The sequence below is a fragment of the Acrocarpospora sp. B8E8 genome, assembly GCF_039871605.1.
Classification (GTDB): domain Bacteria; phylum Actinomycetota; class Actinomycetes; order Streptosporangiales; family Streptosporangiaceae; genus Acrocarpospora; species Acrocarpospora macrocephala.
Map to the genome: position 1 here is coordinate 1 of NZ_JBDPLV010000076.1, position 48,937 is coordinate 48,937.

Below are 48,937 nucleotides of genomic sequence, written 5' to 3' on the forward strand. Positions count from 1 at the left end.
AGCTGGCTTTGAGGGAACCTCGGGCGGCGGGGTCGCGACCGTCAGGGCCGGCTGGCGCGCGGGCGTGATGAGGGGGTAAGGAGGGGGCGGGGTCGGCGGGCGAACAAGCGGGGCAACCAGCGGGGGAATCGGCGGGGGAATCGGCGGCGAGAGAGGTGGCGGCACGGTGGCCGGGAAGCAGCACCGCACCTGAGGTCATCATCGCGGACCACCTCCTGTCGTGAATCGACCGGCCGACCTACTGCCAGGATATCGCTCACACGTTCGACTTGCAACTCTATGTAGTCGTTTATGTGCGGATTGTCGTGATGGGAAGGCGTGAACGCAGCCGCAACGCCGTCAACCCATCGTGAAGCTGCGCGTGCTCGGCTAAGGGCGGCCATCCGTGAGTTCCCTGTTCCTCCTCGGACTCTGCCTGCCCCCGCCGTCGCCGTGTTCGCGGTTGTCCCACCCACCCAGCACTTTGTTTTCCCTCGGGCTCCGCCCGCCCTCGCCGTCGCTGTGATTGCCCGGAGGGAGTAGGTGTTATGGCACGGTGGGTGACTGAAATGACCGGCTCCCCGGACAACGGGAACCACCGGCAGCAGAATAGCCAGGACGCCTGGCTGCCCGGCCTGACCGCCTGGCGCGGACGACCGGCAAACCGGAACCATCGGTTCACCCAGACGACCGGCAACCGAATAAACCGGACGATCGGCTGTCCGGCCTGGCCGCCTGGCTCGGGCGACCGGCAAACCGGAACCATCGGACGCCTGGCTGGCCTGGCGGCCGATCGTCTGGTTGTTAGTTCGCCTGGCTGACGGTGGACATGTTGAAGTCGGGGACGCGGATTGGCGGCATGATCGCGCGGGTGAAGTAGTCGTTCCACTCGCGCGGTAGGGTCTGCTCGCTTGTGCCCACCTGGGTGAGGCGGCCGAGTAGGTCCACCGGCGACTCGTTGAAGCGGAAGTTGTTGACCTCGCCGACGACCTCGCCGTGTTCCACCAGGTAGACGCCGTCTCGGGTGAGGCCGGTGAGCAGTAGGGACTGGGGGTCGACCTCGCGGATATACCACAGGCAGGTGAGCAGGAGGCCGCGCTCGGTGTTGGCGATCATGTCCTCCAGCGTGCCGGAACCGGTCGCGCTCTCCATGATCAGGTTGTCGATCTGGGGGGTGGTGTTCAGGCCGGTCAGTTCCGCCGAGTGGCGGGTCTGCACCAGGTTGGCCAGCGTGCCGTCGGAGATCCAGTTCGTGTGGTCCAGCGGCAGCCCGTTGTCGAACACCGACTGCTCGCGGCCCGAGGTGTGCGCGACCGCGAAGTTCACGCACTCCACGCCGGGGTGGCGCGGGTCGCTGAACAGCTGGATGGGCGTGCTGGACAGCTGATCGCCGACCCGGGTGCCGCCGCCCGGCTTGGCGAAGACGGTCCGGCCGTCGGCCGCGTCCCGGGCCCCGGCCGACCAGTAGAGGTAGATCATCAGGTCGGAGACGGCGCCCGGCGGCAGGATCGTCTCGTAACGCCCGGCCGGCAGGTCGACCCGGCGTTTGGCCCAGTCGAGCCGCCGTGCCAGCGTGCCGTCCAGGGCGGCCACGTCCACGTCGGTGAAGTCCTTGGTGGCCACGCCCGCCCAGGCCGAACGGGTCATGTCGGGCGACTTGGCGTTCAGCTCCAGCCGGCCGGTCGGCTGGTCGTAGCGGCGGCGCAGGCCTCCGCTGGTGCCGACGAAGACCGAGTTGACCAGGTGCTCGGCGAACCCGTACAGCTTGCGGCCGGAGGCTTCGGCGGTGGCGAAGGCCTCGCCCAGCGCGGGGGCGAACGCGGAGAACACCTCGATCGAGGTGGGTTCGGCAGGAACCTCCCAGTCGGCCTGGACGAAGCCCTCCACCAGCGGCCTGGCGTCCTCGGACGGCTGCGCGTCCCTGGCCGCCTGGTCGGCGGCGGCGACCACGTCGGCCAGCTGGTCGGGCCGGACGGCGGAGCGGGACACCACGCCCACCCCGGCGCCGGAGATCGAGATCACCGTCAGCCGGGCCGTGCGGGCCACGCCGTTGGTGGTGAGGGTGTTGCCCGCGAAGCGCAGGTTGGCGCTGGAGCCCTCGTCCACGATGACGACGCGGTCGTCCGCCCCCGGCAGCGCGAGCGCGCGTTCAACAGTCTCCTGCGGGGTCACTTGCCACCCTCCTGCACCGTGTTGAGGATCCGGACGTTCCGGAAGCGCGCGGCCGGGCAGCCGTGGCTGACCGGCGCGACCTGGCCGGGCTGGCCCTTGCCGCAGTTGAAGGCGCCGCCCAGCACGTAGGTCTGCGGGCCGCCAACCGCGTCCATGGAGCGCCAGAAGTCGGTCGTGGTGGCCTGGTAGGCCACGTCGCGCAGCTGCCCGGCCAGCTTCCCGCCGGAGATCCGGTAGAAGCGCTGGCCGGTGAACTGGAAGTTGTAGCGCTGCATGTCGATCGACCAGCTCTTGTCGCCCAGCACGTAGATGCCGTTCTCGACCCCGGCGATCAGCTCGTCGGTGGACGGGCCGCCCTCGGCGGGCCGCAGCGAGACGTTGGCCATGCGCTGGATCGGCGGGTGGCCGGGGGAGTCGGCGAAGGCGCAGCCGTTGGAGCGGCCGAAGCCCTTCAGCAGCGCCATCCTGCGGTCGAGCTGGTAGCCGGTCAGGGTGCCGTCGGTGACGATGTCGAACGACTGCGCCCGCACTCCCTCGTCGTCCCAGCCGACCGTGGCCAGGCCGTGCTCGGCGGTCCTGTCGCCGGTCACATTCATGATCTTGGAGCCGTAGGTGAGCTCGCCGAGCTGGTCGAAGGTGGCGAACGAGGTGCCCGCGTAGGCGGCCTCGTAGCCGAGCGCCCGGTCCAGCTCGGTGGCGTGGCCGATCGACTCGTGGATCGTCAGCCACAGGTTGGAGGGGTCGACGACCAGGTCATACTTGCCCGACTCGACCGAGGGAGCGGCCAGCTTCTCGGCCAGCAGGGCGGGCAGCGTGGCCAGTTCCGCGGGGAAGTCCCAGCCCGTTCCGGTCAGGTATTCGTAGCCGCGCCCGACCGGCGGGGCCAGCGTGCGCATGTCGTCGAAGCGCTCGCCGTCTCCCTTCATCGCGGTCAGCTGCGGATGCACCCGGACCCGCTGCTGGGTGGTCACCGTGCCCGCCGAGTCGGCGTAGAACTTCTGCTCCTTGACCTGCATCAGCGAGGCGGACACGTGATCGACCTGGCCGAGCAGGCCGCCCGACCACTCGCCCAGCAGCTCCACCTTCTCGCGCAACGGCACGTCGAACGGATCCACGTCGTAGGCCGACACCCAGGTGACATCCGCATACACCGGCTCGGGGGCCAGCTCGACCGGCTCCCGGTTGATCGGCGCGCTCACCTCGGCCACCTGCACCGCCTGCTCGGCCACCGCGACGGCGGCCTCCGGCGTGAGCGCGATCCCGGCGGCGAACCCCCAGGTCCCGTTCTTCACCACCCGCACGGCGAAGCCGAGGTCATCGGCGTCGATGGAGCCCTCCAGCCGCGCGTCGAACAGGCGCAGCGTCTCCGCACGCACCCGCTCCACACGAAAAGCCGCATACTCGGCACCCAGTTCACGGGCCCGATTGAGCGCGGCATCGGCCAGCCGCCGGAGCGGCAGGGCGAGAAAATCCGGATCGATCTGACGCATGCGCCCGATCCTAGCGACGCCCTCCGACAATCCCCACCGGGCCTCCACCCACCCCGGACCGACGGCCACCCACCCCGGACCGACGGCCACCCACCCCGGACCGACGGCCACCCACCCCGGACCGACGGCCGACCAAGCCGCGATCCGAAGCGGACCCGGCTGCCGATCCGGCACTGGCCCAGCCCCGACACGCCTGTGATCCGCCCCAGATCCCGCTTCCGATCCGGCGCTGGTCCAGCCCCGACACGCCCGTGGTCCGCTCCAGATCCGGGCGCGATTGCGCCGCGATTGTGCCGCGACTGGCCGAAGTCCACCACGCCGGACCTGTGATCTTGTCTCGTGCGGACAAGCCGTTACCGCTTGGTAGCCGATAGCGTCGGAGCATGGCTCGTTCTGTACTCGTCACTGGCGGCAACCGTGGCATCGGTCTCGCGATCGCCCGCGAACTCGCGGCGACCGGCGATGCCGTCGCCGTCACCCATCGTTCCGGCGAACCCCCGGAAGGGCTGTTCGGCGTCCGCTGTGACGTCACCAGCCAGGCCGACGTCGACGCGGCCTTCGACAAGGCCGAGGCGCAGCACGGCCCGGTCGAGGTGGTCGTCGCCAACGCGGGCATCACCAAGGACACGCTGCTGGCGATGATGAAGGAGGAGACCTTCACCGACGTCATCGACACCAACCTGACCGGCGCCTACCGGGTGGCCAAGCGCGCCGTCCGGCCGATGCTGCGCCTCAGGCGCGGGCGGATCATCCTGATCTCCTCGGTGGTCGGCCTGCTCGGCTCGGCCGGTCAGGCCAACTACGCCGCCTCCAAGGCCGGTCTGGTCGGCTTCGGCCGCTCGCTCGCTCGCGAGCTGGCCTCCCGCAACATCACGGTCAACGTCATCGCCCCCGGCTTCGTGGAGAGCGACATGACCGCGCAGCTCACCGAGGAGCAGCAGCAGCTGATTCGCAAGCAGATCCCGCTCGGCCGGCAGGCGCACGCGGCCGAGATCGCGAGGGTCGTCCGGTTCGTGGCCAGTGACGACGCCTCCTACATCACCGGCGCGGTCATCCCCGTCGACGGCGGCCTCGGCATGGGCCATTAGGAATGGGCCGGCCGGGGCAGCGGGGCAGCAGGCCGCCGTCTCGGCATGGGTCATTTGGGACGGCCCGCTATCCAGCGCCGTGGACGCCGGGCGACCGGCTGCCGTCTCAGCATGGACCATTAGGGAACTGGCCACTAGGAACGGGTCATTAGGAATGGGGCACTAGGACATGGGAATTCTCGACGGCAAACGGCTGCTCGTCACCGGCGTGCTCACCGACGCGTCCATCGCGTTCAGCGTGGCAAAGCTGGCCCAGGAGGAGGGCGCCACCCTGGTGCTGACCGGTTTCGGCCGGTTGAGCCTGGTGGAGCGGATCGCCAAGCGGCTGCCCAAGCCGCCGCCGGTGATCGAGCTCGACGTGCAGAACACCGAGCACCTCGACACGCTGGCCGACCGGGTCGGCGAGCATCTGGACGGTCTGGACGGCGTGGTGCACTCGATCGGCTTCGCGCCGCAGAGCTGCCTGGGCGGCAACTTCCTCAACACCCCGTGGGAGGACGTGGCCACCGCCCTGCATGTCTCCACTTACTCCTACAAGTCGCTGGCCGTCGCCTGCCTGCCCCTGATGAAGGGGGGCAGCGGGGCGATCGTCGGCCTCGACTTCGACGCCACCAAGGCGTGGCCGGTGTACGACTGGATGGGCGTCGCCAAGGCCGGTCTGGAGTCGGCCAACCGCTACCTCGCCCGGGACCTCGGCAAGCACGGCATCCGGGTCAACCTGGTCGCGGCCGGACCGCTCCGCACGATGGCCGCCAAGAGCATCCCCGGCTTCCAGGAGTTCGAGGATAGCTGGCCCGACAAAGCCCCCCTCGGCTGGGACCTCGCCGACACCGTCCCCGCCGCCAAGGCCTGCCTGGCCCTGCTCTCCGACTGGTTCCCCGCCACCACCGGCGAGATCGTCCACGTCGACGGCGGCGTCCACGCCATCGGCGCCTGACACGACTCCACCAAGCCCCGGCAGGGCGGCGCCTCAAGCCAGACCGTGCTCCGGGTCAGGTGGTGCTTCAAGCCACTGGGTCGGGCGTGCTTCAGGCCACGACCATGCGTCAAGCCAGGCGGTGCTTCAAGCCAGACGGTGCTCCGGGTCAGGTGGTGCTTCAAGCCACTGGGTCGGGCGTGCTTCAGGCCACGACCATGCGTCAAGCCAGGTGGTGCTTCAAGCCACTGGGTCGGGCGTGCTTCAGGCCACGACCATGCGTCAAGCCAGGCGGTGCTTCAAGCCAGACGGTGCTCCGGGTCAGGTGGTGTTTCAGGCCAGGCGGTGATGGCGGCCGGTGGTCATGGGCAGGCCGGACAGTGGCAGGCCGTCCGGTTCGTCCTTTTTCTCGCGTGCGCGCCGGGAGGCGACCACGCGGGTGGCCAGCACCGCCGACAGCAGCAGCACCGCCGTCAGCGCGGTGCCCACCGGGTCGTACGGCTGGCGCGGCCGGGCGGAAGCCCCCCGCGTCTCGCCGGTCAGCGCCGGGACGAGCTGCCCGGGCCACAGCAGCGGCACCTCGGCGTCCTCGATCCTGATGACCATCCCGTCGCCGTCGGGCTCGCCAGACGGGACGGGATCGCCGTCGCCGTCCTCGAGGAACTGCGGGCGGTTCTCCGGCGGCTTGGGAGGGTCGGTCGGAAGCGTGCCGCCCCCGGAGTCGGATTCCGACGCGGTGGGCCGCGGCTTGGGCGACTTGCTGGCCCGGGGCCGGGGCTGCGTCGACGGCTTCTCGTCGCACTCGGGACCGGCCAGCAACGGCAGGCAGACGGCGCGCACGGTCTCGCCCAGGCCGCCGCTATGGCTAGGCGGAGTGGAGGGGGTCGAGCTCTCCGGCGAGCCGCCGCTCGGCGTGGGGGCAGGGCTGGCACTGACCGTGCGGCCCGCGTTGCCCGCGCCGTTGGTCACCCCGCTCACCGTGCTGTCCAGCGTGTCGGTGACCGTGGACAGCGTGCCGCCGGTCACCCCGTCCACCACGTCGGTGACCCCGTCCACCACCTGACACAGGCTGTTGGCGACCCCCGAGAGCGGCCCTTGGGAGTTGCAGTCGGCCGCCCGCGCGGACCCCGCCGCCAGCAGAGGTATTCCCCCGCCGAGCGCGAGCGCCAGCGCACCGGCGGAGATGGCGGACGCGCGACGTCCCATCCCCATAGAAAGTCCCTCCCCACCCCAATAAGCGCAACGCTTACTTGGTTCTCTCAAGTTTTTCCGGCGCGCCAGCGAATTCCGCAGAAAGTTGCGATTCGGTATCGATGCGTAATACGCGAGGCCCCCTCTCGTTTCCCCCAAGGCCGGGCGGGACTCAGGACGACACGTCGTCCAGGGCTTCCCTGATCTCCCACGGGAGGGTGAGCTTCTCGGACTGGAGCACGCCGAGCAGCTGGGCATGGGTGCGCGCGCCGACGATGGCGGCCGACACGCCCGGGCGGTCCCGGATCCAGGAAAGGGCGACGGCGAGCGGGGAGACGCCCAGGCCCTCGGCGGCGGTGGTCACCGATTCGACGATGCGGCGGGAACGTTCGTCCAGGTACGGCTGGACGAAGTCGGCGAAATGCGGGGTCGCGGCCCGGGAGTCGGCGGGGATGCCGGTGCGGTACTTGCCGGTGAGCACGCCCCGGCCCAGCGGGGACCAGGCCAGGACCCCCGCGCCCACGTGGGCGGCGGCGGGGAGCAGCTCGTCCTCGGCCTCACGGGCGACCAGGGAGTATTCGACCTGCGCGGAGACCAGGGGGGCCCGGCCCGGGACGCCGCGCTGCCAGGTCCCGGCCGCGGCCAGCTGCCAGCCGGTGTAGTTGCAGACGCCGGCGTAAGCCGTACGGCCGGAGGAGACCGCCGTGTCGACGGCGGCGAGCGTCTCGTCCAGGGGGACGTCGGGGTCGAAGGCGTGTAACTGCCACAGGTCGATCTCGTCCAGGCCGAGCCGGTCGAGGGAGGCGTCCAGGGCGCGGATGAGGTGGCGGCGGGAGCCGTCCTTGCCGCCGGGGGTGAGCACCGCCTTGGTGGCGACGATCAGGTCGGCGCGCGGGACCACCTCGGCTAACAGGCGGCCGATCAGGCGTTCGGCGTCACCTCCGGCATACACGTCGGCGGTGTCGATCAGCGTGCCGCCCGCGTCGGCGAACGCGGTGAGCTGAGCCGTCGCCTCCTCGGCGCCGGTGTCGCGAGCCCAGGTCATCGTGCCCAGACCGATCCGGGACACAGAGAGCCCGCTGCGCCCGACAAATCGCTGATCCATTGTGAGCCAGAGTATCGCGTCGAAGGCTCTAAGCTGGCCGATCGTGGACGTTCTCCAGGCCATCGTGCTGGGCATCGTGCAAGGACTCACCGAGTTTCTGCCGATCTCCAGCTCCGCGCATCTGCTCATCGTGCCCAAGCTGCTGAACTGGCCCGACCCGGGGGCCGCCTTCACCGCGGTGATCCAGCTCGGCACCATGCTGGCGGTGCTGCTGTTCTTCTGGCGCGACATCGTGCGGATCAGCTGGGCCTGGCTGCGCAGCCTGCGGGACAAGGAGCTGCGCGACACCCTGGACGCCCGGATGGGGTGGTACATCATCCTGGGCACGATCCCGATCTCGGTGGCCGGGCTGCTGTTCGCCGACCTGATCGAGGGCCCGGCCCGCAACCTGTGGCTGAACGCGAGCATGCTGATCGTGTTCGGCCTGATCCTGCTGGTGGCCGAGCAGTGGGGGTCCAAGCGCAAGCAGATCGAGGACCTGACGCTGAAGGACGGCCTGATCATCGGCGCCTGGCAGATGCTGCCGCTGATCCCCGGCGCGTCCCGCTCGGGGTCCACGCTGACCGGCGCGATGTTCCTCGGCTACACCCGCGAGGCGGCCGCCCGCTACTCCTTCCTGCTGTCCATCCCGGCGGTCGTGCTGTCCGGCATCTTCGAGATGCGCCACGTCGGCGACGGCGGCGGCCCGCCGCTGGTGCCGACGATCATCTGCACCGTCGTCTCCTTCATCGTCGGGTACGCCTCCATCGCCTGGCTGCTCAAATGGGTGGCCAAGCACTCCACCAACATCTTCGTCGTCTACCGCGTGTTCGCCGGGTCGCTGCTGCTGACGCTGCTGTCGCTCGGCGTGATCACCGCATGAGCACGCTCCTGCTGCTGCGGCACGGGCTGACCGAACTCACCGGCCCGGTCCTGGCCGGGCGCACCCCGGGCGTGCACCTGGACGAGCGCGGCCGGGAGCAGGCGGACCGGGTCGCGGAGCGGCTGGCCGGGATAGCGCTCGACGCGATCGTCTCCAGCCCGCTGGAGCGCTGCCGGGAGACCGCCCAGGCGGTCGCCGCCGGGCGAGGGCTGGAGATCCACAGCGATGAGCGGTTCATCGAGTGCGGCTACGGCGAGTGGACCGGGCGGAAGCTCGCCGAACTGGCCAAGGAGCCCCTCTGGCAGGTCGTGCAGGCGCACCCGAGCGCGGTCGTCTTCCCCGGCGGGGAGGCGCTGGCGACCGTGCAGCACCGCGCGGTGCAGGCCGTACGCGACTGGAACGAGCGGCTGGGGGAGAAGGCGACCTATCTGGTCTGCAGCCACGGCGATGTGATCAAGGCGATCGTGGCGGACGCGATGGGCATCCATCTGGACCAGTTCCAGCGCGTCACAGCGGACCCGGCTTCGGTCACAATCATCCGATACACCCCCATACGCCCCTTCTTGCTCAAACTTAACGAGACCGGAAATATCGCTCTGCCTGAACAGGGTTCGGCGGACAAAGATGGGGGAGAAAACATCACCGGGAGCGATGCCGCCGTCGGCGGCGGAGCTGGGACCACGTAGGGTCTGCTTATGCCGGTCTTCGACTACGATCCGCCAGACAGGTTCGTGGCCGGTGCCGTGGGGCAACCGGGCGCGCGAACCTTCTTTCTGCAGGCCCGGGGGCAGGGCAGGGTCACGACGGTCTCGCTGGAGAAGTTTCAGGTGGCGGTGCTGGCCGATCGTCTGGACGAGCTGCTCGACGAGGTGCTGCGCCGCAGCGGCGGGCGGGCCCCCGTCCCGGCCGCGGCCTCCGCCGAGCTCGCCGACATGGCCCCGCTGGAGATGCCGATCGACGAGGAGTTCCGGGTGGGCACGATGGCGCTGGCCTGGGACCCGGAGACCGCCCAGGTGATCATCGAGGCGCAGGAGGCGACCGCTGAGGACGACGAGGAGGAGGACCCGCTCTTCGCCGACCCGGATCGTCCCGCGCCGGCCGTGCTCCGGGTCCGGATCAGCCCCGCCCTCGCCCGCGCGTTCAGCCGCCGGGCCCTCGACGTGGTGGCGGCGGGCCGCCCGCCCTGCCCGCTCTGCGGCCAGCCGCTGGACGCGGAGGGCCACATCTGTGTTCGTCTCAACGGTCACCACCCCGGGGGTTTGACTGCATGACAGCGGAGAGCGCCGAGGAAGGCCCGGGTCTCGACGACGCCGCGGCCATGCGCCTGCTGCGCGAAGGCAGGCTGGAGGTGGCCGGCCGGCTGGTCGAGGCCACCAACATGACGCTCTACTGCACGATCAGCCAGGGCGAGCAACTCGCCGCGTGCGTCTACAAACCGGTCCGCGGGGAGCGGCCGTTGTGGGATTTTCCGGACGGCACGCTGGCCGCCCGCGAGGTGGCCGCCTACGAGGTGGCCGCGGCCACGGGCTGGCGCCTGGTGCCGCCCACCGTGTACCGGGACGGGCCGTTCGGGCCCGGCATGGTGCAGCTGTGGATCGACGCCGACCCGGAGGCCGACCTGATGGCGCTGGTGCGCAGCCGCCAGCCCGCGCTGCGCCGGATGGCGGTGTACGACGCGGTCGTCAACAACGCCGACCGCAAGGCGGGCCACCTGCTGCCGCTGACGGACGGGCACATCTACGGGGTGGATCACGGGGTCTGCTTCTCGGAGGAGGGCAAGCTGCGGACCGTGCTGTGGCAGTGGCGGGGCAAGCCGCTGCCGCGCGAGGCGGTGAGCGTGCTGGTGACGCTGGAGCGGGAGATAGAAAGGGGACGCCTGGGGCGCAGGTTGCGCGAACTGCTCACGGTCGCCGAGGTCGAGGCGACCTGGAACCGGGTAAGGAAACTCCTGGACACCGGCGTTCACCCCTACCCCTCGGAGGACTGGCCGGCCATCCCCTGGCCGCCGATCTAGACGGGCCACACTATTTCGGGCACTCTGCATGAGTCTCTACCGATAATGGAGGGAACGGGCATTGTGTACGGTGATCGTGAGTGTCGAACCCGACGCGGAGGTGCCGGTCCTGCTGGCCGGGGTACGCGATGAGTTCGTGGCCCGGCCGTGGATGTCGCCGGGGGCGTACTGGCCGGAGCATCCGGGGCTGATCGGTGGCAGGGATCTGCTGGCGGGTGGCACGTGGCTGGCGGTGAATCCGGCGGCGCGGCGAGTGGCGGCGTTGCTCAACGGCCAGGGTCGTCCGGCGGGTCTGGATGTCCGGTTGACTCGAGGTGATCTGCCGCTGCTGGCGGCGGACGCGGGCGAGATGCCGCACGTGGATTTGTCGAGGTATGACCCTTTCTACCTGGTCGTTGCCGGGTTGGATGGTGTGCGGTTGTGGACCTGGAACGGGGAGCGGATCGCTGAGGAGAAGCTGCCGCGCGGGCTGCATGTGATCGTCAACGCCGGCATGCCGGGGGAGGATGAGAACGCGCGGGTCGGATATTTCCGGCCGAGGTTCGCGCGGGCGGCGCGGCCGGAGCGGGTGACCGGGGGAGCGCCGGACCGGTTCTGGGGCGACTGGCTGGAGCTGGCCAGTGGCGACGGCGTGCCCGCCGATGATCCGCGCGCTCTGCTGGTGCACCACGAGGTCGGGGAGCGGCGCGTCTACGCGAGCCTGTCGGTCACGCTGGTGGCGCTCGCCGAGAACGGCGTGCGTTACGACTTCCTGCCGTTTCCCGAGGATCCGCGGACCTGGCACACCGTGGAGATACCGGCTGAGGGGCGCGGATAGGCTCGGGTCATGCGATCGTGGCCTGCACCGAACATCCCGCGGCTACCCGGTTCCGGGCGCCCCCTGCACCTGTACGACACCGCCGCGCGACAGGTCTCAGCGACAACTCCCGACGGCGAAGCCCGGATGTATGTCTGCGGCATCACCCCCTACGACGCCACCCATCTCGGCCACGCCACCACCTATCTCGCGTTCGACCTGGTCAACCGGGTCTGGCGGGACGCGGGCCACGAGGTGCACTACACCCAGAACACCACGGACGTGGACGACCCGCTGCTCGAACGCGCCGAGCAGACCGGGGTGGACTGGCGGGAGCTCGCGGAGGACCAGATCGAGCTCTACCGCTCCGACATGGCGGCGCTGCGGATCATCCCGCCGCGCGAGTACGTCGGGGTGACCGAGGTGGTCGGCCAGGTGGCCGAGCTGATCGAGCGGCTCGGGGACGCCGTCTACCGGGTGGACGGCGACGTCTACTTCGCCCGCTCGGCCGCGCCCAAGTTCGGGGCCGTGTCCGGTTACGGCGAGGAGCGGATGCTGGAGCTGTTCGCCGAGCGTGGCGGCGACCCGGGCCGGCCGGGCAAACGTGACCCGCTGGACTGGCTGCTGTGGCGGGCTGAACGTCCGGGAGAGCCGTCGTGGCCGTCCCCTTTCGGTCCAGGGCGGCCGGGGTGGCACATCGAGTGCACCGCGATCGCGCTGAACAATCTGGGCAGCGGCTTCGATGTCGCGGGCGGGGGATCCGATCTGGTGTTCCCGCATCATGAGATGGGCGCGAGCGAAGGGCATGTGGCGACCGGTGAGTGGCCGTTCGCGCGGGCGTACGTGCACGCGGGCATGGTCGGCCTGGACGGCGAGAAGATGTCCAAGTCCCGGGGCAACCTCGTCTTCGTCTCCAAGCTCCGGCAGAGCCACGACCCCATGGCGGTACGGCTCGCGCTCCTCGCCCACCACTACCGCGCCGACTGGGAGTGGACCCCCGCCGACCTCACCCGCGCCGAGGCCCGCCTGTCCCGCTGGCGCACCGCCGTCGCCCGCCCGTCGGGCCCGGCTGGACTCGCCCTTCTCGACCAGGTACGCGAACGTATGGCCGACGATCTGGACGCCCCAGGCGCGCTGGCGGCCATCGACGAATGGGCGTCGAACGAGGGCACCGACCCCGACGCCCCAAACCTCGTCCGCGACACCGCCGACGCCCTCCTCGGGATCGCTTTGTAGGGTTGCTCGCCGTTATCCGGCGCCGTTCACCACCGCGTCACCTCTCGCCGCACCGGCGCCAAAAGCGCCTGTGGCCGGTGGGCGAGCTTCACCGGAGTAAAGAGCGATGCGCCCTAGTTCCGTGCCCTCCGCGGCGCAGCCCGTCGATGAGCTTCGCTGGCGTCAAGCGGGCCTGCGCCTGATGAGTGGGCTTGGGCGGTCGGCAGTCCGTGGGTGATCTTCGCGGGCGGCGGCCTGCGGTCGGTGAGTGGGCTTGGGTGGTGTCCAGGGCGGCGGAGTCCGAGGGTGAGTTTCGTCGGCGTCAGATGGGCCCTGCGGCCGGTAGCTGGGCTTCTCCGGCGCTAGGAGCATCTGAGTGGGCTTCGCTGGCGTCGGGCGGGCCGGCGGCTGGTGACTGAGGTCCATCGGCGTCAAGGGAATCCGCGGTCGGTGAGCGGGCTTCGGTGGCGTCGGGCGCGCCTGCCGCCGGTGTGTGGGTTTGGGTGGTGTCTGAGGTTGGCTGGTGGGGTTCGGGGATGTGGTCGTTGGGGCCGACTGTGGGGCCGTGGTCGAAGTAGTGGGCGGGGGCGGGGAGGGGGCCCCAGTCGGTGAGGCGGTACCTGTAGTAGGACTGGTAGCCGCGGTCGAGGCGTTGGGTGACTTTTTCGCGGATTTCGGGGAGGAGTTCGTAGAGTTTGTCGCCGGGGCAGGACGTGGCGTTGACGTCGCGGTGGCCGATGATGGCGGTGTCGGGTTCCAGTTCGTAGTGCCAGCAGAGCCAGGCGAGCAGGCGGAGCAGGGCGTCCACGGCGCGCTGGGGCGGCAGTTCCTCCATGTAGGTGCCCTCGGTCTCGATGCCGAGCGTGTGGCGGTTGTGGTCGGCGGCCTGGGCTCCGACCACGTGCCGCCAGCGCCGGACGGCGCGCATCGTGCGGTTGCGGCCCTCCATGACGTGGCCGCCGCGGCTGATGGTGAACTGCTCGCCGATGTCGTCCCAGCCGTTGTGGCGCATGTGGTAGCGCTGGATGGCGCGCGACAGCCCGAAGGCCGCCTTCAGGCTGGTCTCATCGTGGTTCAGCGTGGCCGTGTGGTGCACGATCAGCTTGTCGGGGACGCGGTTGAGCACCACGGCCTTGGATTTCGGCGGGCGGGCCTCCCATTCCTCACGGAGATATATTCGCGGCGGCCTCGGTATGGCCGCCGGTGCGGCCGAGGCCTCGGCGGGAGCGGTGAGGAGCACCGCTCCGGCCAGCCCTCCGCCGATCGTCAGGAACGATCTGCGTGCGACGGACATGGTGGCGACCTCCCGAGTGATGTGGAACCTCGGGGACCCCACACGTCACGGGAGGCCGTCCACCAGTGCCTATCCCCAGCCCGGAGATCGGTTACCCTCCGTAACCGATACGCGTCGTATTTCCGTAATCTCCCGGTGCGGTCAGACGCGGGCCAGGAAACGTTCGCGTTCCTCCGGGGCCAGGTGGTCGCTGAAGAGCACACCGTCGAGGTGGTCCACCTCGTGCTGGAGCACCCGCGCGAGCATGCCGATGGCGCGGACCGTGACCGGCTTGCCGTACATGTCGCGGCCGCGCGCGACGACGGAGAAGGAGCGCTCCAACGGCCACCACACGCCGGGGGCCGACAGGCAGGCCTCGTCGGCGACGATGCGGCGCTCGGACAGCTCCAGGCGCGGGTTGACCACGTGGCCCGCCTTGCCGTCGTAGTCGAAGGCCACCACCCGCAGCGGCAGGCCCAGCTGCGGCGCGGCCAGACCCGCCCGGCCCGCGCCCGCCCGCATGGTGAGGGTCAGCGCCTTCACCACATCGCGCAGCGCGCGGTCGAAGACGGTGACCGGTTCGGCCACTCCGCGCAGCACCGGATCGGTGAAAGGACGAATCTGTCGGGCAGTCATGCACGCTCCCCGCGGCGACGGCGACACCGGTTCTGGAATTCCCCGCCGCGGACTTCGCCAACCCTGGTTAATTCCATGTTGCCGCTGTGCGTCGTATGAGTTGCGTGTTTCCTCGGTGCGTCACACGTAACGGGTGCACCGTTACTAATCGTCAAAGTGCGTAACGGCCGCCGCTTACTTTTCTCGGGACATCCCCCAAGGAAAGGACACGTGATGGCCTGGATCCGTGACTGGCGTCCGGACGACCCCGCGTTCTGGGCGGCGTCCGGCCGCAAGGTCGCCCGCCGCAATCTGATCTTCTCGATCTTCGCCGAGCATCTGGGTTTCACGCTGTGGACGGTGTGGAGCATCGTCGCGGTCAAGCTGGGGGCCTACAAGTTCTCCACCGACCAGCTGTTCTGGATCGTGGCGCTGCCCAACCTGGTCGGCTCCGCGCTGCGCATCCCGTACACCTTCGGCCCGGCCCGGTACGGCGGCCGCAACTTCACCGTGGCGAGCGCCCTGCTGCTGCTGATCCCGGCGGTGCTGCTGGCGGTGGCGGTGAACGATCCGGCGACGCCGTACTGGATGTTCCTGGTGATCGCGGCGACGGCGGGGCTGGGCGGCGGGAACTTCGCCTCCAGCATGGCGAACATCACCTACTTCTATCCGCAGGCCAAGCAGGGGTCGGCGCTCGGGCTGAACGCGGCCGGGGGCAACATCGGGGTGTCGTCGGTGCAGCTGGTGATGCCGCTGGTGATCGGCGGGTTCGGGCTGGCCGCGGCGGGCCTGTTCTGGGTGCCGTTCATCGTGGCGGCGGCCGTCGGGGCGTACTTCTTCATGGACAACCTGAGTTCGGCCAAGGCCGAGCCGAGGGAGATGGCGCGGGCGGCGGGAGATCCGCAGACCTGGGTGATGTCGGTGCTCTACATCGGGACGTTCGGGTCGTTCATCGGGTATTCGACCGCGTTCCCGCTGCTGATCAAGTCGCAGTTCGCGGAGCGCGCGGATCTGATCACGCTGGCCTTCCTGGGGCCGCTGGTCGGCTCGCTCATCCGGCCGCTGGGCGGGTGGCTGTCGGACCGGCTCGGCGGGGCGACGGTGACGCTGTGGAACTTCGTCGCCATGGCGGGCGCGGTGCTGCTGGTCTACGCCGGGCTGGCGCAGCACAACTTCGTGCTGTTCTTCGCGGCCTACATGCTGCTGATCGGCACGGCGGGCGTGGGCAACGGTTCCACCTACCGGATGATCCCGGCGATCTTCCGCGCCAAGGCGGTGGCGGGGCTCGAGCCGGGCACGGATGAGTACGAGGAGGCCGTCCGCGTCGGCAAGCGGGACGCGTCCGCCGCGATCGGGTTCATCTCCGCCATCGGCGCCTTCGGTGGATTTTTCATCAATCGCGGCTTCGGCACCTCGATCGCGTCGACCGGGGGAGCGGGCGCGGCGATCACGGCTTTCGCCATCTTCTACGCGATTTGCTGCGCGCTGACCTGGTTCTGCTACCTGCGCACGGTCGGCGTCCGCCTGGCGCCGAGCCTCGCCGCCGCCCGGGTGTGAGGGTCCTCACCGGTGGCCGGAGGCGATCGTGAGCGGCGGTTAGTGCCTTGTAGCACAGCGGTAACAGAAGGGACCCAGCCGTGAAACGGCCTGAAAGCACCATCGGACCCATGCCCGTCTCACTTCCCGCCGCGCCGCCTGTGATGTCGCGGCTGCCGGTGGGAACGGCCACACACTGCCCGTACTGCGCGTTGCAGTGCGGCATGCACGTGCGGCCGGACGGGATCACCCCACGCGACGACATCCCGGCCAACGCGGGCGGGCTCTGCCAGAAGGGCTGGACGGCGGGCGATCTGCTCACCTCCCCGCACCGGCTGACCACCCCCCTCTTGTACGGCAATCCGGTCGGCTGGGACGAAGCCCTCGATTTCATTACCGACCGGCTGAAGAGCATCCAAGCGGAACACGGCCCCGACGGGGTGGCCGTGTTCGGCGGTGGCGGGCTGACCAACGAGAAGGCCTACCAGCTGGGCAAGTTCGCCCGGGTGGCGCTGCGGACCAGCCAGATCGACTACAACGGCCGGTTCTGCATGGCGTCGGCCGCGGCGGCCGGCAACCGGGCGTTCGGCATGGACCGCGGCCTGCCCTTCCCGATCACCGATCTCGCCCAGGCGGACGTGGTGCTGCTGGCGGGCGGCAACGTGGCCGAGACCATGCCCCCGTTCGTCCGGCACTTCAACCAGGCGGGGCAGCTGATCGTCGCCGATCCCCGGGTCACCCCGACCGCCAAGCTCGCGACCCTGCACCTGCAGCTCACGCCGGGCACCGACCTGGCGCTCGCGCTGGGGCTGCTGCACATCGCGATCGCCGAGGGATACGCGGACAAGGCGTACCTGGCCGAGCGGGTGAACGGCTTCGAGGCCGTCCAGGACAGCGTCGCCGCCTGGTGGCCGGAGCGGGTGGAGCGCATCACCGGCGTGCCGGTGGCGCGGATGCGCGACACCGTCCGGGCCCTCGGGACCGCCCGCAGGGCCGTGATCCTGACCGCGCGGGGCGCCGAGCAGCACGCCAAGGGCACCGACACGGTCACCGCGTTCATCAACCTGGCCCTCGCCCTCGGCCTGCCCGGGCGCGAGGGCTCCGGCTACGGCTGCGTGACCGGGCAGGGCAACGGCCAGGGCGGCAGGGAGCACGGCCAGAAGGCCGACCAGCTGCCCGGCTACCGGCGCATCGACGACCCGGCCGCCCGCGCGCACGTCGCGGGCGTCTGGGGCGTCGATCCCGCCGATCTGCCCGGGCCCGGGCGTTCGGCCTACGAACTGCTCGACGCGCTCGGCACCCCCGCCGGGCCGAAAGCCCTGCTGCTGTTCGGCTCCAACCCGGTCGTCTCCGCGCCGCGCTCCGGCCACGTCACCGCCAGGCTGGCCGCGCTCGACCTGCTCGTGGTGTCGGATCTGGTCAGGTCGGAGACCGCCGACCTGGCCACGGTCGTCCTGCCCACCACCCAGTGGGCCGAGGAGGCAGGCACATTAACTAACCTGGAGGGGCGCGTGCTGCTGCGCCGCCAAGCCGTCGCTCCGCCCTCGGGGGTGCGGAGCGACCTGTCGATCCTCGCCGCCCTCGCGAGCCGCCTCGGGCACGAGTTCCCCGACGATCCCCGTACGGTCTTCGACGAGCTCAGGCGCGCCACGGCGGGCGGCGTCGCCGACTACGCGGGCATCACCTACGAGCGGATCGCGGCCGAGACCGGCGTCTTCTGGCCCTGCCCCGCCGAGGACCACCCGGGCACGCCCCGGCCCTTCCTGGACCGCTTCGCCACCCCCGACGGCCGGGCCAGGATGGTCCCCGTCGAGCACCGGCCCCCCGTCGAGGACATCGACGACGACTACCCCCTCTACCTGACCACCGGGCGGGTGCTCGCGCACTACCAGAGCGGCGCGCAGACCCGCAGGATCCCCGCCCTCACTAAAGCCGCGCCCGAGGTGTTCGTGGAGATGCATCCTGAACTCGCCGAGCGCATCGGCGTGGCGGCCGGCGACCGGGTCAGGGTCGCCAGCCGCCGCGGCTCCACCGAGGCCCCCGCCCGGCTGAGCCAGGACATCCGCCCCGACACCGTGTTCATGCCGTTCCACTGGGAGGGCGTCAACCGGCTCACCAACCCGGCACTGGACCCGATCTCGAAGATGCCCGAGTTCAAGGTCTGCGCCGTCCGGGTCGAAGGGGGCACGTCATGAGGCTGGTCGTCGTCGGCACCGGCATGGCCGGGTCCCGCGTGGTCAGCGACGTGCGGGCCCGGGACAAGCGCATCCGGGTGACCGTGTTCGGGGCCGAGACCTGGCAGCCGTACAACCGGGTGCTGCTGTCCAACGTGCTCGCGGGCACGGCCACGCCGGAGATCGTCCGGCTGCACGACAAGGCCTGGTACGCCGAGCACGGGGTCACCGCCGCGCTCGGCACCGAGGTCACCGCCATCGACCGGGACTGCCGCACGGTCATCACGGCCGACGGGCGGCGGGAGCCGTACGACGTGCTGGTGCTGGCCACCGGCAGCCGGCCGTTCGTGCCGCCGATCCCCGGCGTGGAGCGGGCCATCCCGTTCCGGACCCTGGACGACTGCGAGAAGATCGTCGAAGCCGCCGGGCGGGCCCGGCGGGCGGTCGTGGTCGGCGGCGGGCTGCTCGGCATCGAGGCCGCGCGCGGCCTGGCCGGGCGCGGCCTGCCGGTGACGCTGCTGCACGTGGCCGGGCACCTGATGGAACGCCAGCTGGACGCCGAAGCCGGTCTGGTGCTCGGCGAGACGCTGACCGCGCTCGGCGTGGAGATCAGGACCGGCGCCGAGGTCACCGCCATCACCGAGGCCGGGGTGGAGGTCACCGGCGGCCTGGTCGAGGGCGACCTGGTCGTCCTGGCCTGCGGCGTGCGGCCGGTCGTGGGCCTGGCCAGGGACGCCGGGCTGCACGTCGAACGCGGGATCGTGGTCGACGACGAGATGCGCACCGACGACCCGTCGATCTTCGCGGTCGGCGAGTGCGCCCAGCACGACGGCCAGGTCTACGGGCTGGTCGCGCCCTGCTGGGAGCAGGCCGCCATCGTGGCCGACCTGATCACCGGTGCCGACACGGCCGCGCGTTACCGGGGATCCCGGCTGGTCACCCGGCTCAAGGCCAGGAGCGTCGAGCTCGCCGCGATGGGCGAGACCCATCTGACCGAGGCCGACGCCGAGATCGTCAGCTTCAGTCACCGCCGGACCGGGATCTACCGCAAGCTCGTGATCAGGAACGACCGGCTGGTCGGCGCGATCCTGGTAGGGGAGAGCGCCGCCGTCGGCACGCTCACCCAGCTCTACGACCGGGGCGGGCCGCTGCCCGGGGACCGGGCCAGCCTGCTCTTCCCCGGCCTGTCGGCCGCGCCGGTGGCCGACAGCCCGGTGCGCATGCCCGACTCGGCCAAGGTGTGCCGCTGCAACAACGTGACGAAAGGCCAGATCAGGGCCTGCTGGGAGGAGGGAGCCCGGGATCTGGCGGCGGTGGCCGCGGCCACCCGGGCGACGACCGGGTGCGGTGGATGCGCCGACGCCGTCGAGGGAATCGTGAGCTGGCTGTGCGAGCAGGAAGGGGTAAGCGCATGACGCGGGTCGTGGTAGTGGGTCACGGGCCTTCGGCCCACCGGCTGGTGGAGTCGCTGCGGGGGTTCGCCGGGTCGATCACGATCGTGGGAGAGGAGCCACGACCGGCGTACGACCGGGTGGCGCTGACCTCGTACCTGGCGGGCAAGACCGCCGAGGATCTGACTTATCCGGTTCCGGAGGGGGTCACGCTGCGGCTCGGCTCCCGGGTGACGGACATCGACCGCGCCGCCCGTACGGTCACCACCGCCGATGGCGAAATTTCGGAATATGACGTGCTGGTGCTGGCCACCGGGTCGGCGCCCTTCGTGCCACCCGTGCCCGGCAAGGACCTGGCCGGGTGTTTCGTCTACCGGACGATCGAGGACCTGGACGCGATCAGGGCCGCCGCCGCGACCGCCACGGCCGGGATCGTGGTCGGCGGCGGGCTGCTCGGCCTGGAGGCCGCCGACGCGCTGCGCGGGCTCGGCCTGGAGACCCACGTGGTCGAGATGAGCCCCTGGCTGATGCCCCGCCAGGTCGACGAGGGCGGCGGCGCGGTCCTGCGCGACCACGTGGAACGCCTCGGCCTGACCGTGCACGCCGGAGCCGGGGTCAAAGAGATCGCGGGACCGGACCGGGTGACCGGCCTGGTCAAACCCGACGGCGAGGTCATTCCCGCCCAGATCGTGGTCTTCTCCGCCGGGATCCGGCCTCGTGACGAGCTGGCCCGCGCGTCCGGCCTCGCGGTGGGCGAGCGCGGCGGCATCGTGGTCGACGAGGGCATGCGCACCTCCGATCCGTCGATCTACGCGATCGGCGAGTGCGCGCTGGTGGGCGGCCAGATCTACGGCCTGGTCGGACCCTGTTTCACCATGGCCGAGGTGGCCGCCGACCGGATCACGGGCGGCACGTCGAGCTTCTCCGGCGCGGACCTGTCCACCAAGCTCAAGCTGCTCGGCGTGGCCGTCGCCCAGTTCGGCCAGATGTCGGGGGCGCTGGACGTCACCTACATGGACCCGGTCGGCGGCGTCTACAAGAAGCTGTTCGTGAGCGACGACGCGAGAACCCTCCTGGGCGGCATCTGCGTCGGCGACGCGGGCCCGTACGACACCCTGCGGCCCTACGTCGGCAAACCCCTGCCCGGACTTCCCAGCGATCTGCTGTTCACCGGCGGCGTCACCCCGGACCTTCCCGACGACGCCCAGGTCTGCTCCTGCAACAACGTCACCGCGGGCACGGTCCGCGGAGCCGTACTCGACAAGGCGCTCACCGACGTCTCCGGCATCAAGGCCTGCACCCGGGCGGGATCCACCTGCGGCAGCTGCGTCCCGCTGCTCAAGCAGATCCTCGTCAAATCCGGCGTGCCGGTCAGCAAGGCGCTGTGCGAGCACTTCACGCAGAGCCGCGCCGAGCTCTTCGAGATCGTCCAGGTCCGCGCCATCACCACCTTCACCCAGCTGATCGAGGAGCACGGCACCGGCCGCGGCTGCGACATCTGCAAGCCGGCCGTCGCGTCCATCCTCGCCTCCCTGCACAACACGCACGTCCTGGACGGCGAGCAGGCCGCCCTCCAGGACACCAACGACCACTTCCTCGCCAACATCCAGAAGAACGGCACCTACTCGGTCGTCCCGCGCATCCCCGGCGGCGAGATCACCCCGGACAAGCTCATCGTGATCGGCGAGGTTGCCCGCGACTTCGGCCTCTACACCAAGATCACCGGCGGGCAGCGGATCGACCTGTTCGGCGCCCGCGTCGAGCAGCTCCCGCAGATCTGGCGCCGCCTGGTCGACGCGGGCTTCGAGTCGGGCCACGCCTACGGCAAGGCCCTGCGCACCGTGAAATCCTGCGTCGGCTCCACCTGGTGCCGCTACGGCGTGCAGGACTCGGCCGCCCTCGCGATCATGCTGGAGACCCGCTACCGGGGCCTGCGCTCCCCGCACAAGCTCAAATCCGCCGTCTCCGGCTGCGCCCGCGAGTGCGCCGAAGCCCGCTCCAAGGACTTCGGCGTCATCGCCACCGAGAACGGCTGGAACCTCTACGTCTGCGGCAACGGCGGCTTCAAACCCCGCCACGCGGACCTGCTGGTCTCCGACGTCGACACCGACACGCTGATCCGCACCATCGACCGGTTCCTGATGTTCTACATCCGCACCGCCGACCGCCTCCAGCGCACGTCCGCCTGGCTGGAGGCCATGGACGGCGGCCTGGACCACCTGCGCGACGTGATCGTGCACGACTCGCTCGGGCTGTGCGCCGACCTGGACGCCCAGATCGAACGACACGTCGCCGGATATTTCGACGAATGGAGGGCCACTCTCGACGACCCCGACAAACTCCGGCGTTTCACCAGCTTCGTCAACGCGCCCGGGGTGCCCGACCCGTCGATCTCCTTCGTCACCGAACGCGACCAGATCAGACCCGTGGGGGTGAGCTCATGAGCGAATGGACGTCCGTCTGCGGCTACGCCGACCTGCTCCCGGAGCGGGGCGCCTGCGCCCTGCTGGGATCCGAGCAGGTCGCGCTCTTCCGGACCTTCGACGGCAGCCTGTACGCCACCGGCAACCGGGACCCGTACAGCGGGGCGTACGTGCTGTCCCGGGGCATCGTCGGCACCAGGAACGGGGAGCCCACCGTGGCCTCCCCGATGCACAAGCAAGTGTTCTCCCTGGTCACCGGAGCCTGCCTGGACGACCCGGCGACTTTTATCCCGATATTTCCGATTCGTGTCACCAGTGGGATGGTAGAGGTGAGCGTTCTGTGACCGCGCTACTCGAAGAAGCTCCGATGGAAGCTCCGATGGAAGCCCCGCCGGGGTCTCCGGTCGAGCTCGGATCCCCCGAGACCGCGCCCGACGCGCTGGCCGGTTTCACCATCGGGGTGACCGCCACCCGTCGCCGCGAGGAGTTCGCCGCCCTGCTGGAACGGCGCGGCGCCCGCGTGGTCCGGGCCCCCGCCATCCGGCTGGTGCCGCTGGCCGAGGACGCCGACCTGCTCGCCTCCACCCGGGAGTGCCTGGCCGCCCCCGTCGACGACGTGGTGGTCACCACCGGGGTCGGCTTCCGCGGCTGGATGGCCGCCGCCGAGGGCTGGGGCCTGTCCGGCGACCTGGCCGGGCACCTGAACGGAGCCCGCCTGCTCACCCGGGGCCCGAAGGCGCGCGGCGCGGTCCGCGCGGCCGGTCTGACCGACTACTGGACCCCGGCCACCGAGTCCTGCGAGGAGGTCAAGCAGTACCTGCTCGCCCAGGACCTGCGCGGCCGCAGGATCGCCGTCCAGCTGCACGGCGAACCGCTCACCGGCTTCATCGCCGAGCTGCGGGCGGCCGGGGCGCACGTGACCGAGGTGCCCGTCTACCGCTGGCTGCCCTACCGGGACACCTCGCCGCTGCGCCGCCTGGTCAGCCAGGCCGTCTCCGGCTCGGTGGACGCGGTGGCCTTCACCAGCGCCCCCGCCGTGCTGGCCATGCTGAACGCGGCCCGCGCCGACGGCCTGGAGGACGCCCTGATCGCCGCCTTCTCCGGCCCGGTCGTGGCCGCCTGCGTCGGCCCGGTCACCGCGCAGCCGCTGGTGAGCCGGGGCGTGCCCGCGATCCAGCCGGAACGGGCCAGGCTCGGCTCGCTGGCCCGCACGCTCGCCCGGCACCTGCCCGAGCACAGCGTCACCCGCCTGGTCGCCGGCAGCCACCGGCTGGAGATCCGCGGCCACGCGGTGGCCGTGGACGGCGAGCTCAAGCCGCTCCCACCCGCGCCGATGGCCGTGCTCAAGCGCCTCGCCGACCGGCCAGGACACGTGGTGGCCCGCTCCGACCTGCGCCTGGTGCTGCCCGGCGGGCCGTCCAGGGACTCGGCCGAGCACGCGGTGGAGATGGCGATCACCCGGCTCCGCCGCGCCCTCGGCCCGAGCGGCATCGTGGAGACCGTGGTCAAACGCGGCTACCGGCTGGCCTGCGAGCGGGACGACGCATGACCACTCTGGTGATGGCGGGACACGGCGCCCGCGACGAGCGGTGGTCGGCGGTGCTGGCGGACCTGGCCGGCCGGGTCCGCAGGCTCCGCCCCGGGCATCGCGTCCGGCTGGCCTTCCTGGAGCTGAGCACCCCGCCGCTGGTCGACGTGCTGGCCGCCAGCGTGGGCCCGGTGGTGGTCGTGCCGCTGCTGCTCGCGGGCGGCTACCACGCCCACGTCGACCTGCCCGCGATCATCGCCGGCGTGCGCCCCGACGCCCGGGTGGCCGGGCCGCTCGGCCCGCACCCGCTGCTCACCTCGGTCCTGGCCCGGCGGCTCGCCGCCGCCGGGCTGCGGCCCGGCGACGCGGTCGTGCTCGGCGCCGCGGGCTCCGCCGACCCCTCGGCCCTGGACGACGTCCGCGCGGCCGCCCGCCTGCTGTCGGTACGGCTCTCGCGCCCCGTCACCGCCGCCTTCGCGGCCGGCGGCACCCCCACCCTGGCCGACGCCCTCACCAGGGCGCGCACGACGCGCACGGCCCCCCGGGTCGCCGTGGCCTCCTACCTGCTGGCCCCCGGGCACTTCCACGGCCGGCTGGCCGACAGCAGCGCCGACCTCGTGTCCGCCCCGCTCGGCGCCGACGACGACCTGGCCGCCCTCGTGTGGACCAGGTTCGACGAGGCTCAGGCTTCCAGCCGGAGCTCCCTGACGATGTCCCCCGCGCTCTCGTCCCGGGAGGGCTCGGAGTCCGCGCCGGTGAACGTCTCGTAGTAGGCGTGCTGGAAGCAGCCCGCCAGCAGCAGCCGGGCGGTGGCCTCCGGGTTCACCCCGGGGCCGATCCGGCCACGACCCTGCTCGGCCGCCAGGTAGGCGGCCAGCGGCTCGATCTCCGCCTGCGGGCCGAGCTCGCTGTCCCGCATGGCCTGCCGGAACCGCACGGTCAGCGACGGCGACACGAACGCGGGCATCGCCGCGGCCTGCACCTACCCTTCATCAAGAGCCGTCTTCAGCGGGATCTGGCCAGGAACCTAGGGCGTTCGGGCCTGAGAGGAATGGCTTCCCTATTTGTGGTCGCACTGTTACTGTTGGTGATGTGGTGACGGGATTGAACGCACCCGGCTTGCCGGGGAACGGCTCCTACGATCTGTTATCGGCACCGCGATACGCGGCATGGCCTGCCATGCCGGGCAGTGAGTCACGCTGCCATACGCGGCCTGAACCGTCGAAGCCATCGACGGCGAGGAGCTGCGAGCTCAGTCGTTTACGGCCGAGAAGCTGACAAGACATGGTGGCCGCCGGGCTGGCGGACACCCAAAACGACTGTGGAGGACGGGTAAGACCAGGCAAGGCAATCCCGACCCTGGCGCCGCCCGCGACCTACGGTGCTCATGCGGCGTGGAGGAAGCAGTAAGAACCCTGCGGCGACGTGGGGAGTTCCGGCGTTTCATGCCGGGAAGGATGTCAAGGACTCGTGTTTCTCCTGATCCCGGGCCGTTACCAAACAGCGGCCCGGACATGGACAGACCGGTTGTAGCCGCCAATTATTACCCGCAAATCCCGATGCAATACGAGAAACACCGGCAATTAGGTTTGAATGGGGTTATCCGAGTCATGCTCGGGATTTACCCGTCGGTGCCCCGGTCGCGGCGGCGCAGGTAACGCTCGAACTCGGCCGCGATCGCGTCGCCGCTGGCCTCCGGGAGCTCGGCCGCGTCCTTGCGCTCCTCCAGCTCCCGCACATACTCGGCCACCTCGGAATCCTGCGAGGCCAGCTCGTCCACCCCGGTCTCCCAGGCTCGCGCCTCCTCGGTGAGATCCCCGTACGGCATGGGAATGTCCAGCATGTCCTCCACCCGGCGGAGCAGCGCCAGGGTGGCCTTCGGGTTGGGCGGCTGGGCCACGTAGTGCGGGATGGACGCCCACAGCGAGACCGCCTGCAGCCCGGCGCTGCCGAGCGAGTGCTGCAGCACGCCGACGATGCCGGTCGGGCCCTCGTATTTGGTCAGGTCCAGGTTGAGCACCCGGGCCAGGCCCGGGTCGCTGACCGAGCCGACGATCGGCACCGGACGGGTGTGCGGGGAGTCGTTCAGCAGCGCCCCCAGCAGCAGCGCCAGCTCCACGCCCAAATCGTGGCAGAGCCCGACGATCTCGGCGCAGAAGCTGCGCCAGCGCATGTTCGGCTCGATGCCGCGCAGCAGCACGACGTCCCGCTTGGCCCCGGGCGGGCGGGCCACCAGCAGCCGGGTGGTCGGCCAGGTGATGGACCTGGTCATGCCCTCGCCCAGCTCCACGATGGGGCGGGTGACCTGGAAGTCGTAGTAGTCCTCCGGGTCCAGTTCGACCAGCGGGGTGGCCTTCCACTCCGTCTCGAGGTGGGCGAGCACGCCGCTGGACGCCTCGCCCGCGTCGTTCCACCCTTCGAACGCGGCGATGAGCACCGGATCGACGAGCTCAGGGAGCCCTTCGAGCTCGATCAAGCCGCCTCCTCACATAGTCGTGAGGCTAAGACTATTCGGAGTGACGGCCAAAGCGTTATCTTCGCGCGGGAAGGACCGCACATCCCGGTGTCCACCGGGTTTGCGGGAGCCGTGCCGGGACCGCAGGAATGCTTGACCTGGTCCATCTGTTCACTCAGGAACCAGGAGATACATCCCAGCAATTGGACAGGGGTGTCCAATTCGCGTCTCGATAGGCTTTGGCGCATGACCAGCAGACCGTCCTTCCGTGTGGCCCTGTCCGAGCGAGTCCTCGTCGCCGACGGAGCCATGGGAACGATGCTGCAGGCCCAGGACCCGACCATGGACGACTTCGAGGGGCACGAGGGCTGCAACGAGGTTCTCAACGTCAGCCGGCCCGACATCGTCCAGGCGGTGCACGACGCCTATTTCGAGGCGGGCGTGGACTGCGTCGAGACCAACACCTTCGGCGCCAACCTGGCCGCCCTCGCCGAGTACGGGATCGGCGACCGGATCGCCGAGTACTCGGAGGCCGGGGCCGGGATCGCGCGAGAGCGGGCCGACCACTGGTCCACGCCGGGCAAGCCCCGGTTCGTGCTGGGGTCCATGGGGCCGGGGACGAAACTGCCCACTCTCGGGCATCTGCCGTACGCGACGCTCAGGGGCGCCTACCGGGACAACGCCGCCGGGCTCATCGCGGGCGGCGCGGACGCGCTGATCATCGAGACCTGCCAGGACCTGCTCCAGGTGAAGGCGGCCGTGATCGGCGCCAAGCGGGCGGTGGCCGCGTCCGGTCTGGACATCCCGATCATCGCCCAGGTCACCATCGAGACCAACGGCGCGATGCTGCTCGGCTCCGAGATCGGGGCCGCGCTCACCGTGATCGAGCCGCTCGGCGTCGACCTGATCGGCCTCAACTGCGCCACCGGGCCCGCCGAGATGAGCGAGCACCTGCGCTACCTGGCCAGACACTCCCGGCTGCCGCTGTCCTGCATGCCCAACGCCGGGCTGCCCCAGCTCACCTCCGACGGCGCCTACTACCCGCTCGGCCCGTCCGAGCTGGCCGACGCGCACGAGACCTTCGCCAGGGACTACGGTCTTGCCCTGGTCGGCGGCTGCTGCGGCACCACCCCCGAGCACCTGCGCCAGGTGGTCGAGCGGGTGGGCGGGCGGCCGCGGGCCGAGCGCCGCCCGCGCCCCGAGGCCGGGGCCGCCTCGCTCTACCAGCACGTCCCGTTCCGGCAGGACACCTCCTACCTGGCCATCGGCGAGCGCACCAACGCCAACGGCTCCAAGGCCTTCCGGGAGGCCATGCTGGCCCAGAACTGGGAGGAGTGCGTGGAGATCGCCCGGGCCCAGGCCAGGGACGGCGCGCACCTGCTGGATCTCTGCGTGGACTACGTGGGCCGGGACGGCGTGCGGGACATGAAGGAGCTGGCGTTCCGGTTCGCCACCGCCTCCACCCTGCCGATCATGATCGACTCCACCGAGCCGGCCGTGCTGGAGGCGGGCCTGGAGATGCTGGGCGGCCGGGCGGTGGTCAACTCGGTCAACTACGAGGACGGCCGGGGCCCGGGGTCCCGGTTCCACAAGATCATGACGGCGGTCCGGGAACACGGGGCCGCCGTGGTCGTGATGTGCATCGAGGAGGCCGGGCAGGCCCGTACCAAGGCCGACAAGGTGCGGATCGCCGGTGAGACCATCGAGGATCTGACCGCCAACTGGGGCATGCGGGTCGAGGACATCGTGGTCGACTGCCTCACCTTCCCGATCGCCACCGGCCAGGAGGAGACCCGCAGGGACGGCGTGGAGACCATCGAGGCCATCCGCGAGCTCAAGCGGCGTTACCCGGACGTACAGACCACGCTGGGGTTGTCCAACATCTCCTTCGGTCTCAATCCGGCGGCCAGAATCGTGCTCAACTCGGTCTTCCTCAACGAGTGCGTCAACGCCGGGCTCGACTCGGCCATCGCGCACGCGTCCAAGATCCTGCCGATGGCCCGCATCCCCGACGAGCAGCGCCAGGTCGCGCTGGACCTGGTCTACGACCGCCGCCGCGAGGGCTACGACCCGCTGCAGCGGTTCATGGACCTGTTCGAGGGCGTGGACGCCGCCTCGATGCGGGAGGGCAAGGCCGCCGAGCTGCTCGGCCTGCCGCTGTGGGAACGGCTCAAGCGGCGGATCGTCGACGGCGAGAAGAAGGGCCTGGAAGCCGACCTGGACCTGGCGCTCCAGCAGCGCCCGGCCCTGGAGATCATCAACGACGTGCTGCTGGAGGGCATGAAGACGGTCGGCGAGCTGTTCGGCTCCGGCCAGATGCAGCTGCCCTTCGTGCTCCAGTCGGCCGAGGTGATGAAGACCGCCGTGGCCTACCTGGAACCGCACATGGACAAGGTCGAGGGCGCGGGCAAGGGCCGGATCGTGCTGGCCACGGTCAAGGGCGACGTGCACGACATCGGCAAGAACCTGGTCGACATCATCCTGTCCAACAACGGCTACGAGGTGGTCAACCTCGGCATCAAGCAGCCGGTGTCGGCCATCCTGGAGGCCGCCGAGGACAAGCGCGCCGACGTGATCGGCATGTCCGGGCTGCTGGTCAAGTCCACGGTGGTCATGAAGGAGAACCTGGAGGAGATGAACTCCAGGAAGATCGCCGGCAGGTATCCGGTGCTGCTCGGCGGGGCCGCCCTCACCCGGGCGTACGTGGAGCAGGATCTGGCCGAGCTGTTCGACGGCGAGGTGCGCTACGCCCGCGACGCGTTCGAGGGCCTGCGGCTGATGGACGCCTTCATGAAGGTCAAGCGCGGCGAGGCCGGGGCCGAGCTCCCCCCGCTGCGGGAGCGCCGGATCAGGACCGGCGCGGTGCTGGAGCGCACCCCGGTCGAGCGGCTGCCCGCCCGATCGGACGTGGCCGCCGACAATCCGGTGCCGGTCGCGCCGTTCCTCGGCGATCACGTCGTCAAGGGCATCGCCCTGCACGAGTACGCCGCGTTCCTGGACGAGCGCGCCACCTTCATGGGTCAGTGGGGTCTGAAGTCCGCCCGCGGCGGCGCGGGACCCTCCTACGAGGAACTGCTTGAGACCGAGGGCCGCCCCCGGCTGCGCATGTGGCTGGAGCGGCTGCAGACCGAGGGCCTGCTGGAGGCCGGCGTCGTGTACGGCTACTTCCCCTGCGTGGCGGACGGCGACTCGCTGATCATCCTCGACGAGGCGGGCGGCGAGCGGACCCGGTTCACCTTCCCGCGCCAGCGCCGCGACCGCCACCTGTGCCTGTCGGACTTCTTCAGGTCCAGGGACTCCGGCGAGGGGGACGTGGTGGCCCTCCAGATCGCCACCATGGGCCGCCGGATCAGCGAGGCCACCGCCGAGCTGTTCGCCAAGAACGCCTACCGCGACTACCTGGAGCTGCACGGCCTGTCCGTCCAGCTCACCGAGGCCCTCGCCGAATACTGGCACGCCCGGGTGCGATCCGAGCTGGGCATCGGCGGTGAGGAGTCGCTGCAGGACATGCTCAAGGTCAACATCACCGGCTGCCGGTACTCCTTCGGCTACCCGGCCTGCCCGAACCTGGAAGACCAGGTTCAGCTGTTCGAGCTGCTCGACCCGGGCCGGATCGGCGTCGAGCTGTCGGAGGAGTTCCAGCTCCACCCCGAACAGGCCACGTCCGCCCTGGTGGCTCACCACCCCGAGGCGAAATATTTCAACGTCTGAGCTACCGAAGGGTTATCAACGCCGTGGACGCGGTTCTGTTCGACATGGACGGCTTGCTCGTCGACACCGAGAAGGTGTGGTTCGAGGTCGAGACCGAGGTGGTGGAGCGCCTCGGCGGCTCCTGGGGGCCCGAGCACGGGGCCGCGCTGGTCGGCGGCTCGTGGGATCGCACGGTCGACTACATGCTCGCCCTCACCGGGGCCGACGTGCCGCCCGGCACGGTCGGGGCGTGGCTGCTGGACGGGATGATCGAGCGGCTGGCCGTGGAGGTGGAGCCGATGCCGGGGGCGCTGGAGCTGCTCGCGGAGCTGAACGGGGCCGGGGTCAGGACCGGCCTGGTCACCTCCTCGCTGAAACCGGTCGCCGACGCCGTGCTGGAGGTGGTCGGGCGGCACCGGTTCGCGATCGTGGTGACCGCCGACGACGTGGCCAGGACCAAGCCGGACCCGGAGCCGTACCTGACCGCGGCCCGGCTGCTGTCGGCGTGGCCGGAGTGCTGCGCGGTGCTGGAGGACTCGCCGAACGGGGTGGCCGCGGCGACGGCGGCCGGGTGCCGGGTGGTGGCGGTGCCCAGCGTGGTGCCCATCCCGGCCGTGCCGGGACGGCTGGTCGTGCCGTCCCTGCTCGAAGTCGACCTGAGCGTGCTGCGGGCCCTGTTCTAGGCCGTCGCCAGGAACGGGGCCAGGTCGCCGCGGTCGTGCACGCCTAACTTGGTGTAGACGCGGCACAGGTGGTTGGCGACGGTCCGGGGGGACAGGACCAGCCAGTCGGCGATCTCCCGGTTGGTCAGGTTCCAGGAGGCCAGCCGGGCCACCTCGATCTCGCGGGCGCTCAGCTCCGCGCTCCAGCGTTCGGCGCGGGTGTCGGGGGCGGGGACCAGGCGGGCCAGCCGTTCCTGGGTGCGCGCGGGGGCGCGATCCCGGGCGACCCTGGCCACGATCGGGTTGGCCAGCCGGACGCGCGGGGGAGTCAGGACGATCAGGCCGCGCTGTTCCAGCCGGGCCACGGCGTCGCGGTCGGCCAGGTCGAGCAGCACGTCCAGGTCGACGGGCTCACCCAGCGCGACCAGGCCCACCGCCTCGGTCTCCGCCGGGTCCAGGCTCGTGAGCTCGGCCTCGACCAGCTGGCGCAGGCGTGGGGTGATCGTCAGCTCGCCCTGCCAGTGCCACTGGCCGGCCACCTTGGCCAGCGTCGCGCCGGGGACGAGCTCGGTCAGCAGCCGGACGTTGCCGCCGCTGGCGTGGTGCATCCGGCGGGCCGTCGTCACCTCGACCGGGCCGCCCAGCGCGGCGGCCAGCAGCAGGCCGGTCTCGCGCGGGTTGAGCGGCGCCAGGTCGAGCCGGTCGGCCACGCCCTCCCGCCACAGGGCCTGGATCGGCTCGGGCACGGGGGCGCCGGCGCGGATGGTGGCCGCCAGGCGGGTGCCCGAGCGGGTCACCAGGTGCCGTACCAGCGCGGCGGAGCAGGGATCGAGCAGGTGGGCGTCGTCCACGGCCAGGATCTGCGGGGGTTCGCCCAGCGCCTGGATCGCCCAGCCGAGCGGGTTCACCGGGCACCGCGGGGTGCCCAGCAGGTGCGCGAACGCGCCGAACGGCACCTCGGGTCCGATGCCCTGGACGCGGGCGCTGCTCCCGTGCGCGCCCGCGAGAGACTCGGCGAGCAGGCGGGTCCGCCCCGAGCCCGCGTCGCCGGAGATCAGAATTCCGCCGTCCGCGCGGAGCGCCGACCGGACCCGATCGCGTTCCGCCGTACGGCCGGTGAAAGGCCACATGATCTACCTCCGAGACACCCTGTCGTTGCTCTCGACGGTAGGAATTCGGCGTTTCCGGCGGATCCGTGTGAACCCCCGAGCTCTACAGGGCTAGCCCGGGGTACCCCTAGGGGTAGAGCCCTCCCAGAGGAGGAGCGCGGACCAGGCCCGCACGTGCCAGGATGGGATCAAGTCGCTATTTAACGAGAAACCCGTCCCATAGCCAGCCGCATAGCCGCCGACCGGGCAACTCGCCGCAGCGGCTGTCCAGATCACGACTTTCTCATTAAAAAAGGGGGCCCATCATGTCGTTCGAACAGATTGCCTGGCTTCCGCTCTGCGCGGGTCTGACCGCAGCCGGGGTGGCGCTGGCCTACGTCGCCTTCCGCCGCCGGGGAGTCTCAGCGGGGCTGCGGATGACCGCCTGGGCGCTGCTGCCGCTCGCCGCCTACCTGACGGGCGCGCTGAAGACGATCTGGAACATCGGCACCGCGCTGGTGAGCTTCGCCACCGGGCTGGTCTTCTCGCCCGCCGTGTGGGCCGGGGTGGCGCTGGCGGGGATCTCGGTGCTGCTGTTCTTCGTGAGCGGCGGGATCCGGGGCCGTACCCTCGCGAAGTTCCGGGCGATGGGCAGGACGGGCAAGCAGGCGCCCGCCGGCGCGACGGGCGCGGAGTCGCCGACCCGGCCGCTGCCGGCCGCGAAGAAGGACGCCCCCAAGCCCGTCGCGAACAAGCCCGCTTCCGACGATTTCTCCGACGTCGAGGACATCCTCAAAAAGCACGGCATCAGCTGAGTACTGTATCCATGGCCGCGCCTCCGGCACGGCGGGCTTGGCCGCGCCTGTGTCTTCCCTCGTCACTCCGGCCGCTTCGCGACCTGCGTTCCTGCGTCCAGACACAGGCGCGGCCAAGCCACAAAATCTCGGATGATGGGATGTTAAGTCACTTGTCAGTACAATGTCACGGTTCCGAGACGTAACCGGAACCGGCCTCTGACATTCTTGACAAGATCGATACGAATGCATTGCGCGTCAATCACAGTTGGGCCACATAGCGCCTACTAGGTCTTGTTTACCCAGTTCAGCCCATAGATTCTGCCTCCGGGACCCGCTCACAACGCGGACCCGCAACATATGGGAGCGACGTTAACGGGCGCAGCCCATAGGACGACGTCGTCTGGAACCCAGGGGGCTCAACGCATGACCGCACCGCTCGACGTCTCCGGAGAGGAGACGAAGGCGACGCCGGAGGCAGTCCTTTCCGGCGTGGGGGGACCCAAAGCGATCCAAGGCCGGTCACTCGGGCAGATCGCGTGGATGCGCCTCAAGAAGGACAAGGTCGCCCTCACCGGCGCGGGTGTCGTCATCTTCCTCGTCGTGGTCGCGATCTTCGCCCCGCTCATCGTGAGCTGGTTCGGCCACCCGCCGAACGAATTCCACCAGGAAATGATCGACACGATGACGATGCGCCCCAAGGGCGGCAGCGGCATCAGCGGGGACTTCCTGTTCGGCGTCGAACCGCAGAACGGCCGCGACCTGTTCAGCCGGGTCGTCTACGGCGCCCGCATCTCCCTGCTCATCGCCTTCTTCGCCACCCTGATCTCGGTGCTCATCGGCACCGTGATGGGGGTCGTGGCCGGCTACTTCGGCGGCTGGGTGGACACCATCATCAGCCGCCTGATGGACATCTTCCTGGCCTTCCCCATCCTGGTCTTCGCGCTCGCCCTGGTCGGCGTGCTCGGCCAGTTCGAGACCCAGCTCGGAGTCAAGGGCGACAGCCTCCGCATCCTGCTCCTGATCTTCGTCATCGGCTTCTTCAACTGGGGTTACATCGCCCGGATCATCCGCGGCCAGACGCTCTCCCTGCGGGAGCGGGAGTTCGTGGACGCGGCCAGGAGCCTGGGCGCGCGCGGGCCGTACATCCTGTTCAGGGAGATCCTGCCGAACCTGATCGCGCCCATCCTGATCTACGCCACCCTGCTGGTCCCCGCGAACGTGCTGTTCGAGGCGGCGCTGTCCTTCCTCGGCGTCGGCATCCAGCCGCCCACCGCGACCTGGGGGGCCATGCTCTCGGCCGCCACCAAGTACTACACCGTCCCGCACTTCATGATCTTCCCCGGCATGGCGATCTTCATCACCGTGCTGGCCTTCAACCTGTTCGGTGACGGTCTGCGCGACGCGCTGGACCCCAAGTCGAGCCGCTGAACCACCCGAGTCTCGTCCCGTTCCCCAGCTCCTACCAACAAGGGGTTTACGTAAATGAAGAAGAGAACACTGGCGGTCGTGGCCTCCGGCGCGGCCTTGGCCTTGGCCTTGTCGGCCTGTGGCGGAGGTGACAGCACGGAGCCCAGCGGAACCGCCGCTCCGGCCGCGTCCGCCTCGGCCGCCGGGGCGACCGGCTTCAACGCCGGCCTGGAAAACGTGGTGAACCCGTCCGACAAGAAGGGTGGCGTGCTGAAGATGGCCGTCACCGAGGACTGGGACTCCGTGGACCCCGGTGACACCTACTACGGCATGTCGTGGAATCTGCTGCGGATCTACGCCCGCCCCCTGGTGACCTACAACCCCGCGCCCGGCGCCAAGGGCCGCGAGCTGGTCCCCGACCTGGCCGAGAGCCTGGGCGTGTCCAGCGACGGCAGCAAGACCTGGACCTACAAGCTGCGGGCCGGGCTGAAGTACGAGGACGGCACGCCGATCACGTCCAAGGACGTGAAGTACGCCGTGCTCCGCCAGCTTGACAAGACCACCTTCGTCAACGGCCCGACGTACTTCAACGACTGGCTGGACCTGCCGAAGGACTTCGAGTCGGTCTACAAGACGCCGGACGTCAACACCGACCAGGCCATCGAGACGCCGGACGACCAGACGATCGTCTTCCACCTCAACAAGGCCTACGCCGGTTTCGACAACTTCGCGGCGCTGCCGGCCACCGTGCCGATCCCGCAGGCCAAGGACACCGGCATCAAGTACCGCGACCACGTGCTCGCGTCCGGGCCGTACAAGTTCGACAAGGTCGAGCCGGGCAAGCAGTACACGCTGATCCGCAACGACCAGTGGGACCCGGCGACCGACCCGATCCGCAAGGCGCTGCCGGACTCCTACGAGATCACCCTGGGCGTCCAGGGCGACGACCTGGACAACCGGATCATCTCCGGCGACCTGCACGTCGACATCGCCGGCAGCGGCGTCCAGCCGGCCGCCATCGCGACCGTTCAGCAGGACCCCGAGCTGAACGCCCGCGCGGACAACCCGATCTCGGCCCGCACCTGGTACGTCTCGATCCTCAACGACAACCCGCCGCTGGACAACATCGAGTGCCGCAAGGCCGTCATCTACGGGGCCGACCGGGTGGGCCTGCAGACCGCCATGGGCGGCCCGCTGGCCGGTGACATCGCCACCTCCCTGATGCCCCCGGGCATCGGCGGCTGGAAGAAGATCGAGACCTTCCCGCTCGGCACCGGCGACGAGGCCAAGGCCAAGGAGGCCCTCACGGCCTGCGGCCAGCCCAACGGCTTCGAGACCACGATGACCTTCCGCTCGGACCGCCCGCGCGAGCAGGCCGTGGCCGAGTCGATGCAGCAGGCGCTCGCCAAGGTCGGCATCAAGCTGACCCTGAAGGGCTTCCCGACCTCGGAGTACTTCACCGCGTACGCCGGCAAGCCCGCCTACACCAAGGCCAACGGGATCGGCCTGGCCACCAACGGCTGGGGCGCGGACTGGAACGACGGCTTCGGCTTCCTGTCCCAGATCATCGACAGCCGCACCATCCGCGAGGCCGGCAACTACAACCTGAGCGTCAAGGACCCGGCCGTGGACGCCCTGGTCGACCAGGCGTTCGCCGAGCTGGACACCGCCAAGCGTGACGCCATCTGGGGTCAGGCGGACGCGAAGGTCATGGAGGGCGCCTACGTCCTCCCGACCGTCTACTCCAAGGGCCTGCTGCTCCGCGGCAAGGGTGTGACGAACCAGTTCATCACCGGCGCCTTCGACATGTACGACTACCTGGCGCTCGGCGTCGAGTAGCCAGCCGCAGGCGGCGAAAAGGGGGTCGGCTCCGACCGAGCCGGCCCCCTCCAGCCGAGGGGGGACAGTGGTCACATACATCATCCGGCGCCTGATCGGCGCCCTGCTCATGCTGGCCGTGGTCAGCATGGTCACCTTCTCGATCTTCTTCGTGGTGCCGAGGCTGGCCGGGGTCACCGCCACCGACTTCGCCAACCGCTACGTCGGGCGGGCCGCCACCCAGGAGACCGTCGTCGCCGTGGCGAACAAGCTCGGCCTCAACGACCCGGTGGTCGTCCAGTACGCCCGGTGGATCAAGGGCATCTTCGTCGGCGCCGAGTACGACTACGGCGCGGGCGTCGAGCACTGCCCCGCCCCCTGCTTCGGCTACTCCTTCGTCACGAAGAACCCGGTCTGGCCGGACCTGGTCGACCGGATGCCGGTGACCCTGTCCCTCGCGGCCGGCGCGTCGGTCATCTGGCTGCTGGCCGGCGTCGCCGTCGGCGTGCTGTCGGCGCTGAAACGCGGGTCCATCTTCGACCGGACGGCGATGGTGATCGCCCTGTCGGGCGTCTCGCTGCCGCCGTTCTTCACCGGCCTGATCGCGCTGTCCCTGTTCAGCTACGGGCTGCGAATAACCGCGCCCGGCGGGGCGTACACGCCGCTGACCGAGAATCCGGCGGAATGGGCCTACAGCCTGATCCTGCCCTGGCTCACCCTCGCCTTCCTCAACGCCGCCGCCTACGCCCGGCTCACCCGGGCCGGCATGCTGGAGACGATGGGGGAGGACTACATCCGCACCGCGCGGGCCAAGGGCCTGCGCGAGTCCACGGTCATCACCAAGCACGGCCTGCGCGCCGCCCTCACCCCGATCGTGACCATCTTCGGCCTGGACGTCGGCATCCTGCTCGGCGGCGCCATCCTCACCGAGAACGTCTTCTCGCTGCCCGGGCTCGGCAAGTACGCCACCCAGGCGATCTCCACCCAGGACCTGCCCAAGATCATGGGCTTCACCATGCTGGCCGCCTTCTTCATCGTGATGGCCAACCTGATCGTGGACCTGCTGTACGCGGTCGTGGACCCGAGGGTGAGGCTGACATGAGCGAGCACTTCCTGGACGTCCGGGACCTGAAGATCCACTTCCCGACCGACGACGGCCTGGTCAGGTCCGTCGACGGGCTCTCCTTCGAGCTGGAGCGGGGCAAGACGCTCGGCATCGTGGGCGAGTCGGGCTCCGGCAAGAGCGTCACCTCGCTCGGCATCCTCGGCCTGCACAAGGGCGGCCGGGCCAGGATCTCCGGCGAGATCTGGCTGGACGGCGAGGAACTGGTCAGCGCGAGCCCCGAGCACGTGCGCAGGCTGCGCGGCAAGAAGATGTCGATGATCTTCCAGGATCCGCTGTCGGCCATGCACCCGTACTTCACGGTCGGCGCCCAGATCATCGAGGCGTACCGGATCCATCACAAGGTCACCAAGAAGGTCGCCCGCAAGCACGCCGTCGACCTGCTCGGCCGGGTCGGCATTCCGCAGCCGGAGCGGCGGGTGGACAGCTACCCGCACGAGTTCTCCGGCGGCATGCGGCAGCGCGCGATGATCGCCATGGCCCTGTCCTGCGACCCCGAGCTGCTCATCGCCGACGAGCCCACCACCGCCCTGGACGTCACCGTGCAGGCCCAGATCCTGGACCTGATGCGCGACCTGCAGCGCGACTTCAACGCCGCGCTCATCATCATCACCCACGACCTGGGCGTGGTGGCCGAGCTCTCCGACGACATCCTCGTCATGTACGGCGGCAAGGCCATCGAGTACGGCTCCGCCGAGGACATCTTCGAGCGGCCCGAGCACCCCTACACCTGGGGTTTGCTGGGCTCCATGCCCCGCCTGGACCGCGAGCCCACCGAGCGGCTGCTGCCGATCAAGGGCTCCCCGCCCTCGCTCATCAACGTCCCGGCCGGGTGCGCGTTCCATCCGCGCTGCGCCTTCGAGGGCCGTACCGGCGGGAAGGCGAACACCGAGGTCCCGGATCTGGTCGAGACCGAGGGCGGCCACCTGGTCCGCTGCCACCTGCCGCGGGAGGAGCGGCGCGCCATCTGGGCGACCGAGATCAAGCCGAACCTGGAGTCCGCATGACCGAACCACTGCTCTCCGTCCAGGGGCTGGAGAAGCACTTCCCGGTCACCAAGGGCCTGCTGCAGCGGCAGGTCGGCGCGGTCAAGGCCGTGGACGGCGTCAGCTTCGACGTGCGCAAGGGGGAGACCCTCGGCCTGGTCGGCGAGTCCGGCTGCGGCAAGACCACGACCGGACGGCTGATCACCCGGCTGATCGAGCCCACCGGCGGCAAGGTGATCTTCGAGGGACACGACATCACCCACATGTCGCAGGGCAAGATCCGCCCGCTCCGCCGCGACATGCAGATGATCTTCCAGGACCCGTACAGCTCGCTCAATCCCCGGCACACGGTCGGGGCGATCGTCGGGGCGCCCTTCAAGATCCAGGGCGTGCACACCGAGCAGGGCGTCAAGAAGGCCGTCCAGGACATCCTCGCCCTGGTCGGCCTCAACCCCGAGCACTACAACCGCTACCCGCACGAGTTCTCCGGCGGCCAGCGGCAGCGCATCGGGATCGCCCGCACGCTCGCGCTCAAGCCCAAGCTCATCATCGCCGACGAGCCGGTCTCCGCGCTGGACGTGTCCATCCAGGCGCAGGTGGTCAACCTGCTGGAGGACCTGCAGAACGAGCTGGACCTCACCTACCTGGTGATCGCGCACGACCTGTCGGTGGTCCGGCACATCAGCGACCGGGTCGCGGTCATGTACCTGGGCAAGATCGTCGAGCTGGCCGACCGCAAGGGCCTGTACGAGTCGCCCATGCACCCGTACACCAACGCCCTGCTGTCGGCGGTCCCCATCCCCGACCCCAAGGGCAAGGCCGGGCGCGAGCGCATCCGCCTGCAGGGCGACGTGCCGTCCCCGCTCAACCCGCCGCCCGCCTGCCGGTTCCACACCCGCTGCTGGAAGGCGCAGGAGATCTGCAAGACCGAGGAGCCGCCGCTGCTGCAGCTGGCCCCCGGCCACCAGGTCGCCTGCCACTTCCCGGAGAACGCCCCGGCCCTCGCCGAACCCGAGGTGGCCGCTCAGACCTGACGCCTCCCGCCCGGCGCGGTCCCGCTCAGCCGGAGCGGGACCGCGCCGTTGAGGCTACGGGGCCTGGTCAGGGAACATCGGACCGGGCCTGGATGGGCAGGCGCAGGACGAACCGCGCGCCGCGGGGGCTGTCTTCGATCGTGAGGGTGCCGCCGTGGGTTTCGGCGATCTGCCTGGCGATGGGCAGGCCGAGCCCGGTTGCCGGGTGACGGTGACCGTGATGGTGGCGTCGGCGTGCCGTTCGGCGTTGTCCAGCAGGTTGTTCAATACCCGGGCCAGGGCGATCGGCTCCCCGTCGAGCACCACGCCGGGAGTGAGCTTGCGGATCACGGCGACCCCGCGCGGGCGCCGATCCAGCTCGCACCGCACCAGGTCGGCCAGGTCGACGGGCTCGCACCGGCCGCGGACACCCGCGTCCAGCCGGGCGATCCGCAACAGGTCGGTGACCAGGTCCTGCATGCGCTGCACGCTGTCCAGCAGCGTGTTGGCGGTCTTCGGCCAGTCGCTCAGCTCCGGGTACATGAGCGCCTCCTCGATCTCCGCTCGCATCGCCGTCAGCGGGCTGCGCAGATCATGGGAGGCGTCCGAGGCGAACCGGAGCTGATGTTCGACCGCGGCCTGGGCCCGGTCCAGGGTCTTGTTCGCGATCTCGGCGAGGTCCCGCAACTCGTCCTGGTACTTCGGCACCGGCACCCGGTGGCCGAGATCGCTCTCGGTGATCTGGGCGAGTTTGCCGCCGATCGCCCGCACCGGCTCCAGGGTCTTGCTCACGGTCCGGTGGGTGCCCACCACGGTCGCCCCGACCAGCAGGAGCCAGCCGGCGGCGAGCGGGAGCAGCAGCTGAGGGCCCACGTACCAGGGGACATCGGAGACGGCCATGTCGAGCCGCCAGACGCCGCTGGCGGTGTGGAAGGGGTACTCGATCACGATCTTGCACTGGCCGGGGAACACGCCGTCGCACTGCCTCGCGGTCGCGAACGCGTCGACATCGGGTTGCAGGTTCGTCATCGGCGGCTGGTGTGCCATGTCCGGGGTGGTGGCAACCAGCGCGCCGGCCGCGTCGAAGACTTGAACCGCCGTACCCGGCCGCCACGGCGGCGGGTGGGGGGATACGCCGTAGTGGCGTATCTCCGCGGCTACGGCCACGGCGTTGGCGACGAGCTGTTCCGTCCTGCGTCCGGTGGCGTCGTCCCGTAGGGCCAGCAGGACGAACACCGCGACGGCGGTGCAGATCAGCGCCATGACGGCGCTGGCCGCCACGGTGAAGCGGGTCCGGATGGACCATTGATGCCACGCGTTCAGGCTGATCACCCCCTCGCGACCAGACGCACGCCCCCCAAACACTCCTTACCGGCCACGGGGAGACCCACGACCAAAAATTGGCAAACGTGCGCGCCCTGTCCGTTCGCGGTGTCTCAGGCGTCGGGGCGGGTCAGCCCCGCATCGGTCGTCAGGGCAGCGCGCCGGGCGTGATCAGGCCGGTCTCGTACGCGAGGACGACCGCCTGCACCCGATCCCGCAGCGCAAGCTTCGTCAGCACATTTCCGACATGCGTCTTGACTGTGGTCTCGCTCACCACCAGCTCGCGGGCGATCTCCGCGTTGGAGAGACCCTTCGCGATCAGCCGCAGGACCTCCAGCTCGCGCTCGGTGAGGCGGTCCAGGCGGGCCGGGGTGGCCTGCTGGTGGGCGGTGGGCAGGTGGGTGGCGAAGCGGTCCAGCAGGCGGCGGGTGACGCTGGGGGCCACGATCGCGTCTCCGGCCGCCACCACCCGGATGGCCTGCAACAGCTCGTCCGGCGGCACGTCCTTCAGCAGGAAGCCGCTCGCGCCCGCCCGCAGCGCCTCCACGATGTACTCGTCGAGGTCGAAGGTGGTCAGCACCAGCACCCGGGGCACGTGCGCGCTCGGCGCCGCCTCCCTGACGATGCGGCGGGTCGCCTCGATCCCGTCCATGCCCGGCATCCGGATGTCCATCAGGACCACGTCCGGCAGCAGCGCGCGGGCCTGGTCCATCGCGGTGGAACCGTCGCCCGCCTCGCCGACCACGGTGACGTCCTGCTCCGCCTCCAGAATGAAGCGGAACCCCGTGCGCAGCAGCGGCTGGTCGTCCACCAGCAGCACCCTGATCGTCATCGTCTGTCCTTGAGGGGGAACCGGGCGCGGACCTCGAACCCGCCCCCCTGGCGCGGGCCAATCCGCAGGACTCCACCATAGAGGGCGACACGCTCCTTGATGCCCACCAAACCATGCCCTTTCCCCTGACCCGGTCCATGACTCCGCTCCGGGATCGTGCCTCTCCCGGGCTGGCGCTGGTCGAAACCGGGTCCGCGGCCGTCGTCCTCGACGTGCACGGTGAGCTCGCTGGGCTCCTGCCGTACGGTCACCCAGGCCCTGGCCGTGGGCCCCGCGTGCCTGAGGCTGTTGGTGAGCGCCTCCTGGACCAGGCGGTAGGCGGCCAGGTCGATGCCCGGCGGCAGGTCGAGCTGCTCGCCCTCCAGCCAGAGCTGGGTGCGCAGCCCGGCCTCGCGCATCTGCTCCACCAGGGACGGGAGATCGTGCATGCCCGGCTGCGGGCCGCGCTCGGCCGGGCCGTCGGTGCGCAGCACGCCGACGATGTTGCGCATCTCCGCCATCGCGGTGCGGCCCATCTGCTCGATCGCCAGCAGCGCGTCCTCGGCCACCTGGAGGTCCTTGTCGAGCATCTTGCGCGCCGCGGCGGCCTGCACCGTCATCACGCTGACATGATGGGCGACCACGTCGTGCAGCTCCCGCGCGATCCTGGACCGCTCCTCCGCCCGCGCCGCCCGGGTGTCGGCCTCCCTGGCCCGCTCCAGCCGGTCCGCCCGATCCACCAGCTCGTCCAGGTACGCCCGGCGCAGCCGCACGCTCCGCCCGAGCACCCAGCACAGCGTGACCACGGCCACCACCACGACATGGTCGGCCCAGCCGAACCGGTCGTCGGTGAGCGCCACCGTGAGCAGGTAGCCGAGCAGCGTGTACACCGCGCCGACCACGCTCAGCGCGAGCCCCCGGTAGGCGGCCACCGTGTAGAGCAGGATGGCCGCCGCCAGGCTGGCCAGCCCCGCGTTGAAACGCAGCATGTCCAGCGCGAACTGCGGCACGGCCACGGCCAGCAGCAACACGAACGGCCAGCGCCGCCGCAGCACCACCGACATCGTCATCACCCCGGCCAGCAGCAGGCTGCCCGTGTTCGGCTCGCGGATCGGGACCGGCGCGAACCCGTCCCACTCCGCGATCATCTCGGCGTCGGTGATCAGGATGAAAACGGTGGACGCCACCGTCAGCGAGACCGCGAGCACTGAGTCCCCGATCAGGGGAAAAGCCCGGAGCCAGGACCGCAAGCTGCTACGCACCCAACAAATTTAGGCCGCTCCCCACCCCTCCTGCCTCATCCCCACGAATGATGCGCCCCCTCACGCCCGTCCCGTCCGGGTGGTGTCGGGGGGCGAGGCGCCTTTGATTCCGGTGTCTTCGAGATCGCACGAATGATGCGCGGACTCACGCCAGTCCCGTTCCGGGTGGTGTCTCGGGACGAGGCGCCTTTGATCCCGGTGCCTTCGAGATCCCGCGATGATGCGCGCACCCACCCCAGTCCGTTCCGGGCCGTGTTGCGGGGCGAGGCGCCTTTGATACCGGTGTCTTCGAGATCCCGCGATGATGCGCGGACTCACGCCCGTCCCGTACCGGGTGGTGTCTCGGGGCGAGGTCGCTTTTGATGCCAGGGTCTTCGCGGCGAGATCCCGCGAACGATGCGCGCACCCACCCCGCGCCATTTCGGGCGGTTTCTTCGGGCGGGGGTGTTTGGGTCCGGTGTCTTCGGGTGGGGGCGTCAGAGTTCGTCGGTGGCGGCTCTGCGGGGGAGGCGGCGGGATGGGCGGGGTTCCCGGTCGGGGACCGGGGGCGGGGTGCCGCCGAACTCTGGGCAGAGGGCTTGGTGGTCGCACCAGTCGCAGAGCCGGGAGCGGCGGGCTCGCCAGTCGCGGGTGCGCAGCGAGCGGTCGATGGCCTCCCAGAGGGCCTGGACCTTGCGCTCGGTCGCCCGCAGGTCGGCTTCGTCGGGCAGGTACCGCAGCACCTCGCCGTTGCCCAGATACATCAGCTGGAGCATGCGCGGCACGCTGCCCTGCTGCCGCCACAACACCAGCGCGTAGAACTTCATCTGGAACAGCGCTTTGGCCTCGAAGTCGGGCCCCGGCGCGCTCCCCGTCTTGTAGTCGACCACCCGCACCTCGCCGGTGGGCGCCACGTCAAGCCGATCGATATACCCGCGCAGCATCAGCCCGCTGTCCAGCACGGCCTCCACGTAGAGCTCCCGCTCGGCCGGTTCGAGCCGCCGCGGATCCTCCAGCGTGAAATACCGCCCGAGCATCGCCCGCGCCTGCTCCAGCCACCCGTCCCGCTCGCCGTCGTCGGCGAACAGCGCGCCATACTCCGGCTCCTCGGCCAGCAGCCGCCGCCACTGCGGTTCCAGCAACTCCTGCGCCGCCACGACCGTCCGCCCCTCGGCGGGCAGGTCGTACAGCCGCTCCAGCACGGCGTGCACCAGCGTCCCCCGCACGGCCGCCGCCGACGGCTTCTCCGGCAGCTGATCTATCACCCTGAACCTGTAAAGCAGCGGGCATGTCATGAAATCGCCGGCACGAGAGGGGGAAAGCGCCCCGATGATCGCGCGCTCCTCGGTCAGGGTCATGGCCAGACTGTAGGCCACTACACCGACAGAATCCGCCGACCGCACCGCCGACGCGGCCGTCGCGCGGGCGGCCGGGTGATGATGTTCGAGTCGCGGGCTTGATTTGGCGGCTTCGGGCCGGATGTTCTGGTGGCGGTCATGATTCAGGGGCGTCGCATCTCGGCTGGCGGCGCGTAGGATCGACGCCAAGGAAGGGGAATACCACCACTGTCAACGACCCTCTCCTGAAGGAGAGGGCTTGAGGTGCAGCGATGCGCCTTGAAGCCCCGCGTTGACCAGCCCAAGTCGATCATCTTGAAGGAGGTGCATTCGATTGACTACGTTTCACGTAAGTGAGCAGACCCACCGGCAGGTGCTTCCTCAGCCTGCCGCTCTGGAATCCGCTAGAGCAGACAACCCCGAGGGTGGGGACGAAACGGCTTACGGGCTCCCGGCATTGCCGGGCACTGGCGTGGAACATGGGCGAGGGGAGATCGGAGCTGACGGCACCCGTCTGCTCCGGCGTCACCCCGAGGGTGCTTCCGCGCCCGAGGGAGCGAACCGTGAGGTTCACCCGGTCGTGTTCGTTCTGGACAAGCACGGCCAACCGCTTGACCCGTGCCACCCGGCCCGCGCCCGCCGCTTGCTGGCGTCCGGTCGGGCCGTGATTCACCGGCATACCCCGTTCGTCCTCCGGCTGCGCGACCGCGCCGCCGCCGACTCCACACTCCAGGGCGTTGAGGTCGGCATTGACCCCGGCTCCAAGCACACCGGCCTCGCCGTGTTCACCGAGCGCGGCGGGAGTCGTACCGGCATGTACTCGCTCCAACTTGATCATCGGGGCGGGCAGATCCGCGACAAGCTCACCTCGCGGGCCGCGCTGCGCCGGGTTCGCCGTTCCCGCGACCTACGCTACCGCGCGCCCCGGTTCTCCAACCGCACCAAGCCGAAGGGGTGGCTCGCGCCGTCTCTGCGTCACCGCGTGGACGGCACAATGTCCTGGGTGTCGCGGCTGACCCGCTGGGCACCCGTCACCGCCGTCCATGAGAGCGGGTCTCCTTCGACACCCACACCCTCGCGGCGGGCAAGTCACTGGAAGGAGTGGAGTATCAGCAGGGCACCCTGGCCGGATACGAGGTCCGGGAGTATCTGCTGGCCAAGTGGGGGCGTACGTGCGCGTACTGCGGTAGGACGGGTGTGCCGTTGAACATCGATCACATCCATCCGCGCAGCCGGGGCGGCTCGGACCGGGTCAGCAACCTCGTCCTGGCGTGCATCCCCTGCAACCAAAGTAAGAATGCGACGCCGATCGAGGAGTTCCTCAAGGCCAAGCCTGCGCTCCTGGCGAAGATTCTCCGGCAGGCGAAGGCGCCGTTGCGGGATGCGGCGGCCGTCAACGCGACCAGGTGGGCATTGTGGCGGGCGCTGACCGCCACCAGTCTGCCCGTGACCACCAGCTCGGGCGGTCGTACGAAATGGAACCGGTCCCGCACCAGTGCGGCGAAGTCGCACACCTTGGACGCGCTGCACGTCGGTCGCCTCGACGCGGTAACCGGCTGGCCGTCCATCGTCTTGGTGGCGAAGGCGACCGGGCGTGGCACCTATTGCCGGACCCGGACCGACAAGTACGGGTTCCCCCGGCTGCAGCTGCCCCGAATCAAGACCGTGCGCGGCTTCCAGACCGGAGACCTGGTCCGGGCGAACGTCCCGACAGGCACGAAGGCTGGGGTTCACACCGGTCGTGTCGCGATCCGCACCACCGGAAGCTTCAACATCACAACCCGGCACGGCACCGTGCAGGGCATCGGCCACCGCCATGTACGTCTGCTCCAGAGAGCGGACGGCTACGGCTACGCAACCCATTCAGAAACGCGGGTCCGTGTCGCGTTTCCTCCCCCGCCTGAAGGCGGGGGTATCCACTCTGGAGGCCCTTGATGAGCACACCATCTCCGGGGCTGCGCATGGGGCGGCCGTTCGGCATCCCGGTGTACGTGTCGCCGACGTGGCTGATCGTCGCCGCGTTCATCACGATCAGCTTCAAGCCGCAGGTGGGTGATCGGCTGCCGGAGTTCTCCGACCTCGCGCAGTATGGCATCGCGCTGATGTTCGCCGTGCTGCTTTATGTGTCGGTGCTGCTGCACGAACTCGCGCACTGCGTGGTCGCCAAGGCTTACGGCCTGCCGGTCAAACGGATCACGCTCTACCTGCTGGGCGGCGTCTCCGAGATCGAGAAGGAGCCGGACACCCCCGGCAAGGAGTTCCTCGTCTCGTTCGCGGGGCCGATGGCCTCGCTTGGCCTGGCCGGGGTGTTCTTCCTGGCCGACCGCGTGATGGACGGCAACTCGGTGGCCGGCGTCCTGGTCTTCATGCTGTGGTTTTCGAACCTGATCGTCGGCATCTTCAACCTGCTGCCCGGCCTGCCCCTGGACGGCGGCAGGATGCTCCGCGCGGGCGTCTGGAAGGCCACCAGCAGCCCCAACTCCGGCACGGTCGCCGCCGCCTGGGTGGGCCGCGTGCTGGCCGTGGCGCTGGTGCTGTCCCAGCTGATCCTGCCCCTGATGGCCGGGCAGGAGCCGGACTTCACCACGGTGCTCTGGTCAATGGTGCTGGCCTCCTTCATCTGGATCGGAGCCTCCCAGTCGCTGCGCGTGGCCAAGGTGCGCTCCCGGCTGCCCCAGGTCCGGGCCAGAACCCTGGCCCGCCGCGCGCTCCCGGTCACCGCTGAGGTCCCCCTGGCGGAGGCCCTGCGCCGCGCGCGCGAGACCGGCGCCGGCGCGATCGTGGTGGTCGACCACGAGGGACGGCCGACCGCGATCGTGAACGAGGCCGCCGTCAACGCCACCCCCGAGCAGCGCCGCCCGTGGGTCACCGCGGGCGCTGTCGCGCGTAGCCTGGAACCGGCGTTAGTGTTGGGCGCCGACCTGGAGGGCGAACCGCTCATCGACGCCATGCGCGGCAACCCGGCGGGGGAGTACCTGCTGGTCGAGCGCGGCGGCGAGATCTACGGCGTCCTCGTCACCGCCGACGTCAACAAGGTCTTCACCGGGGTATGAACTCCGGCGCGACAACAGGGGCCTCACCGAGGCACGCGCTTTGGGCGCGCCAACGAGTGGAGGCGGGAGCGGACGCGGGTTGGTCTGGTCCCGAGCTTCGCCGGGGCATGAGCTTGGGGCGCGCCGAAGAGCGTTTTGCTGAGGGTATGAGCTCGTGGCGTCACAAGCAGGGCTTCAGCGAGGGGTTTGGAGCTTCGGGCGCGACGCCAAAGGCTTTGCCTCGGATACGAGCTTCGGGCGTGACGACAAAGGCTTCACCGAGGTACGCGCTTTGGGCGTGCCAACAGGTGGAGGCGGGAGCGGACGCGAGTTGGTCCGATCCCGAGTTTCGCCGGGGCACGGGCTTGGGGCGCGCCGAAGATCGTTTCACCCAGCAGGGTATGAGCTCGTGGCGTCACAACCAGGGCTTGAGCGGGGGGTATGGAGTTCCGGGTGCGACGCCAAAGGCTTTGCCTCGGGTACGAGTTTCGGGCGCGACCGCAAGGGGCGTCACCGGGGTGCGGGCTCGTGGCGCGATATGGGCTCGTTGTGGATGCGGACGCGAGGTGACCGGTAGGTGACGCGGGCTGGCGTGGTGATGGGTGTGGTGGCATGCCGAACCCATTTGTCCCACTCGTCTTACTGGCGTTCCGCCACTAGTGTTCTGGTCAGCTGATCAGGAGTGTTCTATTTGCCACGTTTGAGGACTCGTCGACGCGGCGTGATGTCGGCGCCGCCGGACAGGTGGCGCGTGCGGGGAGGGAGAGGTCTGTGACGGATCAGGGCGCGGGGGTTGTCCGTCCGCTTCCGGGTGAAGGCGTGGTGGCCCACTTCAATGGGTTGCTGCTGGTCTGCGGTCCCGCGGGCCCGGTGGTGGAGGAGTTGCTCGACGCGCTGCGGGAGACTGCGGGCACGGGGGGTGACGGGCGGGTGCTGGCCCGCCGGGTGGCCCAGGTGCTGGCCCGTTCCATGAACGGCGATCCGATCGCCTGCGCGGTGGCCGGTTCCGCCGGTGGCGGGGTGGCGGTCCTGGTGTGCGGGGCGGCCATGGCGTCCGTGCTCGGCGGTCCGGACGGCGACGTGATGTTGTCGGGCCAGGATTCGCTGACGTGGACCGATCGGCTGGTCAACGGGCCGGTGACCAAGGTGGAGCTCCGCCTGCCGGGTTCTGGGGCGTCGAGCCCGTATGCGCGCTTGGACGGTGGCGTGGTGGCGGGCGCGGGGGTGGAGATCGACTTCACTTCGCCGGGTCACACCGTGCATCGGCCGGTGCCGCCTGGTCCTGGTCCTGGTCATCCGTACCCGCCGCAGCCCTCGCAGTCCGGACCGGCCCAGTCGATCCTGCCGCATGAGCCGATCGCGCCCCGCGAGCCCGTCGTGCCCCCGTATGGGGGGCCGCCGATGCCGCCGCCGATGCCTCCGGGGCCGCCGCCCATGCCTCCCGGTCCGCCGCCGATGCCGCCGAGCCCGCCCCCGATGCCGCCGGGTCCGCCCGGGCAGCCCGGTCCGCTTGGGCATCCGTCCGGGCCGCAGCCGCATCCCCTGCCGCCACCTCCGCCGATGCCGCAGCCGATGCCCCAGGGCAATCCGCCGATGCCGCCGCCCATGCCGACCGGTCCGCAGCCCTCCCCCATGGAGGAGCCGATGCCGGTGGCGACCCGGGACGAGAGTCACCGGCAGGCCAACGGGCACCAGGCCGGGTCGGTCACCCGGACCGGGGACGTGAGCGAGAGCACCCAGCTGGACGCCACGCCGGACCGTGAGGCCGGGCCGATGGTGCACGGGGTGGATTGCAAGAACGATCACTTCAACGATCCGCGGGTGCCGTACTGCGCGGTGTGCGGGGTGCCTTTGGTGCAGAGCACGCTGGTGCCGTACAAGGGGACCAGGCCCGCGCTCGGGGTGTTGCTGCTTGATGACGGGCTCGCGTTGCGGCTGGACTCCGACTACATTCTCGGCCGGGATCCGGAACGCGCGTCCGAGGTTCAGGCGGGACAGGCTCGCCCGGCCAGGGTCACCAGCCCCGACGGCTCCGTCTCCCGCCGCCACCTCCGCGTGGCCCTGGAGGGCTGGGACGTCACCCTGGTCGACCTCGGCTCCGTCAACGGCACCCAAATCCAACCCCCGGGCGACCCCAACTACTACGACATCCCCCCCAACGAGCCGGTCCCCATCGTCCCCGGCACCACCGTCCGCATCGGTGTGTCCAGAACGATGCGTTTCGAGGGCCACCGAGAAGCCTGAGTGGTACGTGGGGATTGCCTGGCCTGGTTCTCCCCACCCACCAAGCCCTTTCGTTTCCCTCGGGCTCCGCCCGACCCCGTCATCGCCATGGTCGCTCGAATGAAGCGGTGGCTTGATCCACGTGGCTTTCCCACCCACCCAC

At 70.2% G+C, this 48,937-nt stretch carries 40 protein-coding genes; 27 read left to right on the forward strand and 13 right to left on the reverse strand.

Features of this window, described 5'->3' with window-relative positions:
• Nucleotides 1–783: 783 nt before the first annotated feature.
• Complete coding sequence (locus ABGB08_RS44770; protein WP_347603718.1) at nt 784–2,151, reverse strand: metallopeptidase TldD-related protein; 1,368 nt, start codon at nt 2,149–2,151, stop codon at nt 784–786.
• Nucleotides 2,148–3,641: a TldD/PmbA family protein gene (locus ABGB08_RS44775; protein ID WP_155360137.1), complete on the reverse strand. Its 1,494-nt coding sequence runs from the start codon at nt 3,639–3,641 to the stop codon at nt 2,148–2,150. The genes ABGB08_RS44770 and ABGB08_RS44775 overlap by 4 nt, the downstream gene beginning before the upstream one ends.
• A gap of 383 nt (nt 3,642–4,024) precedes the next feature.
• Here ABGB08_RS44775 and ABGB08_RS44780 point away from each other — a divergent pair, with 383 nt between their 5' ends.
• Together ABGB08_RS44780 and fabI are read left to right on the forward strand one after the other, a co-directional pair.
• Nucleotides 4,025–4,729: a beta-ketoacyl-ACP reductase gene (locus ABGB08_RS44780; protein ID WP_347603720.1), complete on the forward strand. Its 705-nt coding sequence runs from the start codon at nt 4,025–4,027 to the stop codon at nt 4,727–4,729.
• A gap of 169 nt (nt 4,730–4,898) precedes the next feature.
• Entirely contained in the window at nt 4,899–5,666 is a 768-nt protein-coding gene (gene fabI / locus ABGB08_RS44785) for an enoyl-ACP reductase FabI (RefSeq protein WP_155350689.1), read from the forward strand.
• A gap of 312 nt (nt 5,667–5,978) precedes the next feature.
• On the opposite strand, the gene ABGB08_RS44790 is transcribed toward fabI, so the two are convergent.
• Nucleotides 5,979–6,857, reverse strand: coding sequence for a hypothetical protein (locus ABGB08_RS44790; RefSeq protein WP_347603722.1), 879 nt, complete (start codon nt 6,855–6,857; stop codon nt 5,979–5,981).
• Nucleotides 6,858–7,008: 151 nt separating this feature from the next.
• Nucleotides 7,009–7,941 (reverse strand): aldo/keto reductase, encoded by a 933-nt coding sequence (locus tag ABGB08_RS44795; RefSeq protein ID WP_155360134.1) that lies wholly within the window; start codon nt 7,939–7,941, stop codon nt 7,009–7,011.
• A gap of 43 nt (nt 7,942–7,984) precedes the next feature.
• Here ABGB08_RS44795 and ABGB08_RS44800 point away from each other — a divergent pair, with 43 nt between their 5' ends.
• The 6 genes from ABGB08_RS44800 to mshC all read left to right on the forward strand — a co-directional run bounded on the left by ABGB08_RS44800 (nt 7,985) and on the right by mshC (nt 12,849).
• Complete coding sequence (locus tag ABGB08_RS44800; RefSeq protein ID WP_347603724.1) at nt 7,985–8,803, forward strand: undecaprenyl-diphosphate phosphatase; 819 nt, start codon at nt 7,985–7,987, stop codon at nt 8,801–8,803.
• Nucleotides 8,800–9,489 carry a histidine phosphatase family protein gene (locus ABGB08_RS44805; protein WP_347603726.1) on the forward strand — a complete coding sequence of 230 codons (690 nt, stop codon included), beginning with the start codon at nt 8,800–8,802 and terminating at the stop codon, nt 9,487–9,489. The genes ABGB08_RS44800 and ABGB08_RS44805 overlap by 4 nt, the downstream gene beginning before the upstream one ends.
• 9 nt (nt 9,490–9,498) lie before the next feature.
• Complete coding sequence (locus ABGB08_RS44810) at nt 9,499–10,074, forward strand: DUF3090 domain-containing protein (RefSeq protein ID WP_347603728.1); 576 nt, start codon at nt 9,499–9,501, stop codon at nt 10,072–10,074.
• Complete coding sequence (locus ABGB08_RS44815) at nt 10,071–10,817, forward strand: SCO1664 family protein (protein ID WP_155360131.1); 747 nt, start codon at nt 10,071–10,073, stop codon at nt 10,815–10,817. Before ABGB08_RS44810 ends, ABGB08_RS44815 begins: the two co-directional genes overlap by 4 nt.
• A 76-nt stretch (nt 10,818–10,893) precedes the next feature.
• Nucleotides 10,894–11,634, forward strand: a complete 741-nt coding sequence (locus ABGB08_RS44820; RefSeq protein WP_347603731.1) for an NRDE family protein — start codon at nt 10,894–10,896, stop codon at nt 11,632–11,634.
• Nucleotides 11,635–11,643: 9 nt separating this feature from the next.
• A complete protein-coding gene (mshC, locus tag ABGB08_RS44825; RefSeq protein WP_347603733.1) occupies nt 11,644–12,849 on the forward strand; it encodes a cysteine--1-D-myo-inosityl 2-amino-2-deoxy-alpha-D-glucopyranoside ligase in 1,206 nt (401 codons plus the stop codon).
• A 301-nt stretch (nt 12,850–13,150) separates the two neighbouring features.
• Here the strand turns inward: mshC and ABGB08_RS44830 are convergent, their stop codons facing one another.
• Both ABGB08_RS44830 and ABGB08_RS44835 read right to left on the reverse strand, forming a co-directional pair.
• Nucleotides 13,151–14,122: an N-acetylmuramoyl-L-alanine amidase gene (locus ABGB08_RS44830; protein WP_347603735.1), complete on the reverse strand. Its 972-nt coding sequence runs from the start codon at nt 14,120–14,122 to the stop codon at nt 13,151–13,153.
• A gap of 141 nt (nt 14,123–14,263) precedes the next feature.
• Nucleotides 14,264–14,737 (reverse strand): peptide deformylase, encoded by a 474-nt coding sequence (locus tag ABGB08_RS44835; RefSeq protein ID WP_155360127.1) that lies wholly within the window; start codon nt 14,735–14,737, stop codon nt 14,264–14,266.
• Between the two features lie 213 nt (nt 14,738–14,950).
• On the opposite strand from ABGB08_RS44835, the gene ABGB08_RS44840 reads away from it, so the two are divergent.
• The 7 genes from ABGB08_RS44840 (at nt 14,951) to ABGB08_RS44870 (ending at nt 24,538) form a co-directional block, all read left to right on the forward strand.
• Entirely contained in the window at nt 14,951–16,273 is a 1,323-nt protein-coding gene (locus tag ABGB08_RS44840) for an MFS transporter (RefSeq protein ID WP_347603737.1), read from the forward strand.
• 110 nt (nt 16,274–16,383) lie between these two features.
• A complete protein-coding gene (locus ABGB08_RS44845) occupies nt 16,384–18,447 on the forward strand; it encodes a molybdopterin oxidoreductase family protein (RefSeq protein ID WP_347603739.1) in 2,064 nt (687 codons plus the stop codon).
• Entirely contained in the window at nt 18,444–19,841 is a 1,398-nt protein-coding gene (locus tag ABGB08_RS44850; RefSeq protein ID WP_347603741.1) for an FAD-dependent oxidoreductase, read from the forward strand. Before ABGB08_RS44845 ends, ABGB08_RS44850 begins: the two co-directional genes overlap by 4 nt.
• Nucleotides 19,838–22,261 (forward strand): nitrite reductase large subunit NirB, encoded by a 2,424-nt coding sequence (nirB, locus tag ABGB08_RS44855; RefSeq protein WP_347603743.1) that lies wholly within the window; start codon nt 19,838–19,840, stop codon nt 22,259–22,261. Before ABGB08_RS44850 ends, nirB begins: the two co-directional genes overlap by 4 nt.
• Nucleotides 22,258–22,584: a nitrite reductase small subunit NirD gene (gene nirD, locus ABGB08_RS44860; protein ID WP_347603745.1), complete on the forward strand. Its 327-nt coding sequence runs from the start codon at nt 22,258–22,260 to the stop codon at nt 22,582–22,584. The genes nirB and nirD overlap by 4 nt, the downstream gene beginning before the upstream one ends.
• Before the next feature lie 23 nt (nt 22,585–22,607).
• On the forward strand, nt 22,608–23,789 hold the full coding sequence (locus ABGB08_RS44865; protein WP_347603747.1) for a uroporphyrinogen-III synthase: 1,182 nt from the start codon (nt 22,608–22,610) through the stop codon (nt 23,787–23,789).
• Nucleotides 23,786–24,538 carry a CbiX/SirB N-terminal domain-containing protein gene (locus ABGB08_RS44870; protein WP_347603749.1) on the forward strand — a complete coding sequence of 251 codons (753 nt, stop codon included), beginning with the start codon at nt 23,786–23,788 and terminating at the stop codon, nt 24,536–24,538. The genes ABGB08_RS44865 and ABGB08_RS44870 overlap by 4 nt, the downstream gene beginning before the upstream one ends.
• Here the strand turns inward: ABGB08_RS44870 and ABGB08_RS44875 are convergent.
• Complete coding sequence (locus tag ABGB08_RS44875; protein ID WP_347603751.1) at nt 24,451–24,750, reverse strand: hypothetical protein; 300 nt, start codon at nt 24,748–24,750, stop codon at nt 24,451–24,453. The two genes, ABGB08_RS44870 and ABGB08_RS44875, sit on opposite strands and share 88 nt — an antisense overlap.
• Nucleotides 24,751–25,389: 639 nt before the next feature.
• The gene (locus tag ABGB08_RS44880) at nt 25,390–26,244 is read right to left on the reverse strand and encodes a PAC2 family protein (protein WP_155350706.1); all 855 of its coding nucleotides are present in this window, start codon (nt 26,242–26,244) and stop codon (nt 25,390–25,392) included.
• Nucleotides 26,245–26,469: 225 nt separating this feature from the next.
• Here ABGB08_RS44880 and metH point away from each other — a divergent pair, with 225 nt between their 5' ends.
• Both metH and ABGB08_RS44890 read left to right on the forward strand, forming a co-directional pair.
• Nucleotides 26,470–29,934 carry a methionine synthase gene (gene metH / locus ABGB08_RS44885; protein WP_347603753.1) on the forward strand — a complete coding sequence of 1,155 codons (3,465 nt, stop codon included), beginning with the start codon at nt 26,470–26,472 and terminating at the stop codon, nt 29,932–29,934.
• 23 nt (nt 29,935–29,957) lie between these two features.
• Complete coding sequence (locus ABGB08_RS44890; RefSeq protein WP_347603755.1) at nt 29,958–30,596, forward strand: HAD family phosphatase; 639 nt, start codon at nt 29,958–29,960, stop codon at nt 30,594–30,596.
• Here the strand turns inward: ABGB08_RS44890 and ABGB08_RS44895 are convergent.
• Complete coding sequence (locus ABGB08_RS44895; protein WP_347603757.1) at nt 30,593–31,705, reverse strand: LuxR C-terminal-related transcriptional regulator; 1,113 nt, start codon at nt 31,703–31,705, stop codon at nt 30,593–30,595. The two genes, ABGB08_RS44890 and ABGB08_RS44895, sit on opposite strands and share 4 nt — an antisense overlap.
• Before the next feature lie 284 nt (nt 31,706–31,989).
• Between ABGB08_RS44895 and ABGB08_RS44900 the strand changes: the two genes are divergently transcribed.
• The 6 genes from ABGB08_RS44900 to ABGB08_RS44925 all read left to right on the forward strand — a co-directional run bounded on the left by ABGB08_RS44900 (nt 31,990) and on the right by ABGB08_RS44925 (nt 38,828).
• Nucleotides 31,990–32,478 carry a cellulose synthase gene (locus tag ABGB08_RS44900; RefSeq protein ID WP_347603759.1) on the forward strand — a complete coding sequence of 163 codons (489 nt, stop codon included), beginning with the start codon at nt 31,990–31,992 and terminating at the stop codon, nt 32,476–32,478.
• A gap of 405 nt (nt 32,479–32,883) precedes the next feature.
• Complete coding sequence (locus tag ABGB08_RS44905) at nt 32,884–33,888, forward strand: ABC transporter permease (protein ID WP_347603761.1); 1,005 nt, start codon at nt 32,884–32,886, stop codon at nt 33,886–33,888.
• Between the two features lie 54 nt (nt 33,889–33,942).
• A complete protein-coding gene (locus ABGB08_RS44910) occupies nt 33,943–35,706 on the forward strand; it encodes an ABC transporter substrate-binding protein (protein WP_155360114.1) in 1,764 nt (587 codons plus the stop codon).
• 67 nt (nt 35,707–35,773) lie between these two features.
• A complete protein-coding gene (locus ABGB08_RS44915; protein ID WP_347603763.1) occupies nt 35,774–36,787 on the forward strand; it encodes an ABC transporter permease in 1,014 nt (337 codons plus the stop codon).
• Nucleotides 36,784–37,815: an ABC transporter ATP-binding protein gene (locus tag ABGB08_RS44920; RefSeq protein WP_347603765.1), complete on the forward strand. Its 1,032-nt coding sequence runs from the start codon at nt 36,784–36,786 to the stop codon at nt 37,813–37,815. The genes ABGB08_RS44915 and ABGB08_RS44920 overlap by 4 nt, the downstream gene beginning before the upstream one ends.
• Nucleotides 37,812–38,828, forward strand: coding sequence for a dipeptide ABC transporter ATP-binding protein (locus ABGB08_RS44925; protein WP_155360111.1), 1,017 nt, complete (start codon nt 37,812–37,814; stop codon nt 38,826–38,828). The genes ABGB08_RS44920 and ABGB08_RS44925 overlap by 4 nt, the downstream gene beginning before the upstream one ends.
• Nucleotides 38,829–38,882: 54 nt before the next feature.
• On the opposite strand, the gene ABGB08_RS44930 is transcribed toward ABGB08_RS44925, so the two are convergent.
• The 4 genes from ABGB08_RS44930 to ABGB08_RS44945 form a co-directional block, all read right to left on the reverse strand.
• Complete coding sequence (locus tag ABGB08_RS44930) at nt 38,883–40,139, reverse strand: HAMP domain-containing sensor histidine kinase (RefSeq protein ID WP_347603768.1); 1,257 nt, start codon at nt 40,137–40,139, stop codon at nt 38,883–38,885.
• A gap of 139 nt (nt 40,140–40,278) precedes the next feature.
• Nucleotides 40,279–40,962, reverse strand: a complete 684-nt coding sequence (locus tag ABGB08_RS44935) for a response regulator transcription factor (protein ID WP_155350719.1) — start codon at nt 40,960–40,962, stop codon at nt 40,279–40,281.
• Nucleotides 40,959–42,203, reverse strand: a complete 1,245-nt coding sequence (locus tag ABGB08_RS44940) for a sensor histidine kinase (RefSeq protein ID WP_347603770.1) — start codon at nt 42,201–42,203, stop codon at nt 40,959–40,961. The genes ABGB08_RS44935 and ABGB08_RS44940 overlap by 4 nt, the downstream gene beginning before the upstream one ends.
• Nucleotides 42,204–42,679: 476 nt before the next feature.
• Entirely contained in the window at nt 42,680–43,540 is an 861-nt protein-coding gene (locus ABGB08_RS44945) for a PD-(D/E)XK nuclease family protein (protein ID WP_347603772.1), read from the reverse strand.
• A 559-nt stretch (nt 43,541–44,099) separates the two neighbouring features.
• On the opposite strand from ABGB08_RS44945, the gene iscB (ABGB08_RS44950) reads away from it, so the two are divergent.
• The 4 genes from iscB (ABGB08_RS44950) to ABGB08_RS44965 all read left to right on the forward strand — a co-directional run bounded on the left by iscB (ABGB08_RS44950) (nt 44,100) and on the right by ABGB08_RS44965 (nt 48,795).
• Nucleotides 44,100–44,726 carry an RNA-guided endonuclease IscB gene (iscB, locus tag ABGB08_RS44950; protein WP_347603774.1) on the forward strand — a complete coding sequence of 209 codons (627 nt, stop codon included), beginning with the start codon at nt 44,100–44,102 and terminating at the stop codon, nt 44,724–44,726.
• The gene (iscB, locus tag ABGB08_RS44955) at nt 44,621–45,454 is read left to right on the forward strand and encodes an RNA-guided endonuclease IscB (protein ID WP_347603776.1); all 834 of its coding nucleotides are present in this window, start codon (nt 44,621–44,623) and stop codon (nt 45,452–45,454) included. Before iscB (ABGB08_RS44950) ends, iscB (ABGB08_RS44955) begins: the two co-directional genes overlap by 106 nt.
• Nucleotides 45,454–46,572 (forward strand): site-2 protease family protein, encoded by a 1,119-nt coding sequence (locus tag ABGB08_RS44960; RefSeq protein WP_347603778.1) that lies wholly within the window; start codon nt 45,454–45,456, stop codon nt 46,570–46,572. Before iscB (ABGB08_RS44955) ends, ABGB08_RS44960 begins: the two co-directional genes overlap by 1 nt.
• 750 nt (nt 46,573–47,322) lie before the next feature.
• Nucleotides 47,323–48,795, forward strand: a complete 1,473-nt coding sequence (locus ABGB08_RS44965; protein WP_347603780.1) for an FHA domain-containing protein — start codon at nt 47,323–47,325, stop codon at nt 48,793–48,795.
• Nucleotides 48,796–48,937: the final 142 nt, after the last annotated feature.

Coding starts and splice junctions, on each gene's coding strand:
- ABGB08_RS44920 (WP_347603765.1), top strand. CDS start 36,784: ATGAGCGAGCACTTCCTGGACGTCCGGGACCTGAAGATCCACTTCCCG.
- ABGB08_RS44815 (WP_155360131.1), top strand. CDS start 10,071: ATGACAGCGGAGAGCGCCGAGGAAGGCCCGGGTCTCGACGACGCCGCG.
- ABGB08_RS44810 (WP_347603728.1), top strand. CDS start 9,499: ATGCCGGTCTTCGACTACGATCCGCCAGACAGGTTCGTGGCCGGTGCC.
- ABGB08_RS44905 (WP_347603761.1), top strand. CDS start 32,884: ATGACCGCACCGCTCGACGTCTCCGGAGAGGAGACGAAGGCGACGCCG.
- ABGB08_RS44805 (WP_347603726.1), top strand. CDS start 8,800: ATGAGCACGCTCCTGCTGCTGCGGCACGGGCTGACCGAACTCACCGGC.
- nirD (WP_347603745.1), top strand. CDS start 22,258: ATGAGCGAATGGACGTCCGTCTGCGGCTACGCCGACCTGCTCCCGGAG.
- ABGB08_RS44910 (WP_155360114.1), top strand. CDS start 33,943: ATGAAGAAGAGAACACTGGCGGTCGTGGCCTCCGGCGCGGCCTTGGCC.
- ABGB08_RS44895 (WP_347603757.1), bottom strand. CDS start 31,705: ATGTGGCCTTTCACCGGCCGTACGGCGGAACGCGATCGGGTCCGGTCG.
- nirB (WP_347603743.1), top strand. CDS start 19,838: ATGACGCGGGTCGTGGTAGTGGGTCACGGGCCTTCGGCCCACCGGCTG.
- ABGB08_RS44945 (WP_347603772.1), bottom strand. CDS start 43,540: ATGACCCTGACCGAGGAGCGCGCGATCATCGGGGCGCTTTCCCCCTCT.
- ABGB08_RS44835 (WP_155360127.1), bottom strand. CDS start 14,737: ATGACTGCCCGACAGATTCGTCCTTTCACCGATCCGGTGCTGCGCGGA.
- ABGB08_RS44960 (WP_347603778.1), top strand. CDS start 45,454: ATGAGCACACCATCTCCGGGGCTGCGCATGGGGCGGCCGTTCGGCATC.
- ABGB08_RS44795 (WP_155360134.1), bottom strand. CDS start 7,941: ATGGATCAGCGATTTGTCGGGCGCAGCGGGCTCTCTGTGTCCCGGATC.
- ABGB08_RS44790 (WP_347603722.1), bottom strand. CDS start 6,857: ATGGGGATGGGACGTCGCGCGTCCGCCATCTCCGCCGGTGCGCTGGCG.
- ABGB08_RS44850 (WP_347603741.1), top strand. CDS start 18,444: ATGAGGCTGGTCGTCGTCGGCACCGGCATGGCCGGGTCCCGCGTGGTC.
- ABGB08_RS44780 (WP_347603720.1), top strand. CDS start 4,025: ATGGCTCGTTCTGTACTCGTCACTGGCGGCAACCGTGGCATCGGTCTC.
- ABGB08_RS44870 (WP_347603749.1), top strand. CDS start 23,786: ATGACCACTCTGGTGATGGCGGGACACGGCGCCCGCGACGAGCGGTGG.
- ABGB08_RS44845 (WP_347603739.1), top strand. CDS start 16,384: ATGCCCGTCTCACTTCCCGCCGCGCCGCCTGTGATGTCGCGGCTGCCG.
- ABGB08_RS44925 (WP_155360111.1), top strand. CDS start 37,812: ATGACCGAACCACTGCTCTCCGTCCAGGGGCTGGAGAAGCACTTCCCG.
- ABGB08_RS44830 (WP_347603735.1), bottom strand. CDS start 14,122: ATGTCCGTCGCACGCAGATCGTTCCTGACGATCGGCGGAGGGCTGGCC.
- ABGB08_RS44865 (WP_347603747.1), top strand. CDS start 22,608: ATGGAAGCTCCGATGGAAGCCCCGCCGGGGTCTCCGGTCGAGCTCGGA.
- metH (WP_347603753.1), top strand. CDS start 26,470: ATGACCAGCAGACCGTCCTTCCGTGTGGCCCTGTCCGAGCGAGTCCTC.
- ABGB08_RS44935 (WP_155350719.1), bottom strand. CDS start 40,962: ATGACGATCAGGGTGCTGCTGGTGGACGACCAGCCGCTGCTGCGCACG.
- ABGB08_RS44840 (WP_347603737.1), top strand. CDS start 14,951: ATGGCCTGGATCCGTGACTGGCGTCCGGACGACCCCGCGTTCTGGGCG.
- mshC (WP_347603733.1), top strand. CDS start 11,644: ATGCGATCGTGGCCTGCACCGAACATCCCGCGGCTACCCGGTTCCGGG.
- ABGB08_RS44775 (WP_155360137.1), bottom strand. CDS start 3,641: ATGCGTCAGATCGATCCGGATTTTCTCGCCCTGCCGCTCCGGCGGCTG.
- ABGB08_RS44900 (WP_347603759.1), top strand. CDS start 31,990: ATGTCGTTCGAACAGATTGCCTGGCTTCCGCTCTGCGCGGGTCTGACC.
- fabI (WP_155350689.1), top strand. CDS start 4,899: ATGGGAATTCTCGACGGCAAACGGCTGCTCGTCACCGGCGTGCTCACC.